The following is a 46,413-nucleotide window of genomic DNA, read 5'->3' on the forward strand; positions in this document are numbered from 1 at the left end:
TTGAGGCCATCTTTCAGGGATGGTCACTAGCCCAGGAGGGATTTATGTGTACTTAGTAGCCCAAAACTGGGAGAGGGGCTGGTCCGGCCCCCCTTCTCCCAGTTTTGGGGTCATCGGACAGGGGACGGTTCCCTATCGGTTGATCCAACAGGGGCAAGCGGAGTCCAAGGGAACCGTCCCCTAACCCATAGGGTGCGTAACCGGTTGTTACAGAAGAGACAATTCGTCATGTCAACCAGCGATCGCACTCGGCAGTTCCACTGACATCTTGACTGCTTACGTGTGCAAGGCATTGGTGCCGTACCAGAGACTACTGAAAACCGCAGATTTTTCCAAAAAAGATTGAGCCGGGTGATATGAAACGAAAATCCCGGGGGTAGTCTAACGACATGGAGCTAGACACAACACATTTCGCCCAACGGCTTCTCAAGGAGAAAAACTAAACCATGAAAATGAACTTTGCCTATAACCTGCTCAAGCAACTGCGTAGCAAGAAAGATGAAGGTGGTTTCACCCTAATTGAACTGCTGGTGGTCATCATCATTATCGGTATCTTGGCTGCGATCGCTTTGCCTTCCTTCCTCAACCAAGCTAACCGCGCCCGTGAAACTGAAGCAACTAACGCGATCGGTTCCTTGAACCGGGGGCAGCAAGCCTTCTATCTAGAGAACGTAGAATATACTGACACAGCTGCTGATTTGGATGTCGGTACCGTGGAAAACACTGAGAACTACGGTTACGGTAGCCAAACAGTAGCGCAAACTGATGCGGGTGTTGGGGATAGTACATTCTTGGTAGGGCAGAACGCTGCTGGCGATGATAATCAAATCGCCGTCATTTATGCGACACCGAGAGCCAACCTGCGCGGCTTTGCCGGCATCTCTTATGTGGAGACTGTGGTGCAAGGTGCAGGTGCAGACGCAACGACTAAAAGCGTCACTTCAGGCCTCATTTGCCGTGAAGTGGGTGCTGACGTAGAGGCTGCCGGCATCGCCAATGCACCTGGGGCGGCATATCCTGGGGGTGCTGATCCGACCGCGGAAGACTTTTGTGGTGGTATGCAGCCTGTAAACTAAGCTTTGCGCCTGGCTTAGGCTCTGCAAAGTCTTTGATGGCTCTGTCAGCAGTGACAGAGCCATTCTTGTCTTTAAAGCTTAAGTCGTTCCCCGTGAGACTTTTTTAGCTAATAAACTGAGCACACATAAAGATCTCTACATACGGTATCTGGCAGATAGCCATGAATTTGTATCAACATCGCTGGTTTGCTTATGCGGGCCCAATCATTGGTTTACTCATTCTCATTGCAGCCATTCTCGGCCTGCAACAGCAGCGATTGCAGGCCATCCACAACCCCGACTCAGAGACGCTGGCCACTGACGCTACCAATGACGAGCAGCAACGGGAACTCCAGGTTGCGCTGCTAGATTCACTGCCAGATTTCGGCTTTCGGAATCTCTGGGCAGACTGGACTTTTCTGAATTTTTTGCAGTATTTTGGCAACTTTGAATATCGCCAGGAGACCAGTTACCGTCTCAGTGGCGATTACTTTGAGATCATTCTCGATCGCGACCCTTATGCTTATTTACCCTACGAATATCTTTCCAGCAGCGTCTCGCTGTTTGCAGGTGAGCCCAAACGAGCGGTTGCCATGCAGGAGAACGGATTGAAATATTTAGCACCCGATTTTCCGCCTGAGAGTTATTTCATCTGGCGGCATAAGGGTATTGATGAAATCTTATTTCTGGACGATTATGATGCATCGGCCAAATCTCATGACATGGCTGCCAGTTGGGCGGCACAATCCTCCTTGCCCGCTGCGAAAGAGGACCAACATTCGTTAAGAGACACAGCTGATTTTTTGGCCCAAGGTGATTTCGATCCGGCTGCGGTGCAAATCACGGCCTGGGCTCAGCTGATTCGCACCGCGCCTGATGCCCAGACTCAAGACAAGGCCATTGAGCGCTTGAGAACTCAATTCGGGGTCGAGGTGGTTTGGCAGGAGGATGGCACCTTCTTTCTCCGGCAGATCTCCCCTAATGAGGAGGGGACTGCTGAGCAGTGAGCCAACGCTCAGATGCCCTAGTGCAAGAAGTGGCGGATGCCGGTCATGGCCATGACCAGGCCGAGTTCGTTGGCGGCTTGGATGGAGTCGGCGTCGCGTTTGCTGCCGCCGGGCTGCACGATCGCTCTTATCCCCGCCGCTGCAGCTGTGCGCACTGAGTCATCAAAGGGAAAGAAACCATCGCTGGCGAGCACTGCGCCTTGGGCTTGATCACCCGCTTGGTCAAGGGCGATTTTGGCTGCGCCGACCCGGTTCATCTGTCCCGCCCCGACGCCGAGGGTGGTACGGTTGTTGGTGACCAGAATGGCGTTGGATTTGATGTGTTTTACCAAGCGCCAGGCAAATAGCAGCTCTTCCAGGGTGTCGGCGTCGGGCTTTTGGTCGGTGACGATTTCCCATGCGGAGGGATCGTCTTCGATGTTGTCGGTCTCTTGCACCAGGAAGCCGCCCGCGATCGCTCTGGGGGCGTGAGTCGGTCCCGTCAAGAGATCTTCGAGTAGCAACACCCGCAGGTTGCCCTTCTTCGCCAAAATTTCTGCGGCGTCATCATCACACCCCGGCGCAACGATACATTCCAAAAAGGTTTTGGTCATGGCGGTGGCGGTGTCGCCATCAATGGGGCGATTGAGCGCGACGATGCCGCCAAAGGCAGACACGGAGTCGGCGTCAAAGGCTTTTTGATAGGCTTCCGCTAGGGATGGGCCTTGGGCTGCACCACAGGGATTTGTGTGCTTGAGCACGGCGGCGGCGGGCACTTGCGCTGGAAACTCGGCAATGATGCGGCGGGCGGCTTCGAGATCCACCAGGTTGTTGTAGCTGAGGGGCTTGCCCTGCACCAAGTTGGCTGCGGCCCAGCCGGAGGGGACATTGCCCGTTTGATACCAGGTGGCGGGCTGGTGGGGGTTTTCGCCATAGCGCAACTGCTGTCGCTGGAGACCACTCAGGGTCCACCGTTGGGGCAGTTCGGTAGCGACGTCGATGTCGATGTTGGCTTCGGAGTCCGCAGCGGAGAGGTAATGGGCGATCGCCTGGTCGTAGGTGGCGGTGTGCCAAAAAGCTTGGCGGGCACAGTCTTGCCGGAAACCGGGGGTGACTTCGCCCTCGTACTCAGTCAGTTGCGCGAGATAGGGCGCATACTGTTCGGGGTTACACAGGATAGTGACGAAAGCATGATTTTTAGCCGCCGCACGCACCATGGTGGGGCCACCAATGTCAATTTGTTCGATCGCTTCCGGCAGGGTGACATCGGGCTTCGCAATGGTTTGCTCAAAGGGATAGAGGTTCACCACCACCAGATCGAAGGCGCGAATGTTGTTGGCGGCCATCTCTTCCGCATCGCTGGGCAGACCCGGACGACCGAGGATGCCGCCATGAATGCGGGGGTGCAGCGTTTTGACGCGACCGCCGAGAATTTCGGGGGAGCCGGTGTAGTCGGACACTTTGGTGACGGGGAGTCCAGCATCGGCGATCGCTTTGGCGGTGCCACCGCTGCTGACAATTTCAAAGTCAAACGACTCGACCAGTGCCTTGGCCAAATCCACCAATCCCGTTTTGTCGGAAACACTCAGCAATGCTAGCCGCGACATGGCGCTCATCCCGTTTCTTTGCATCCTTCAATATACCGGGGGGCGGGGGGGTGAGGGTAGGGGGTGAAGGGTGTGAGGGTGGAGTGTGGCAGGGGGTGAGGGTGTGAGGGTGGCAGGGTGTGAGGGTGGAAGAGGCGGGGGAGAGATTAGGAGCCGGGGAGATGGGGGGTGAGGATAGAATCGTGACCGAGAATAGAACGAGTCGGACTGGGGAGAAATATGGTGTTGAGGGCGATCGCGAAAGAGACGGATGAGGCGGCGGATAAGTTGCTGATTGGGCTGCACGGTTGGGGGGCAAATGCTGAAGACTTAGCCACGTTGGCGGACTATCTGCCGCTGCGGGGCTTCAAAATGTTGTTTCCCGATGCGCCGTTTCCGCATCCCCATGCACCGGGGGGCCGCATGTGGTATGGCTTTCCCATGGGTTACGACTTTCAGAGCGAGCATGATTTTGCCCAGCAGGCCGATTTGCAAGAAAGTCGGGCGTTATTGCAGCAGTGGCTGGGTCAGGTAGCGGAGGAAACGGGAATTCCGACGGAACGGACGGCGATCGCGGGGTTTTCGCAAGGGGGGGCGATGACGCTGGATGTGGGGCTGCAACTGCCGCTGGCGGGGGCGTTGATTCTCAGTGGCTATTTGCACAGCGCGCCAGTTCCCAACGCAGATTTGGGGCCGGTGCTGATGGTGCACGGACGGCAAGATCCGGTGGTGCCGATCGCCCGAGCGCACCAGTCGCGCGATGTCCTCAAGTCGCAGGCGGTTGATTTGACCTATCAGGAATACGATATGGGCCATGAGATTTCGCCATTGGTGCTGCGGGAGATTCGGCTGTTTTGTGAGCAGTTGCCGATTTGAGAAGGTTTTGAGCGAGAACGTGGATGAGCGGGGGCAAGGGGAGATGAGGGGCATTATCCACTCGGTGACCTGTCCACTCTGGGGCAATCATCAATAAATCTGTGAACTAACCTGAAAAGGTGGATGAGTGCCTGTCTAATGTGGGGACTCTGATCTGGACTGATGCCGTTTACCCCCAGCTGCAATCTGCCGTGACTCAAGAATTTCATTTATCTATCACTGCCCTGGGTAGCGATCGCTATCTGATTCGCACTGAGGACACAGCGGCGGGAGTGCCCGTGGCGGAATCGCAGGTGGAATGGCCGGTGGAAGACTGGCTCCAAATGGCGCAGCCCGCGCTGGATGATCCAGTCTTGGGGCTATTGCAAGGCACAGCGGATTTGGGCGATCGCCCCTCAGATCTCCAAGCCCTGGGGCAAGAACTGTATCGGGCCTTGTTTCAAGACGAGGCGATTCGCGAGAGCTGGCTGCGGGCGCAGGGCATTGCCCAAAACCGAAACGAAATTTTGCGGTTGCGGTTGGGGCTCAAAGATAGCCGCCTGCAACGCCTCCCCTGGGAACTGTTACGCCAGGGCCAGCAGCCCATTACCACCCAGGGTAACCAAACCTTTGCCCGCTATGCCGCGCATTTACTGGTGACGCAAACCGCAGAAATGCAGGCGCTTTCGGGGGTGGATGACACGATTCGGGTGTTGATGGTGCTGGCGAGTCCGCACGACCAAGACCATCTCCAGCTCTTGCAGGAAGTGCGACAGATTCAAGACTTATTGGCCTTACCCGCCGCGCGATCGACCCCGATTCAGATTGACATTTTGGAGCAGCCCGATCGCAGTCAACTGGCGCAAAAGCTGGAGCAGGGGCACTATCAAGTGCTGCACTACGCCGGCCACAGCGACTTTGGCCAAGGCGGGGGCGATTTGTCTCTGGTCAATCGACAAACGGGGCTAACGGAGCGGCTGGCGGGGGATGACCTGGCGGGTTTGCTGGTCAATAATCAGGTGGCGTTGACCATTTTCAATTCTTGTCGCAGTGGTCATACGGCGGGCGATGACGCCGAAATGGACTGGCGGCAGCAAAATCTGGTGCAGGCGTTGGTGACGCGCGGGGTGCCTGGCGTGATTGCCATGGCGGAACGGATTCCGGATGGGGTGGCGATCGCCTTCACCCAGCTGTTCTATCAAAATCTGCGGCGGGGCTTGCCCATTGACGTGAGCCTGAGCCGCACCCGCCAAGGGTTGATTGCCAGTTTTGGGTCTGATCAGCATTACTGGGCCTTGCCCATTTTGTACATGCACCCTGAGTTTGATGGCTATTTGACCCGGCGCGATCGCGAGGCCGACGCCCAACTCAATCCCGATGTGCTCTCTGCGCCTGAAACCATCCCCTCGCCCCTCGACTTTGAAGCAATCCCCAACGCGACATCAACCGGAACGACGGGGCAGACCGCGACAGTCGCGAATGCCTCGGTAACCGTGCTGCCGCCGGAGTCGGGGGTCAATGACTCCGCGCCACTGCCCGATTTGCCGACCGACGCCGGAGTCGCCGCGACCCTACTGAGTCAACTAGAGACGCCCAATGCTCCCGATACAGAGGAGGATGAGCTGCTCGCCAGCTATGTGCAACAGCTGTCGCAAAACGCTGCCGCCCGGGCGGAACCCCCGATCGCCGCCGATGCTGAAGAGGTGCTGCTCGATGACCAGACCCAGCGGGCGGGCATGGCGATTTACGACACGCTGCCAGATATGCCGCCGCCAGCTGCCAAGGCGGTACCGCCGACCGCAGAACAGCCGGGATCAACAGCAGCGACCTTCTCGGTGTCGGAGGCTCACCCCTCGGCTCCGTCGTCCGTGACAGCGCGATCGCCCCGTCAGCCCGAAAAGCCCATCCTGGTTTGGTTTGCGCTCGGTCTCGTCGGCATTGTCGGCGTGGTGGGCCTCAGTCTCTTTGCCTTGCGCTGGGGCGGGCGCGACGTGGCGACGCCTGCCGGCAACGATACGCCCAGCTCGGTGGTGACGAGCGAAGATGTCGCCGTGGCCCCCGCTGAGCCCCAACCCGCCAACGAGGATCCGGACACGTTGATCCGTCGAGCCGAGGCAGCTATTCGCGACGGTCGCTATGCCGATGCCCGGGAAGACTTCAACCTGGCGCTGGATCAAGCGCTAATGGGCAACGTGCCCCACAGCGACGTGAGCGATCCGATTTGGACGTGGGTCAAAGATGCCACCCAGTCTGATTTACTCTTCATCAAAGGCCGCCTGGCCTGGCAAGAGGCCAAACTCATCACCTATGAGCAGGGTGAGTTTGATAGCCGCTTTAACCAGCGCACCTATATCGAGCAGGCTCGCGAAGCTTGGGAATTAACCGACAACACCTTGATTGAGGGGCGCATTGCGCGGGGTTTTGCCGCCTATGCCGAGGCCGACTGGAATAGCGCGATCGCCAATTGGGAGGCCGCGTTAACCTTGCACGATGCGCAACGGGAGCGCCAGCCCAATCCGGCAGGCAATGTGCCCGCTGATCCCGCCGTGCTTCACGCCTATGCCGGGCTGATCATGGTTCACACCCGGCTGGGCAACATGAACCTCGCCGGACTGGCAGAAGACCCTGGCCTGAGCACCGCCAGCGACACTGATCAGGCAATTTTGAATGCGGAAGCGGAGTTGAATCGGGCGATCGCCCGCGAATACTTCCTGCGCCTGCAAGAGATGGACGAGCTGAGCTGGATGGATCCGCAAAAACTGAGCATCGTCACCGCCGCCCCCGAAGACCAACTCAACTGGATTTGGAGCCTCGACCTGCTAGAAGACTGGCGCACCGCCTATCGCTATTGGGAGCAAGAAACGAGCAGTTCTGTCCTCCCCAATCCAGAATAAGTTGGAACCTTGCCGCTACATTAGGGGCAGTTGCGCTGTGTATTGGCTATGACTTCTCCCTCAACAACCCTCAAGTCACTAACCGCTGAATCCATCTCTGAGGCCGCTTTTGCCCCCTTTGGCCAGGTCATCTTCCCCTCGGAAGATGGGGCTCCCTACGGGCCGGATGACGCCCAACTCAAGCTCGACGAGGGGATTCCCCGCTTCTACATCATGCGGCTAGAGGGCAAGGGGCGGCAGTTCCACGCGATTACTCGCCATCGCCGCTGTACCCAGTGTTTGGGCGCGCTGGCTGGGGCCGAGTGGCTGATGGCGGTGGCCCCACCCAGCGACGCCGACGTGCCCGACCCGGCAGACATTAAAGCGTTTCGCATTCCCGGCAATTGCTTCATCAAGCTCCACGTCGGCACCTGGCACGCCGGACCGCTATTTGACGCGCCCGTGGTGGATTTTTACAATCTGGAACTGAGCGACACCAATGTGGTGGATCACCAAACCTGCAACCTGCGATCGCGCTTCCACGTAGAATTTGAAATCGTGTAGAGCAAAAAGGACGATTGATGGCGAAATTTGTCATGTGGGGCAGCTACTGCGAAGACGCCCTGGAAAAGCGCACGCCCTATCGGGCCGATCATCTGGCGGGGCTACAATCGCAAAAGGATAGTGGGGTGCTTCTTTCCCTCGGCCCTACGGTGGATAACACCAAAGTGTTTGGCATTTACGAAGCGGATGATCAAGCCACCGTGCATAAGCTGATTGAAAACGACCCCTATTGGCAGAACGGCATCTGGACGGACTATGAACTCTACGCTTGGAATCAGGTGTTTTGATGGCCGCCATCGCCGTCCTCAAGACCCCACTGAGGCCGCAATGTGTCATCCCCACGGCTCAGATTTCCTGATTGGGCTTCCATTTGGCGGCTCGTAGGTAGCCTTCGAGAAAGGGCAAGCCGCCGATCGCGGGCAAAAAGTACCGCGAGGTGCAAAGCAACCCCAACGCCGCTGCCGTAGCGGCATCTAAGTAAGGGGCGTAGAGAAAGACCAGCGCGGCGTCGCGGGTGCCCACTCCGGCGAAGGTGAGGGGCAACAGCCCGGCCAGGATGGCTAACGGCGACAGCGCCAAGCTCGTCAGGAATGGCACCCAAGCATTCAGCGCCAGGATGAACAGCCAGATTTGCAGCAGGTGCAGGAGCCAGATGAAAACGGAGATGCCGGTGACGCGCAAAAGCTGACGGCGATCGCGCCAAAAATAGGCGTGCATTTCGCCCCAAGCGACTTGCAGTTGCTTAAATTTGACCTTGATTTTTTGAGGAGCGAGCTGCTGGCCCAGGGCAAAAAAGAGATTGGCAAATCGCGTTGAGCCCAGTAGCAATAAGCCCCCGGTTAAGCCCGCCAGAATGCACACCGTCATGAGCCAAAAGAAGGCATCTTTTTGGGGATAGAGCCACAGGCCAAATAAACACCACAGCAGCAGCGATAGCAAATCGCAGGCTTTTTCAAACACCACGAGGGACAGGGCGAGGGACGTACTCAAATGGCCGCGATCGCGCATGAAATAGGCCTTGGCAATATCCCCCGCTTTCGACGGCAACACCATGTTCAACACGCAGGCCGCCAAAATGAGCCGATTGGCTTCCCAAAACGGCAGGGGCTGATGGGGCGGCATGAGCCAGCGCAACCGCAGAGCCGTGATCAGGGTGATGGGCACCACCATGCCGAGCCCGACCATTAGCCAACCGAAGTGAGAGTGCCGCAAAACTGCCAAGAGATCTTGGAACGGAATGCGCCAGTAAATCAGCCCCAGGATAACCAGACTGACGGCAATGGAAATCAGCCGTTTTCCCCGATTACTCATCGGCTGATTTCCTGGTGATGTCCGCGATCGCCCTCGGCCTCGATGGCGTTAGCGTCCCACTGCACTTTAATCACCTGCGCTTGCTCCAGGGGCACAGGCTCCGGCGGCAGCAGCGATGGCAGCAGCTCTTCGCGACTGAAGCTATCGGCGCTGGCCACGTGTCGCAAGTTTTGACGCGGACTGGCGATCGCCCTCCCCCCCGGCCATGCCCCCAAGCGATCGTGCAAAGTCACTCCCCCCGGCCCCCATGCAATCGTGCGCTCGAAACCGGGGCCAGTACCGCTGCCGGGACGAAAGATCATGGCTCGTTTGAGTAGCGGAATCAGCCGTTGTCGGAGCACAAACGCCAAGAGCCGCAGGATGCTGTGCTTGATCGGCGTGGGCACATGAAAGCTGGTTCGCGGACAGTGACCGGAAATGCGTAGGGAATTGTCTTCATAGGCGATCGCCCAATCTGCCGACCACCAGTTAGAAGTCCATCCTTTTTGCCCTTGCCGAATGCGCCAGCCGTATTCCACAATCGGCGGCTGTCCTGCTGACTGGTGCCGATGAATGCGGACTAAGCCGCCTTTGCGAGCCGCCACATAAGCCGTCCAGGGTTGCGCGTGGGGACGATAAACCGCGTACCCACAGCCCGGTAACCAGAGGGCTTCTGACCAGGTGGGCAACTGGGCGGGCTGCATGGCGGCGAGGTAGGGCAGGCTGCGCACAATGCTGGCAAAGAGGTAGTGGCAATGGTAGCGATCGTCGGTGCTCCAGGCAAAATGATGGGGCTGGTCGAGGTCGCGAAATAGCGTTTCGACCAGCCAGGTGGCGGTGGGGTTCCAGGATGCGGCCCGCACCAGCCCGTAGGGCACCACGTAGTCGGTATTGCGGCTGTTGAGGGTACTCGGCAACCGCCCGTCGCCCCCCACCAGTGGGGCCAAAAAGGCGATCGCCCGGTCAATGGCGGCGATCGCCCGCTCATCCCCAGTCGCGTCGTGATAGTCGATCAGGGCATCCAGGGTGACGGTTAAATAGCCAAAATCTGGCCCCCCATATTCGTTAAACCAGCCTTCGGGATGCTGGGCCTGAAACAGTTGCGTTGCCAGCACTTGAATTCGACTGGCTAAATTGGGCACCAGTCCCGCTTTAGCGGCAAGAGCTAAGCCCGCTAAACCCGCTGCCTGCTGATTGGTGGCTCCCGCTTCTACGCGATTGGCCAGGTGCTGAGCCAGGCGACGCAGCGGCTCCCGATGGACTTGGGCGGCCAGGTGCGGGGCGTGGGTTTCCCAATCCAGCAGCAGGCGACCAGCGGCATACAGGCCAAACGCCGCTGGCGGATAGCCGGCTTCAAAGGGGTAATATTCATCCACTCGACCCTGGCGATCAACCTGTCGAGCTAGGGCGTTGAGGGCGGCGACAGCCCAGCGATCGCCTTGCGGTGTCGGCTCCAAGGAGGGCACCTGTCCCGTGCGGATGGCCTCTAGGGTAAACGCTCCCTGCTGCAAAATGCTGGAGGGAAAATCGCGGATTTTGTAATGCCAGTAGTTGCGGTCAAAGCAGCCAAAGGTGGGGGAATCGGGATCGCGATCGCACTGCGTCAAGACGCGGGGCACCTGATGTTCGACGTAGCTTTGGAAGATGGGCAACAGGGGCATGGGTAAGCAGCAGGGATGGAGGAGAGGTGAAAAAGCCGTTGAGGAGCAGGGGAGCTAGGGAGTAGGGTAGAAAGGGAGCGGCGCTCGATTTAGTCGTCTGAGTGACCCACTCCGGCTCCGGTGGCGGCAGGGTGGGTGAGTTCGGCCCAGCGATCGCCAGCCCCCTCGACCACAAACTGGGTTTGGCCGAGCCCTTTACGTTTGGTGGGTTTCGACAGGCCTTTCCAGGTTTTGCGCAGGGTGTTGAAGGCTGGCCCAACCAAGCCCAGGGGCAAACGGGCAATCACCCAACGGGCCAAGGGCCAACGACCGATCGCGAAGGAACCGCTGATCACCCGTTCGACTCGATAACGACTGCGATCGATCGCCGCTGGGCGGTAACCAAAGTCAGGAATGGGCTGTCCCCGCCGCTGTTGCCAATCCAGCCGAATGTAGGTGCCGCGTTTTTTGAAATCCAGCATGTGACCATGCATGGCGAGGGCTTGACTGACTTCAATGGGGGTCAGTTCCAGGGCCTGCTGATCTTGCATGGCTTGTAGGGTGGCACTGGCCAGGGGCGTCCGCGCCACGATGACGGAATGGCCTCCCCCCGCCGATTCAAACTGGGGCGACCAGGCATCGCCCACCGACAGATCGGTCAACTCGTTGGTAAAGTCAGGGATGATCTGGCAGTTGCGCGAAATGTAGAACGGAATCAAATAGTTGTAATAGAACTTTTGCGCCCGGAACACGCGCCCGTCCTCGACTTCGACCTGCAAATAACCGGGCCATTCTCCCGCCCGCCACTGGAGCGAGGTAATGGCGAGGCGATCGGCTACGCCCTGCGATCGCAAAAAGGCCCGCACCGCCCCCAAATACATATTCGTGCCCGTGTAGGGGCCAGCAACAAACACCACCTTTTGGGCGGCGGGATGTCCGGCAGCCTGCAACATGCGCAGCGTGGCGACCTGTTCTGGCAGGCCCACAAAGGCCAGCTTGCCGTCAAACGCCGCCATCTCCGGCAGCAGGGTCAGCATGGGAGTCACCGCATAGACACTTTGGGCGGCCGCCAGCACTTCTTCCCGATTGCGGGCAATCAGGGGGGTGGCGCGTTCTGGGGTTTTGTATCCCTGTTGCAGCACGATCGCTCCATCCACCTGCCCCGTTTCCAGCAAATGGATCAGCACGCGGCTGATGACGCCCCCAGAAGCGCCCCGGCGGCGAATCCCCGGTTCGGCGGCGTAACCGGTGAACACCTGACGATAGGGGCCGAGTAGCCAGTCGTCCGGCAACGAGCCATGCAGCCATTGAAATAACTCAGGATAGGGCGTCCCGCGACCAGAACAGACTGACCAGGTCAGGGCCAACGCGTCGGCATCAGCGGCTTGGGGCTGGCGGCGCAGATGAGGCAGGGGGCCGCGATCGGTTTCCTGAACATCCAGCAAATCGGGACAGAGCCCCACACAAGCCCCGCAGTGGGTGCAGTTTCCGGGCTGAATCACCTGTTGTTGCAACCGATCCCAATCGTTCATGATCCATCCAAGCGTCCGCATCCAACTTTATCAAGATTCTGAATCATCCCATCTGCGGGCTAATCGATTGCGCCAGAGACTAGGGAGCGGACTGGGCCGATCTCGCCACGCAATTGGCATCCAGCACCGTCCAGCGATCGCGCTCAAACACCGCACACGATTGCACCGCCTGACTGACTATCGGTACCTGGCCTTGGGCAATCTGCTCCGTGGCCTGATCCGCCACTGGTTGAAATTGCCGCATCCATTTACTGTCACTCACATAGGTCGGCGCAAAAGCGTGGTGATCGAGCAGCCAAAAATCGACGCCATATTGCTGAATAAAGGCCGCGACCACCGCCGGCTCATCCGTGTACTGGGCGATGAGCAGGTCGATGACGCGCTGGCGAAACTGCCGATAATACTCGGTGTGGTAGGCCAAGCCATGCTCTTGGGAGACGAGCACAGAGCGGCCCGCAAAGGACGGAATGTTACTGGCTTCGTTCGACAGGGAGGCGATGAGGCTGTCTTGGGGCTGACTCTGAAAAAACTCGTACAGCTCGCCCGAGTCGGCCAAATCGTAGTACGCCGTTTTGGGGTAGTTATTCAGAAAGAGCGGATAGTAGAAGAACGTCGTGATGAAAAACGTGGCGACGAATAGCAACGGGAAACCTTTGCCCACCCAACGTTTTAGCTGATGGTTCTGGGGCGATCGCCCGCTCGTGGTGGCTGATCGACTCCAGCGATCGCCCCACTGAAACAGCGCCTCAAATAAAAAGACCCACACCATGCCCGCCGCCAGCACCAACACCACCCGAATCGTGTGACTGGTATAGCGGCTCGGCAAATGCAACTCAAAGAGCAATAGATGGGCCAGCAGAAACAGCCCAAACGACACCACCAATAGCTGGCCCAGCAAGTCCACATGGGGGCGCACCAGCTGTCTCAAGGACGTTTGCGTTTTGGCCGATGACCAGAGAAACCAGGGCAGCAAAAGCCCCACCCAGCTAGTCACGGGAATCGAGGTGCGCCGATGAAAAATGCCGCTGCGCCCCGGATAGCCATCTAACCAAAAAGCCATATCTGGCCGAAAAAAGGCGTTGCGCCCGCCGGGCTGAAACTCCGGCATCGTCTGGGCCTCGGCCCGACTCACAATACTGCCAAACTCCGCTAGGTTGCCCGTGTAAAAGGCCAACGCCAGAATGAGGGCCATCCCCGCTGCCACTACGCTGTAATCGTGCCAGTCAGTCGATAGCCGAAACCGCCCCTTTTGCCACTGGGCGAGCCGCAGCACCAGTACCCCCACGGAAATCAAAATAATCGGGGGATAAAAAATCGCCTGTAACACCAACACCAGCGCACCCCGCCATCGCGCTTGGCGCAGCACATACAGCAGAAAGGCAATCAGTAAAGGATAGAGAAAGGCCCGTGGCGTTGCTGAAGAGATTTCATCTGACCCCCACAGGGCTTGATTGAGCAGGGCAGCAGAAATAAACGCGGCGAACGGCAGGGGAAAGATTTCCAGACTTAAAAAGAAGCCATAGCCGACCGTGATCACCCCGAGGAAGAACGGCAAAACCTTGCTCACAAAGTCGGGAGTGAAGCCCAGCATCGCCAGGCTGCGATACAGCCACTCATAGCCAATCGGCGCTGCCGCCTGAAAGTAATCGGCAATCAAATCGTTGGGAAACAGCGCCGGATCCAAAAACCGCTGCATCCAAAAAATATGCTGCCGCGCATCATCCTGCACCACATAGTCACTGGCGAAGGCTTGTTGCAGCGCCAGACTGCCATAGATGACGGCAAACATCATGCTGAGCCCCAGCCAGAAATATCGACTCCGCTGGGAGCGTTGCGTTAGTAAGGCCAATGCAGGGGAAAGAGCCATAAATCTGAGGGGAAAACAGCGTCAAAAGCAGCATCAAACAGAGCACAGGCTCAGCCATCATGGGAGCGAGAACGGGGCTGAGTCCAATGGGAACGACGCAGGTGCAGTTGATTTTCTTCCAGAATTTTGCGATTCACTGCGAGCAGGTCGGCCACGAAGCCCAAAATCCAGAGTTGAAAGCCCATCAGCATGAGAACCGCTGCCAAAATCAAACTCGGGACGTGCGATCGCGGCGTACCGCCAAAGTACAGCACCAGCCACCGCACCCCGATGAGAAAACCGGCGGTAAACGGCACCGTCCCCGCCAGCGCAAAGAACCGCAGGGGCCGATAGGTCATGAAAATGCGCAGGATGGTGAAGAGCGATCGCTGCACATATACCGGAATGCTTTTGACCAGGCGCGAGGGTCGCAGATCCGCGTTGGTGTGAACCGGGACAGACTCCACCTTCATGCCCTTTTGCCCGGTCTGAATGATGGTTTCCAGGGTGTAAGTGTATTCGTTGAAAACGTTGAATTTCAGCGCGGCCTCGCGACTAAAAGCCCGAAAGCCGCTGGGCGCATCGGGGATTTGGGTATTGCTGGCGAGCCGCACCGCCCAACTGCCCAGCTTTTGCAACTGCTTTTTGACCGGGGAAAAGTGGGGAATGTCTTGAATCGGGCGCGCGCCCACCACCATGTCAGCCTCACCTTGCAGAATCGGATCAATCAGGTGGGGAATATCGGCGGCGTTGTATTGGTTATCGGCGTCGGTATTCACAATGATGTCTGCCCCTGCCCGCACCGACGCTTCGATGCCCGTCATAAAGGCTCTGGCCAGTCCCTGATTGTAGGGAAGCCGCACCACATGGTGAACGCCAGCCGATCGCGCCACTGCCACCGTGCGATCCCAACTGCCGTCATCAATGATCAGCCATTCCACCTGGTCAATGCCGGGCAGGCTGGTCGGCAATTCTGACAGAGTGAGGCCGAGGGTCGCTTCTTCGTTGTAACAGGGAATCTGAATGATGAGCTTAACCATGCAGGCAACCGGGGGCTAGCAGAGTCAATGACGATGAGGTTAGCGGCGATCGCCACCCGACGCGCCCCATTAACATCCAGCATCCATCATCCCCCAATGCGGTCGATTGGCACGGGCGATCGCCGAAAAAATTGCGTCAGTTTCACTCGCTGGTTGCAGGCTACTCTCGGACAGATGGTTTGCTTGAGGAATGGTGCGAGGGTCGTCTCTTCGCGATCGCGGTATTAAAATTAAGGCAATCTCTCAGCGCAATAATTGCCGCGATCGAGGTCACACCATGGTTCAAACCTCAACTCGATACATTACTCAGGCCGCCTTTGAGCAGCTTTGCCACGAGCATCCTGAGCGCCTGATGGAACGTACCGCCCAAGGAGAACTCGTTAACGTGTCACCCGTAGGCGGAGAAGGCAGCAACCAAGAGGCCACTCTCATCATCAAAGTGGGTATCTGGAATGAGCGCACCCAACTTGGTCAAGTCTTTAGCTCTCAAGGCGCTTTCCGATTACCCTTTGGCTCGACTCGCGCACCTGATGTTGCTTGGCTTAGCCAAGACCGCTGGGATGCCTTGACACCGGAACAACGCATTGGCTTTCCGCCCATTTGTCCCGATTTTGTGATTGAGTTGCGGTCTTACTCCCTCTCTGGTGGCCAGCTCAAACCCCAATCGCTCGCAGAGTTGCGGACAAAGATGACCGAGTATGTGGCGAGTGGATTGCGGCTGGGGTGGCTCATCAATCCGCCAGATCAGCAAGTGGAAATTTATCGGCAAGGCCAAGCCGTACAAGTGGTTGCCATGCCCACGGTGTTGTCAGGCGAAGCTGTGCTGCCAGAGTTTGAGCTGTCAGTCTAAGGGCGACTGAACGCTGACATAGGCGATCAGTCTACCGCTCAGAATCAGGGCTGAGCGATGTGCCAAAGGTTGAACGAAAAGGCCGCTTTCCCGCAACCCTCATCAACATCCAGCCTGCCCTCATACAGTTGATCGGCAGGGCCGCCGCCATTTGGTAGGCTCATGCCAAACCCCAGTTTTCAACATAGACGTGGTTTAACTCGAATCACTGTAGTTGCTGGCATTACGGCCTCAGATGAATGAGCGTCGGTCAGGGGGAGTGGCTCCTGACCCCTGACCGGACGCACTATGCCATCGGGGAAGCTGTTGCAGTTGCATCCAGCGTGAGCACAAAATCATTGAAATCGAAGTCGGTGAGATCTTCAAAGCGCCAAACATTGCCATCGCGCTCAATGCGGCCCATGCCACCAATCCCATCGTCAATGGTGACCAGGTTATGAACATTGCCATCGACCAGTAGCGCCGGGGCATAGTAAGCGCCGCCCGCTAGCATGATAGTTTCCTCAACAGTGGATAGATTACTCACCGTCAGTTCTACGCCTTCGAGCAAACTGGTGCGGACAGCATCTTCGTACCCACTATCGCCGGGCTTCAGGCCCGCCACCTGGCCTTGAGCATCGGTCTCATAAAATTGGAGAATGTTGTCGAAAGCGGCTTCGCGAGACAGGGTCAGCTCAGCGGTCACGTCACCATCAAAGCCAGTAAGGTCCAGTAGTTCAGCGATCGCGGCTGGAGCAGGCGCATCAGAAACCGCTGCCAACCCCTGGAAGTTGATATCACCATCCGTCCCAATCATGCCCAGATTCGTGGCTAACCCAGTGGCCAAATCAACGGTGTACAGGGAAGCGTTCGACACCACAAAGGCCGTGTTGTCATCGGGTGACGACGACACAATATCGAAACCACCCAGGGTATCGATATCGAACCCTAAATCGCCAATAGTTTGCAAGACGCCATCATTGGGCGGATTTTGCAGCAGCAGACTGTCGAGGACGGCGTCAATGTCAAAGAGCTGAGTCGCTTCTGTCCCCGCAAAGGAATTGGTATAGGCGGCGGCGGTCACGGTGGGATTTACCCCAGCGTTGACATCCCCCGCAGCAAAGGCCAAATCACCATCAACAATCACGTCGCCTGTATCAACATTGATGCGGAAGTCCTGCTCATTGTCCCCGACTAGGCGGAGGCGATCGGCCACAGGATTGAAGTCAAAGCCCGAAATACTGTCACCCTCAAACGGTAGAGACAATGTACTCACGAGTTCCGCAACGTTATCGCTGGTGGCCAGGTTGCGAATGATGGGGCCATTTTCCCCCGCCACTCCCTGGTGTAGGTGAACCGCGCTTTGAGGATTCCCTTCGGCATCGGGAGCGCCGACCGGCAGTAGCGGACTGGTGAGCTTACTGAAAGTACCCTCAGTGGTCAGTTGGTTGGTTGAGTCATCGTAGATAATCCCAAAGCTGCCGCTCGCCGGGCCATCGGGTGGAGTGACGGCTCCCACTTGCTGACTTTCCGCGATCGCAATGCCGCTGGCGACGATATCGTTTTCCAGCTCAATATCGACTTGACCGCGCAGTTCGCCGCTGCCAAAGTCTGCCGTGTGCAGGTTGACGTAGAAAGCATCATTCAGCAACAGCGCCTCTTCCTCGTCGGTGAGGGTGAAATCCCCAAAGAAACTGCCATTGGGATCGACGGTAAAGTTCCGCACGATCGGCCCATTGGCACCCGCCATGGCATTATGCAGATGAATCGCACTCTGGGGATTGCCTTCGGCATCCGTTGCGCCCACCGGCAATAGGTCGCTGGTCAGCTCGTCGAAGGAGCCGCTAATCGTTAGGGCATTGGTGGCATCGTCATAGATCACGTCAAACATGCCGGTCGCGGGACCATCGGGCACCACGGCACCGACCTGCTGCGCCTCTGACATCACCAGTCCGGTGGCAACAACGTCGTTTTCCAATTCAACGGCCACCTGGCCCCGCAGTTCACCCCCATTGAACCCTTGGGTGTGCAGATTGATGTACAGTCCGCCGTCCTCTAGCAAGACCTGCTCTTCCTCCGTCAGCGTGAAAGAGCCGCCAAAGTCACCGCTAGCAAACCCTGTAGGATCCAGGGTGTAAAGCTCGTTGGCCGTCGTTAGGCCATAGATCAAACCATTCGCAGGCCGAGTATCAATGCCGAGCAGCGTGCCGTTAATGCCAGTCACAGGAATCGACATCGTGTCTTCTGGGCTGGTCGGATCGAAGGCCACTAACGTGTTGTCATCCGTGAGGGCAAAGAGTTGCGTGTTAGCGGCTGCGCCTGTGAACCAGGGCTGAATCGTCCCCGCCGCCACGGGAGCAGTAATGCGGAAGGCTTCGCCATTGCCCAAGTCCAATCCGGGAGGGGCATTGCCCATGGCAGCGGTATCGATCGCCTCTGAAACTTCTGTGGGAATCGTCAACCCATGCAGCACAATCTCGCGGTTGGGCAGCGGTGTCAGGTTGTTGTACTGACGCAACTGATCCGGATCGCTCAAGTCAAAGGTATAGGTCGTGTCGAGGTTGAACTCTGAGCCTGAGGGAAACAGCTCAGCCGGATTGATGTCGCCCGCACCGGCCAGGTTTAAGAAATGGGTGAGCGGCGGCGTCCTGTTGGGAGCCGACTCGATCTGTTCAGAGGTCAAATTCAGCACCACGGGGCCGTAGTTGGGCCGACCTTCCAGAAAATTGAGAAAGCCGTCACTGTCCAAATCGCTATCTGCCAGAGTGGGCAGGATCGAGTTTGCTGGACTGCCACCGGTACCATCAAAGAAGCTGCCATCGCCTTGCTCCAGCAGGGGGCGATCGGCATTACCCGCAAACTGTCCGTGGATATGGGCCACGTGGATACCGCCAATATCCATCAGATCTTCAAGTCCTGTTGCGGCGAGCTGGACGCGCAGGGTACGAGTGGTGGTAGTGGGCGCATCCAAGGTCAGGAGGGCTTCACCCATTGCCATGGAGTTAAAGGGCTCTGCTCCATTAAGCGTGAATAGATTGGTCGTAAACTGTTGCATGAGTAATTTGCTCTAGCTTTTCTTGACATCGTTTGAGCGATCGCGCATGGCTGGTGAGTCCTTCACCAGCCGCCACGACGAGTTGTGGGAGATCGGCCACCCTGGGGGTCGGGTGGCGATGTGATCTACCAGCGTCAGATATTCGAAAATATGGGGTTAGCGGCTTTAGACCTTCAGCACCCATTGGTCGCGGGTGTCGGCACTGACGAAAGCCGCCGGGACATAATCAATTTCCACCCCCAAGCTGATGAAGGCGGCGCGAATCGTGGTGGCATGGGCCGCCTCGGCTGAAGCAATGGTGGCTCCGGCGGTGACCAGAGCGGGCGTCATTAAGCGGGCTACTTCGCTGGCATAGGCGATCGCGGCATCGGTTTCTAGAGCCAGGGCCAACTTGGCGATATTCACATCCGAGTCCAGGCCGCCATCGCCCCGCTCTAAATAGCTAGAGAGGTCATAGCTAGACTCGGCCATGACGGGCATACCCCCGAGGTCGCTAATCACCTGAGCCAAGGTGTCGCGGTGAATCATGTGATCGGCTTGATTAGCCAGGGCAATGTTCAACACCGCTTGCCCCACAGCCGAATCACTCAGCTCGCCCGCCGCCGCACTGTAGGCCCAAATCGCCTGGTGCTCGTAATACAGTGCTCCGTTCAAAATCTCGACATCATTCATGGCCGCATCGCTAGACATCATGCCAGCTTGGGCAGGCCGTTTGGTCAAAGCGGCGAAGCCCAAGGCACCCGCCAGACCTGTGACCGCTCCCCCGGCGACTAACCGACGCCGAGACATCCCTTTTGCAGATCGAGAAATACCGTCAATTGGAAACATGCTCATGGCCTTATCCTTTAAGCGCTAACATCATGGACGGGTTTGCTCTTGCAGAACCCAACCTTGATACGAGCAATCGCCCGAATCGGATTGCCGTTTCCCAAAACAATCCAAATTTCTGCCTTAGTCGTATTATTGGCAGCCCTCATATGCCTCCGTTCATGCCCCGTTCCGATGCTGCTGACCCAGATAGCGATCGCGAGTTGGTTCGCAAGCTTCAAGCGGGTAATACTGACGCTCTGGCGATGCTCTATGACCGCTATGCCCCGATGGTTTACACCCTGGCGCTCAAGATGTTGCAAAATGCGGCGGAAGCCGAAGACCTGACCCAAGAAGCCTTTGTCAATTTCTGGCAGCAGCAAAAATATGATCCAGACCGAGGCAGCGTGGGCAGTTACCTCGCCACCTACACGCGATCGCGCGCCCTAGACCGCCTGCGAGTGGGGGGCGGACGTCGCCATATTATGAAAAAGGTGCAGCGCATGACTGGGGCCACCCTGCATCCCCCCACGCCGTTAGAACAAGCAGCGCAAAGCGAACGCCAGCAACGGCTGCGAGAGGCCCTCAACCGCCTGTCGCCCGCCGAACGGGAAGTGCTCGAAATCGCCTACTTTGAAGGTTTGAGCCAGTCACAAATTGCCCAACGGCTGGGCATTCCCCTCGGCACCGTCAAAACTCGCTCTCGACAAGGGTTGCTCCGCCTCCGTGATGACCTCGGCAATAACATTCTTTAAACTGCACTCTCTGCTCTATGAACTCAAATTCGCTGCCTGACAATTGGCGATCGCACCTAGCCGGTTATGTGCTCAATGACCTGACCGAAGCAGAAACGGCCCAAGTGCGGGAATGGTTGGCCCTTTATCCTGAGGTGGCTATCGAATTGCAGGCTTTGGAGGCGTCCTGGCAGAGTCTGCCAGAGAGCCTGCCACCACAGTCACCACCGCCGCCACTGCGAGATCGGGTTTTAACCGCCGTCCAATCTCCACCCAGCAACCTGGCCTCCCCCCCCGCGTCGCCTACGCCAATCCCTCGGCGGCGGCGTCCTTGGGGCTGGGCTGGGTTGGGGCTCGGTTGGGCCGCCACGGCGGTAGCGCTGATCAGCGTTGTGGCGGAAAACCAGCGCCTCAAACAAGAACTGATTCAGAGTGAGGCCGTAGTTGCCAGCTTTCGTCAGCCGAATAATCGCTTCTACACCTTGGCGGGTACCGCCGCCCAACCCCAGGCCAGCGGTCGCTTAGTCGTTGACCCGGAGAGTGAAACCGCCTTGATTTTCACCGAAAGTTTGCCGCCGCTGATGGCGGATCAAGCCTATCGACTATGGGCGATCGCCGATCAAGCACCGCTCTTTTGTGGGCAGTTCAACCCCAGTGCCGAGCAGTCGAGCAGCCAGTGGCCCCTGCCCGATGCCGCATGCGGAGCGCCGGGCGTCCAGATGCTGATCACCGCCGAATCGGTGGACGCGCCACCACTCCCCGAAGGGCCATTGGTATTACAGAGTCAGTCGTGAGCCCTTGGGACTGTCAATGACTGGTTAGCAGCGACTTGAGTCCGATTAGGTGAGACGGCAGATGCTTTCGCCACCGCGCTCGATATAGCCGCAGATCATGCCCGAGGTAGAATGCCCAAAGGCGCAGCGCCCGTGACGGTCAATGACAATGACGCCCCCTAATCCGTTCACTCGCTCCACGAGGTAATCGATCCCGGCTGTTGCGGCCTCAGCAGCATCCATCCCTTTGAAATGCACATAGTCCGAAATCATTTTGCTGAGCACCGTGCGCTGAAACTGCTCACCGTAGCCGGTGGCAGAAACCGCACAGGTCATATTGTCAGCAAAAACCCCGGCCCCGACGATCGGACTGTCGCCCACGCGACCCCAACGCTTATTCACAATGCCGCCCGTGGAGGTCGCGGCGGCAAGATTCCCGTCGTTGTCTCTGGCGACTGCGCCGATAGTGCCAAACTTGCGCTGCGGTTCGGCATCTTCGTGGTCAAGCATCATGCCGCCCGCTTTTTGGGCCTCGCGCCACTGCCGAATGCGCGCGTCAACCACGAAATAATCATCCGTCATGATTTCGACATTGCAGGTGTTGGCAAATTCCCGCGCCCCTTTGCCAATCAACATGACGTGTTCGCTCTTTTCCAACACCCGCCGCGCCAGGGTGATCGGATTCTTGACGTTGGTGATCCCCGCCACGGCCCCAGCGTCTAAATCGCGCCCATCCATAATGGCGGCGTCCATTTCCACTTCGCCATATTCGTTCAAAACAGAGCCATGACCCGCATTGTAGAGGGGATCATTTTCGAGCGCGATCGCACAATGCTCCACGGCATCCAAGGCCGAACCGCCGGCCTGCAAGAGCTTGCGCCCGCCTTCTAGGATGCTGCCTAAGCTCTGGACAAAGTCATCTTCACTGCCTTCCCGACGAATATGCTCTAGCGCACCCGAGCCACCGTGAATCATGAGAGAAAAGTTATCAGACATATCATTAAGGAAGAATGCAGCCAGGAAGTATTTGACGTTACCACACTTAAAATAGTTGTGCGCTACGGAGCGCGTCACCCTTTACATGAAACTGTCATGCTTACTCTTGACCCCACCGTTTGTCGAGAATCAGTCTTGTCTGAGTGCGCGATCGCGGAAGCAGAAACGCTACAGATTCGCACTGCTTTAATGTTGTCACTTCAGGAAGCGATCGCACAGCAGGGATGGACTTCAGAAGAAGCGGCCAAAGCATTAAGACAAACGCTGCCGCGCATGCAAAACCTCATCAACGGCGAAATTAGTCGCTTCAGCATTGAGCAACTCATTCAACTGTTGGCCCTGACTGGACGGGGGGTCCAAATTTCTGTGGTCAACTGAGTGGTGCTCCACCCATGACATGATTCTACGGGTCTTTGCTAAAAGACACCGAAAAACGCCTCAACCGGGGCGTTTTTTATTAGGGGATCATAACTTTCTGAAGCAAACACTTAAAAATACGTGTGCTTTCGCTGCGGTCAGTAGCCTCTTTCGATACGCTTATGAGGCTAGTTTTTAGCGATGGTCAAGTCTCCGCCATCCAGCCAACTAGCGTTGATTTTAAGGTCTGAGAGCGGTTCGGTTGAGCCATCAACCGATACTCTTGGACTATCGCTGCGGCGTTAGTCCGGTGCGCTACTCTGCATCCCCGCCACGGTCAATCTTTCAGCTCCCCAAGGCTCCGGCCAAACGGGCGCGATCGCGTGGCGGACTGGCTGATTTGTTTTGCCCTATTTCAGTAAGTTATGTGGCCCTATGAAAATCTATAACCACGACATCACCCTCTACACCCGTGATCGTGACCCGAGCGTGGAACTCTATGCGGGCAGAGCCCTGGGGCTGACCGACACCGAAGATAAAATTCAACTGGCCCAGTCATTACAAAGTGAGTGGGAGGCCATTGTTGACCATTACGCCCAAGTCGGGTTATCTCATACCCATGACGTCATTTGGGATGCGTCATTTGAGGTGACCAACCAGTTTCCCGATCGCGAAATCAGCGTCTACTTTTTTGGGGATGTGATTAATTCCCATGACACCTATCGTCAACTGTTTCAACAGTGGGATGGTCAATTTCGCGAAATTGTGGAATTTGTGAATTCCAAAAACAATTTCATTCAGCTATCAGAAGAAATTGGGGTTGCCGTGCCCAAGACGCTGCGGTTTGAGAACTTGGCGGCGGCCAAGGCGTCGAATGACCTAATGTTTCCTTGCTTTATTAAACCGGCAGTTTCTGACCACGGGGTCGGCATTCAGCGCTGTGCCGATGCCGCAGAATTGGCGCAAGCCTTTGCCACTCTAGTCCCCGAAGAATCGCTGCAAATTCAAGAAGAGGTCAAGGCGTCCGCTTTTTTGAACTTGCAATATCAGGTCAGAGAGGGACAGATCGAGCCCCTATTGGTGACGGAGCAAGTGCTGGATGGGTGTGTCCACAAGGGCAATCGCTATCCTGCTAGCCACGAACCCTGGGATCACGTTGCGCCCTTTGCCGACTGGATGGGCGATCGCGGGATGAAGGGCATCTTTGCGGTGGATGTGGCGGTGGTGCCAGAAACCACCGCCACGCGCTATGTGGCGATTGAATGCAATCCGCGCTTCAATGGCTCGTCGTACCCCACCCTCATGGCCGCTCGTCTCAACATTCCCCAGTGGAGCAGCGGCACCTACAAGACCCAATTGCGATCGCTCAAAGACCTGGATTTGCAAGACCTGGCCTATGACCCAACGACCCACAAAGGCGTGATCTTGATTAACTGGGGCATTATCCAAGCGGGCAAACTGAGCGTACTCTTTGCCGGTACCGAAGCCGAGCAAGCGGAACTCGAAACTGCTTTGCAACAACGGCTCTAATATCGGCCCAGGTGCAGCAAACTGGCAGACACCTACCGCATGAATGGAATGTGAATTCCATGCAGCAATCTATGCTCGTTTTTAGAGTCATCACGGCTGAATGGATGACTCATCCTTTTATCTGATCGATTCACTCAAGGGTTCACGTTGCCGACGCAGCTGACATCGGCAGCCAGGGGCGATCGCGCTCACACCGATAAAGATGGCGCACAGTGAGGGCATAAGCCCCGAACCGTAAATTGACAATCCAGTAGAGAAAAGCCACGATTCAAGGCTTCGTTGCTGCCTAACGAAAAGATCGTGCTGTCTTCAAACTCCGTGACCGTGCCACATTCCGCACAAACTAAGTGGTGATGTGCCCCCATTAGCGGATTGCAGAATTCATAAAATTTGCGCTCTTCGGATAAGTTCAATTCTCGCAAAATCCCCAAGTCAACTAATAAGTGCAAAGCACGATAAATGGTTGAAAAGCCAATTTTCTCGCCGCTGGCTGTTAGTTTGTCTTGGACATCTTCAGCGCTAAGGTGTTCGCCTTCGGGCACTTCCCGCAGTACTTGCAAAATCTTTTGTCGCTGCTCGGTAATGCGAAACCCTTCTTGGTTCAAGAGCATTCGTAGCACCTCAGCCGGACTGTCTTCCAGATATAGTCTTTCTGAGATCTTGGAGGAATCGGATTGAGTCATGATTGCTAAGCTATTGAAAGCGGTTTTCGATAGGCCTTGAAACGTCTTATTGATAATGGTTTTCGCTATAGAAAGATATTTTTAAGAAATGAAGATTTTTGCAGCTTGATTAACTTTCGATTAAACAAAAATTGGCAGCTTGTAGCGTTAAGATTAAAAGACGTGTTGAGAGCCTGATAGTAGATTTATCGTTAAAGACTGTTGTTTGCCAATTAAGAAGGAATGACTATGCCTGTCACCGAAACCCATTTGCAAGCCTATAGCGAGGTTGCTGACAATCCGATTTTGCTGGAGAAATCGGTTACTGAGCCCATTGTGGAAGGGCTGGGAATTGCCTACGCCAGCTTCATGGGCCTGTATCTGCAATACCAAAAGCATCACTTTGTCGTGGAAGGTTCGGAGTATTACATGCTCCACGACTATTTTTCTGAAAGCTATGAAGAAGTGCAAGAACATGCCCATGAAGTAGGTGAACGTCTGCATGGGCTGGGCGGCGTGCCTCCGACCTCTTTTGGCAAGCTGGCTGACCTGTGCTGCTTTGCCCCTGAAGATGATGATGTCTATCGCTGTCGTCTGATGATTGATCATGATTTGAAGGCGGAGCAAAGCGTGATTCAAATGCTGCGTCGTTTGGCTGGACAAGCCGAGAGCTTGGGCGATCGCGCGACTCGTTACTTGTTAGAGCAACTGCTGCTCAAAACGGAAGAGCGGGCTTACCATCTAGAGCACTTCTTGATACCAGATAGCCTGAAGCTGAGCTGGTAGTGTCCTGAATCCATTGGGCCACAACCCCGCATTCTCCTGAGCAAGGGGGGCGGGGTTTTTAATGTCAAAAATGCAGGCTAGTTAGGGGGCATGATGTTAGCTGAAATAGACGGCTTTGAGAATCCAAGCGCTCATCAGTAGGTAGGCCACTAAAAGTAGCCAGTGGCTCCAATTTTCTGGGTCAAAGCTGTAGGACATTAGGCGTGTTTGGCGACTAAGGCGATCGCATTCTCGGGGGTGACCCCGCTGATGACTTTTTTGGCATTGGAGAGTTTGAGATTGGGGCCTTTTTTGCAGGCTTTGAGGCACCCGACCCCTTCGACGGAGACGTGCTGCAAGCTGGGGTCAGCGGCGGTCACCGTTTCTAGCGATTCCATAATTTGCCGGCCCCCCCGCTTAAAGCATGTGCCCTTGCGGCAAACCTGCACACAAAGGGGTTTGGGATGGAGGGCCGGAGATTCTGGCGCAGTTGCTGTCTCCACTTGGTTAGGGGCGGGACGGGACACAGTGTCACGGGTCTGCCAGCGTGCTTGCAGAGCGCTCTGCTCGGGCTCTGCCAGGGGCAAAATGTTGATGCCGCGCCACCGCTCCGCTTCACAGTAGGCCCAGACCTGCACAAAGTCGCCGGGGGTCAACTCGCGCACCAGCACCGGACGCAGGTATTTCGGCAACTTAATGGCGTAAGTGGCGGTCTCAGTTTGCAGACAGACGCCTTTAATTTTGCCTTTGGGCGATCGCAGCACGTCAGTAAATTGGCCCTTGAGTACGACGCCTTGGGGGCGTTGCAGCTGGGCACTGGCGATCCGGTCAAGGTCAGGGGTGCGTTTCATACAGTTACCGTCATCTTCCAACAGGTTTCTAGGGCGGCGATCGCCGCATCGCGGGGCAGGGTCACACTGCGCACAACGCTCCAGATCTGCAACACAGCGGTGGGGCTCGTGGCGGCGACTCGTAGCGGCTGACCGCAGTCACAGGCACAGGGCACGGCTAAATCTTGCAGTCGGTTGTAAATCGTCCAGCGATCAACAGGGTCAAGGGTGAGTGCTACGGTCGGGTCGGGCAATGTCATTTCCATAAAGTTAAGTGGCCTAGAGGCGAAGGCAGGTCGATGGCGGGTCAGGAGATGTTAGTGCAAACTGTTCTGAACAAACGAGTGCCAGGGCTGAGTCAGAACTTGAGCTAAACAGCTGGAAAAATCGACGATCTCCTTGCACTGCAAGGCTTATAAGTCGATTTAAGTTCTCTATAGCGGTAACCGTGACTGCTCCCTTAATGACTCTGATTAACAATAAGGTAACCAATCTCTCGCTTTAATGCAACCAATTTTCAATAACCAAGGGTTGATGAGAGGCCCCCGGTCGAATTGGGGCATCACAAAATCTGAAAGGGCGTTGATTTCAGCGATCTTGAGTCGGGTCGTCGTGATGTCACGAAGTATGAATCAGCGTTTCAGAGGGGGCCGCCCTTAATCTGGGCCGCCCCAATTGATTGCTCGCGCCAGGGCGCTGTCCTCCGATCCGGCCAGCCATTAGTCCAAAAAAATCCCGCCCTGGTTGCCCTGGGACGGGATGCGACACACACCTATTCGGAGGCAAACTTGTGGTGGGTAACGCTGAAAGTCGGATCAGCGATCGCCCTTAATGAATCTCTTGCACGGGCACCGCGTCACCGCTGGCGAGCAGCAAAGGGAAGTGGTGAGCATGGGGGCGAGGGCATTGCCTGAATGCCGAGATCAGCCCGGTTGATCATGTCGGCATTGGTCGCGATGCCCCGACCTTGAGTATTCAAAATAGACGCAACGACTATTAACACGAGAAAAGTGGATTTACGGGTAGTGCCGCAAGGAGCGATCGCAGCTAGTTATGAGACAAAACTTTGGCGATGGTCGAAAAATAATGAAGGTGAATTTACGATGCCGATAGGCTCTGTCTTCAGCCGATTTACTGACTTAATTCCTATTTTGCAAAAAGTAAAAGAAGCTGTGGCCGCGATGTTGACAAACTTGAATATCCGTAGCTTTAGTTCATGAATTGATCTCACTCAACTCATTCATGGGCCTGATTGGATGGAGTCAGTGCTAGCGCCGGATCGATTGACGAATTCGCCGCGATCGCTCCCGGCTTGATCCCCACATACAACTTCAAACTCTGATAGCTTACTTAGCAAAAATGTGACGACCCATTACAGCTTAAGGAGCTGCTCCCTGGCATGACTAGGCTGATCCCCGACAATGTAAATACCGTCTGAATCGACATTTGCGGGTGTGAGAGCGATCGCTGAATTTATTGCTTACGGAGATAATTCTCATGGCAATTTCGCAGGGAATACAATGTGCTGGATGTTTGCCCGGCCCTGGCAAGCCGAGCCCCATGATGTGGGCACTGGTGCCGATACAAATTAAAGCTGTTTTGCAGCAAGAAGGATGTAATTTGTATCGGCATTGGGCCCGGCGACAGCATCATTCTTATGTGCGCTTTCAGTATGCGCCGTTGGTCTATAAAGGCGACTTGTTTTATCTACAACGGTGGTCGGCGACGGAGTGGCATGTGTCACCCAGCCAACTCATTTTTCCGAATGAAGGTTGGCCTTGTTCTGAACTCACTCGGCAACATGGCGGCCATTTATCCTTTCTCGTGCGCCGCACCATTGCCCAGCTATTTCCTGATCCAGTGCTGCATTTTAGCGATCGCGTTCCCAATCGCTTAGTCACTATCTCGTAGCCGTTTTGCCACGCAGCTCAGGTTGGGAGGCTCAGACAAAGATACGAGCGATCGCGCCACCGATAAGTCGAAATAAGGCTGCGTTAGGGGGTGCCCCCAGAGGCTCTGACAAGGTTGATCCGGCTTGCCTAAATGATTGAGAACGAGGGCGGCGGCAGCAAAATTTTGGCGTTTAGTGTAATCGTTCACCGTAATCACCGTGGTGAGGTCAGCTCCCTGAGCAGCAGTCAGACCGTGTTCGGTGTCTTCAATGACTAAACAGTTCTGGGGGGCCAGTGCCATCTTATCTAGGACGTAATGGTAGATATCAGCGGCTGGTTTTTTGCGGGGCACGATATCACCCGCCGCAATGACTTCAAACCAGCTGGGGGCATCGGGCGCTAAAGCGGTTTCTAAAAGCGCCAAAGCATTTTCAAGGCGGCTGGTGGTGGCGATCGCTAAGCGGATATTTTGTTGCCGAGCCTCATTAATTAAGCGCTTAATCCCTGGCCGCAGGGAGATCTGCCCCGACTGTAGTAGCGCCGCATAGTAACCGGTTTTCGCGTGATGAATTTCAGCGATGAGTTCATCTAAATCGCAACCAACTGGTAACGGTGGCGCATATTTTTCGATAAAGAAGTGGATGCGCTCTTTACCACCTGCCACTTGCAGCAGCACGCCGTAAATTCCCTGTGACCAGTGCCAAGGCAAGCCAGCTGCGGCAAAGGCTTGATTAAACGCGACGCGATGACCGTCGCGTTCAGTTTCAGCCAGGGTGCCATCGACGTCAAAAATTAACGCTTGTAGGGTGGTCATCATGATTTCTCGGGTGCAGACTCGTGATTAAGCAGGGTTATCAATAACGCACGGCGTATGTGTTTAGCGTCAAACTACCGAAGATCCCCCTTCATTCCCCTTCACAAGGGGGACTGCCAACCCGTATGTTACGAGCCCCTTTGTGAAGGGGGCGGCGACAGCGGGGAATCTTACGGAACGCTAAAAGGTACATCGCGGCCACACTGCGGACTCTCGCCATCCATCCCTGGCGCAGTTGGGCGGCCCCGCCGCGACACGTCATCCATAAATCCGCGCATCCGCCCGTGCCAGTAGCAGACATGACCGCCCTTGGGCGCACCGCCCGTGCCCTGACGGTAGTCAAATTATTGAGCATTTTCTCACACACATGCCTGAATTTATCCTCGCCCCCAGGCTGAGGCCATCGCCCCCAGCCTGGGGTTTAGTTATATTTACAAACCGTAGCGGGGCTTTGCGCCAGCGGCTTAGGCTGATAAGGTGTCGGGCGATGTTGCTGCTGGGAGGCATGTCACCGTTGTGGGCTGGGTGTGGCATGACCTCCAGTGCGAGAATATACGCGGCCCCCGTACTATCCCCTAAGTGGGTAGAAAATCATTTGCCAGTGATTTATCCTCGCCAGGGGCCGGAGATGCTGTATGGCAAGGAGGCTAAAGATGCCTGGACATTTCAAGAAAATCTGTTGACGTTTGCGTCCTTGCGGGCGTTCGGCGATGGGACAGGTTTATCAAGGATTATTACCGTCTCTCCCCTAATTGACTACCCAGGTGAATCATAGAGATACGCTGACAGTCAGGTGCTTGGGCATGATGGTCGCCTCTTTTGATAGAATCTCTCATCAGCATTTTCTGTTATGTGTGCAGTCCCCAATCAACGACAACCGACCATTGCACATCACGTCATTTACCATGTCACCATGGCGGCAATCCGAGTATCCGTTCTTACCTGAATGACGCTGCTGGTGCGATCGCTATCGTGGATCCGCTCGCCGCGCCACGCCACACCGCTCTAACCATCCACAACTCTCCTTTGTGTTCCATCAATGTGATGCCTCTGCAACCCCCGACGCCGCCCCAAACCAACCTCGTTGATGAAATCGTTGTGCTGATTAACGAGGCCAAGGATCTCCCCACACTGCTGCAGCAAATTGCGGTCAAAGTCCGGGCCTTTTTAGCCGTCGATCGCATCAAGATTTACCAGTTCGCGGCGGATGAAAGTGGGGCCGTGGTGGCCGAAGCGATCGCCCAACAACGATTACCCTCCCTATTGGGATTACACTTTCCCGCGACCGATATTCCCCTCGATGCCAAGCAGAGTCTCCGCGATTCACCCCACGGCACGCTGATTGATGTGGTCGGCAAATACAAGATTCGCTGCCAGGGGTTGCTGGCCCACACCGGCCATGTGCCCCAACCCCAATCTGGGGGCGAGACCTATGAGCCCGTGGATCCCTGCCATCTGCAATACCTGCTCAACATGGGGGTGCTCACCTCCTTGACCATGCCAATTATGCAAAAGCAGGCCATGTGGGGACTATTGGTGGCTCACCACAGCACATCGAAGCGATTTTCGGACACGCAGCTCGCCACCCTAGAACTGATCACCAAAGAAATCACCCTCTGCATTGCGCAAAAAACGCTCCAGCAGACAGCCCAGCGCCAACAAATCGAAGAAGCCTTTTTGCAACGGGTGGAAACAGTATTTCATGCCCACTCAACCCGCCAGCTCCTCGACGCACTGCTGACGACTGACCGTCTTGCGCCCTTGCTGAGCGAAATGCTGACCCTGTTTCAGGCGGATGGCAGTGCCCTCTATTTCGCCCCGAGTCTGGTCTTAGAGCAACCGCGCGTTTATAGCCAGGGCTGCGCGACTGAGCCGCTCGACCGTTTAGTCGATTACATGCCCTGGCAGACCTTGTTGCAAGGCCAAGTGGCATCCCCTGCTCCGCCGACTCCGCCCACCCCCGTCGCGACCATGCCACAGATTATGACGCAGATTTATGAGCGGGACGATCTGGTCGCAGATGACACCATTTATGACGCCTTGACGAGTGCCCAAGTCGGCACGTTATTAATCATCCCCATCCGATCGCACCAACAATGGTTGGGCAGCATTATCCTCCTGCGGCAGCCCCGGCAGCTCGAAAAACTCTGGGCGGGGCGTCAGGTTGCCGATGAACGCAATACCTTGCCTCGCCAATCGTTTGCGGTCTGGTGCGAACATCAGCAAACCACCCCGCCCTGGCAATCGGCTGACTGTCAATTGGGGCAAAAGGTGGGGCATCATCTGTACGTGGCGTTGGTGCGGCAACAACTCGCCCATTTGATCGACTATCAAGCCGCCCACGATAGTTTGACGCAGTTACCCAATGCGGACTTTTTTCGGGGGCAGCTGGGGTTGGCCCTAAATCAGGCCATCACCACCGGCGAACTAATCGCCATCATCATGATTGACCTCAATCACTTTAAGCGGGTGAATAACGCGCTGGGGGTGATGGCCGGTGATCATTTGCTTCGAGAAGTGGCTCTACGGTTGCAAGTTGGGCTGCAACAGCGATCGCTGACCAATGCCGTCTTATCACGCTGGCATGGCGACTGTTTTATCCTGCTACTGCCGAATATCATCGATAGTCAAACCGTCAAGCAGCACTGTCAGTGGCTCTTAGAACGCCTCCAAGATCGGTTCATCGTGGGCGGCGAAACGGTGCAGCTCACCGGGAATGCCGGGATCACTTTTGCCCCTTACGATGGCGACACCTACGAGCTGATCATTCAACATACAGAACTGGCCTTAAATGAGGCCAAAAAGCTGGGCAGTGCCGCCTGCCTCACCTACGATGCCGACATGAGTCGCCACACCCTGAATCCGCGACTGGCCCTGGAGTCTGCATTAGGCCGCGCTCTGGAACGGCAAGAACTACAGCTGTATTATCAACCCCAGGTGAATGTCGCCACGGGTGAAATTTGGGGATTTGAGGCTTTACTGCGTTGGTCTTCGGCAGACTATGGCTCGGTGTCTCCTAGTGTCTTTATCCCCATGGCGGAAAATCTGGGGCTCATTCGCACCTTGGGCTTTTGGGTGTTTCGTACAGCCTGTAACCAGGTGGTGACGTGGCAACGGGAGACTAATTTTACCTATCGCGTCAGCGTGAATCTCTCGCCCCATCAGCTGCGAGATCCCGATTTGTGTCAACACTTTGAGCGCATTTTGGCCGAGACCGGCGCACGGCCCCAAGATTTAGGGTTAGAAATCACCGAAAGCACCGTGATGGATAACTACGAAGACGCAATATTCACGCTGGGCCAGTTACGCGCCATGGGGTTTGAAATTGCTATCGACGATTTTGGCACGGGCTATTCTTCCCTCAGCGTCCTGCGGACTTTGCCCATCGATACGTTCAAAATCGCCCAGCAGTTTTTACTGGGGGTGCTGTCTTCGGCCAAAGATGCGGCGCTTTATCGCGTCATTGTGAATCTGGGCAGTTCTTTGGATTTAGCGATCATCGCCGAGGGGGTCGAAACCCAAGCCGAATGGGATTTTGTGCAGTCGGCTGGGGTGCCGGTTGTGCAGGGCTATTTTGCGGGCAAGCCGATGATGGCGAGCCTGGTGCCGGGCTGGCTGCGACAGCAACAGCGACGGGGTCAGCTCAGTATCGGCTTAGATGTCGTTGACGCGACGGAGCCGACGACTGCGGGGGGGGCGGCAGTCCTCTCATTCGTCACTAACCTCACTGCGGAGCCGACGTTTCCCGATCTGGAGCAGGCGATTCGGCAAGGTCTGATGGAATATCAACAGATCCAAGACCTGCTGCAACAACAAGCTGAACGCGAGCATTTGGTGCTGGAAATTGCCAACAAGATTCGCCAGTCGCTGGATCTTGATTACATTCTCGATACCTTAGTGACGGAAGTGCGCCAGGTCTTGGGGTGCGATCGCCTGTTTCTCTTTCAGTTTGATGATCATTGGGCTGGAACGGTGGTGGTCGAGTCCGTCAGCGACCCAGATTATTCCATTTTGGGTGAATGGATCGATGAGCCTTGTTTTCGCAATGAGTATGTCAAGCTTTATCGCCAGGGGCGGATTCGGGCGATTGATGACATTACCCAAGTGGGTCTGCATCCCTGCCATTTAGAGATGTTGCAGCAATATCAGGTGAAGTCTAATTTAGTCTTGCCGATCCTGTATCAAGATGACCTCTGGGGCTTGATGATTGCCCACGAGTGCGATGCGGTGCGCCACTGGCAATCGAGCGAAATTACCTTGCTAAAAGCAATTGCCGTGCAGGCGGCGATCGCCATTCATCAGGGCGAACTGTATCAGGATTTGCAGACCGCCAACGCCAGTCTGGAGCAGTTGGCCCATCTGGATGGGCTAACGCAGATTCCGAATCGCCGCAAATTTGACGAGCATTTGACCCATGAATGGCAGCGGGCCATCCGATCGCATCAACCGCTATCCCTGATCTTGTGCGACATCGACCATTTCAAAAAATATAACGACACCTATGGTCACCAAGCGGGCGACACTTGCCTCCAGCGCGTGGCCCAAACGCTCTCGCAACTGGTGCAACGTCCCTGTGACTTGGTGAGCCGTTACGGTGGGGAAGAATTTGCAGTGGTGCTACCCGATACCACCGCTGAGGGAGCCCTACACCTCGCGCAAAAACTGCGAGCCCATGTGCGCGGGTTGTCGCTGCCCCATCGGCATTCGGAGTCGGGCGTCGTTACCCTTAGTCTGGGGGTGGCGACGATGCTGCCGCAGGCGAGGCAACGCCCCCACCAATTGATTGAGGCGGCTGACCAAGCCCTATACCAAGCGAAGGATGCGGGGCGCGATCGCTGCTGTGCCCAACCGCTGGCGGGGGCGTAAAGTCAACGCTGGGGGTTCCACCGCTAGCCGCCAACAGTGCATCAATCAGTACTGCTGCATCCCTGTTAGCCACCGCGATTGATGGCTGATCAACAGCCGGCATCGCCGACGACGGTCATGTTCACTGGGCCGCCGGACACGCCTTCCAAAATTAGTTGCCCCTGCTGAATATTGACCGATTCATACCCTTTCTCCGACCCGACACTGGCGGTCACATTCACCTCCAAGCGACCATCGTTGCTGACAAAGCTCTGGGTGGCCGATTGACCGTAGAATTCTGGCCCGGAGGCAGCGGTGCGGCGAAACTCCGTCATGGTGCCGTCCAGCTTCATCCACATCGACTCGCCCGGTAAGCCGTTGAAGAAGACAAAGCTGCCAGGGTTGTCGGCTGGCCACAGGGTCATGCCACAACCACCGCCGCCCACGGCAAACAACTCATCCGTGGTGAAGGCATTCACCGGACGGCCCAAACTGTTGTTGGCACTGCTATTTGTACTGATAAAGTCGCCGCGAATCCAGCCTTCGGCCCCGGATTCCTCAAATTTGACGTAATACCAGGTCAACTCGCCCTCGCCCTCAGCCGCGCGGAGTAACTGCACCGGATCCCCCACTAGGCCATATCCAGGGGAGTCGGATGCCGTCGTGGGTTGCGATCGCAGGTTGATTTGCGCCTCAGCTTGGGCCGCCTTAATGTCGCCACCTGGGGCGGACTGATGGCGGTTCCCGCCGCACTGGGGGGGGCAGTCGGGGTGGTCGGGGCGGTTGGCGTCTCTGGCTCAGACGGGGTAACGGTTTCTGCCGTTGGTTCTTCTGGCTCGGTCAGCGGCTCTGAAGTCGTCGAGTCGCCCCCACCACAGGCCGCTAGTAAGCTGCTACTCAAAAGCAGACTAATCCCAATGTTGATAATGCGATCGCGGGTCATGACCTCGTTCCAGGATGATGAATTAATGATAGAAACTGCATGACCGCAATGACGGCACCGCGCAACAATGCTTTGTGATGCGGGTGTCAGCGGCGGCCCTTTAGGGCGATCGCCAGGTTTGGCGAAGGTGCATGGCAGCGGCCAGACTCAGCACATCGCACTGCCACTCTGGCAGAATCAGCGTCATCAAGATCTCTTCAACGCTATTGAGCCAGCACAGGGCGATCGCGAACCACAACAGTTGGTCATTGCCAAAGCCAAACAGGCCGACGGTGGCCACCAGCAAAGTCAAGCCCCAAATTTTGGCCGTGTAGGTATGAAAGCTGGGCAATTTTTGAAACTTGAGCAAACTGATCGCAAATAGGGTGAGCTGAGCCGCCATGGCGACTAATAGCGGACTTTGAAAACTGCGTAGCGTTTGCGGAAACACCAGCCAAACACTGAATGCAACGCACACATACAAACTAATATCCGCCCAACTATCCGCAACGCGCAGCCGCTCGGTACTCACGCCCAATTTTCGCGCAATGATGCCATCAAAAATATCGGACAACACCGCCACCACATACCCCACCACAAATACGATGCCGGTTTGATGATCGAAGGCATCAAGGAGTAGGAGTGGCGCGATCGCAAACCGCAACCCCACTAAAATTATGGGAATATTTTCAAATTTTAGCATTGCAACTTAGTTGGGAGCTTCAAATACCCGATTCGCCTAAACTTCCGCAGAGGCACTGTGGAACGGTTGAGATCGTGGGTAGCCAGCCATGCTCACTCTTGAATATGAATGAGCAAAGATCAAGGAAGATTGTCCGCTACCCTTTACTGTCACACCACCGAGGCCGGTGTCAGTAAAGTTTCAGTGGTGACAACCGTCGCAAATTCCCCGTGTAAGCTGGCCAGAGAAATGTCATGAACCTGTGCCGCTTTGTACACAGTCCCATCGGGGCCTTCCCGGTCAAAAGTAGCAGTGGCATCGGACACCACAAAAGTCGTAAATCCCAGATTGCCCGCCATGCGAACTGTTGTCGAAACGCAGTGATTCGTAGTCAAACCGACGGCCACGAGGGCATTGATTCCTTGTTCCCGTAAATGTGCCTCTAAAGCTGTACCGATAAAGGCGCTATTCACCGATTTCTGAAAAACTGGCTCGCCGGCTTGCGGCTCAACGACATCCTGAAAAGCGCAGCCGGGGCGATCGGGTCTGAGGGGTGATTCTGGTTCGGTGGAGCAATGTTGAATGTGAATAATTGGGCGACTACTAGCCCGCCAATACGCCAGGAGTCGGCCAATGTTCTGCTCCGCTGCTGGATTATTTCTCGGCCCCCATTTCGGATCTTCAAGCCCTTTTTGGACATCAATAATCAGTAATGCAGCGCTCTCAATAGTCATGGCGATTTACCCTGTAACGTTCCGGTTGAGCGGCTGCCGATAACTCTTGCTGCAACACTGATCGATTCTACCAGTCCGCTTCAATCGGGTTGTTATGCGGCATTTTTCCAAGCATTGAGCTGCTTATCACGGAACTTGAATGACATCGAAAGTTCCCCAATTTTCAATGCGATAGAACAAAAAATCTGAATCGAGTGTGAGAATTCGCCGAAAACCCGTCCTCTCAGCGCCCAGCACCAGTGACGCATCAGCCAAGTCCATGGGTCGATCTTGATACTGCTCCATAAGCTCTAGCAAACGAGGATAGTCTTGCTCTTGAATTTCGTAAACCACCAAAAGCTTATCTAGAAGCAGTTGCCCTAGCTGTTTTTGCATCATCCATCCGCCTCGATGAAGAGCCAAATACATAGCTTCTGTCAAACAAGACCAAGTTGTGAGGAGAGGAGAGGCAATCTGCATGACAGCCTTTCGGTAAGGCTCATGCTGAGGCTGAGTGCGATCAACTAAACAAAGCAAAACTCCTGCATCGCAAAGGATCACAATTCTAGACCCTGCTGCCGATATTTAGATAACAGATGTTGTTGATAGTCCCTAACTGAGCTCGGTGGTGGGATTTCTAGTTGATCAACAGACTCGAACCAACTTGCCCATGTTTCGGCAAGTTCATCCGGGTGATCATTAGTGATGGTACTAGGCTGCCGCCGATACATCAAAAAGTCAATAAAATCGCTAACTTGAGGCAAGAGCGAATTAGGTAATTTCTGTAATTTAGCAATAGCAGTTTCACGAATCGTCATGATAGCAACCACCTCCAAAATCCTTTGCGTTAATTTTTAATTGATTCAGTTTTTTCAAGAAGTTCAAAGTACCTTTCTGAATTTCCCTGCTGCTCGTAAGGTCATAAAGCTTCTTTCGCAAAGCTTCTTGATAATCAGAAATTGCACTCTGATAGTTCCCTTGTTGAAGCTTGATCGATCCACGTCCGTAATAAACGTCGGGATCATTTGATTGGAGACAAATAGCTTCATTGAAATCTGCGATCGCCCCTTGATAATCTGACAACCGATATTTTGACTATCCCCATCCCTTGTAAGAATCAGATTTCTTCTTTAAGGCATTAGATTAAGAGGGCTGAATGAGATTGCAGACGAATAGCTTCGCTAAAGTCTGCAAATGCACCCTGATAGTCTTCCGAGCTGTATCTCATCCATCCACGACCATTGTAAGCATGCGCATAGCCTACAGAATGTTTGACCCTTGTTGGCAGTGGGGCTTTATGGAGTGGAAATGTAGGCTCTGCAGCTGAGGATGGGGGTGTCGGCCCGATCGCTCATGGGGCATTGAGCGCGATCGCAGCGCTGGCAAAGGGATGGTTCTGTTGCTGACGATTGATGGAGGGGGTACAGGCTGACCCCTTGGCGAATGTAGCCTTCCGTTTCAAGGTCCGTTAGTTCGTCGGTGAGCAAGAGGCAGCGATCAGTTTTGAGGGCATGTTTGGCCTTGCGGAGTCCGGTCAAGATTTCGCCAAACTGCCCGTTGTGGTGGCTAATCATCAGGGGGACTTGCTGCCACACCCCCCGAAAACAGCGGGGGGCATCTTGGGGGTAATGGTCGGTATATTGCAGGGTGTAGGTGCCGTCGCTATAACAACGGGTGCGGAACCAGCGCTGGAAAGGTAGGCCAAGATGTCCAGAGGGTTCCAGCGTATCCCACCAAGAGCGATGCCACCCCTCATAGGGCAACTGCAAAATGCGCTGAATCTGGTCTTCCTCAAAGCCACCGTGTTGTAACAGCGCGATCGCTTCCGACAAATTCACTCGCCACGCCAACGTTTTTAAGTCGGACTGGCAGCGGGTCAGCGCCTGCAAATCTCGCACTGAAAAATCTTCCCCCGAGGGGGCACCCGTGGAAGGCAGGCACCAGACCTGTTCGTACTCGATGACAGCGTCAATATGTTCTAGACCGGTGGTGCTGGCTGGGGGGCCGATAGCGATGCGAATTTGGTCGATTTGATGGGGGCGGGCGATCGCCGGTGAACAATCCACCAGCAAAGATTTCAACATGTCCTCATGGGCGAGGGCGAGGTCTAACTGCACCTGATTGCGATCGAGCCGCGAAATACTTGCTTCGAGATGCATAAGGTCGGAAGAAATCATCTCGCTACCTGTTGATGACTACTAAAAAGCCGCCGGGTCAGTGATGTTCGAGCCCTCGGCGGCTGTGGAGCTAAAGTGACGGTGCCATGACTCCTAGAAGAGTCTCATTCCATGTCTCTATACTTCTCTAGTTAAAGTCAGAATTTAGTCAGTGTGGCAGCGGTCTCAACAAACTTTGTGCTTGTTCTAAAATCGCAACAACGGGATCCCAAACGTTGCATAGGAGCCAGGTGACTCGGTATAAGGAAACACTGCCCGTAAGCGAAGCTGCCCTGAAGGGGCAGGGCATTTTGGGCACCCACCTGGAGTAAAACCTTGAGGCGCATGTTAGGGAAAAGTACCGTTCTTGACCCAGGATTGACCCAGCCACCCAGCCCGCCAGTTACCCGTGCCCTCGCCAATTGCGAACAAATCGGGCTCTCCGTGGCCCCAAATAGTCCGACCTTGGCGTCGGCAATTTGAAATTATTGCCGCTGCCGCCAAAGCAACCCTTTACAATTGTCTAGTTAAGCGAATCGCAAAGAAGGAGTTTCGGACGTGGCGGATAAATACACCCCCGCAGCGATCGAGGAAAAGTGGCAGCAGGTTTGGGCAGAACAAGGGCTAGATAAGACGGACGAAGACCCTAGCAAGCCTAAGTTTTACGCGCTGTCGATGTTTCCCTATCCTTCTGGCAACCTGCACATGGGCCACGTGCGCAACTACACGATTACCGATGTGATTGCGCGGGTGCGGCGGATGCAGGGCTATCGCGTGTTGCACCCCATGGGCTGGGATGCGTTTGGTTTGCCCGCCGAAAACGCGGCGATCGATCGCGGCATCCACCCCGCTAAGTGGACTGATCAGAATATTGCCCAGATGCGCGCCCAGCTCCAGCAGTTGGGACTCTCTTACGATTGGGATCGCGAAGTCGCCACCTGCTCCCCCGACTATTACAAATGGACGCAGTGGAGCTTCATTCAGTTCTTGAAAGCGGGGTTGGCCTATCAGAAAGAAGCGGCGGTGAACTGGGATCCCATCGACCAAACGGTGCTCGCTAACGAACAGGTAGACAGCGAAGGTAAATCCTGGCGATCGGGTGCAAAAGTGGAGCGCAAGCTGCTGAAGCAGTGGTTCTTGAAAATCACCGCCTACGCCGACGAACTCTTGCAAGATTTGGACAAACTCCCCGGCTGGCCCGAGCGCGTACGCCTGATGCAGGAAAACTGGATCAGCAAATCCACCGGGGCCAAGGTCGTCTTCACCACCGAACAGGGCGATGATTTAGAGGTGTTTACCACCCGGCCCGATACCCTGTGGGGCGCGACGTTTATGGTGCTGTCACCGGAGCATCCCCTGGTGGATAAGTTGACCACGGCGGAGCAAAAGAGCGCGATCGCCACTTACCAAGCCGAAGCCGCCGCCAAAAGCGACATCGATCGCACCGACGAAGGCAAAGAAAAATCCGGTGTCTGGACGGGCAGCTACGCCATCAATCCCGTCAATGACGCCAAAATCCCCATCTGGATTGCCGACTACGTGCTGATGGGTTACGGCACCGGGGCGATTATGGCGGTGCCCGCCCACGATCAGCGCGACTTTGAGTTTGCCCGTAAGTTTGGCCTGGAGGTCAAGGTCGTGGTGCAACCCGAAGGCGACACCTTAGACGGCGCGACCATGGCGGAAGCGTGGCCCGGTGAGGGCGTCATGGTGCATTCCGGCCCGTTAGACGGTACTCCAGCGGGGAAAGGGGCAGGGCGGAGCGTCGAGAAAGCGATCTCCTGGCTGGAAACAGCCGATAAAGGCGAAGGCCAAGACAACTTCCGTCTGCGGGACTGGTTGATTTCGCGCCAGCGCTATTGGGGCGTACCGATTCCCGTGATTCACTGCCCCAGTTGCGGCACCGTCCCGGTGCCCGACGAGCAACTACCCGTAGAGTTGCCGGAAAATGTGGAGTTCAGCGGTCGCGGCGCGTCGCCCCTGTCGCAACTGGGCGACTGGGTGAATGTGCCTTGTCCCACCTGTGGCGAGGCCGCCCAGCGCGAAACTGACACGATGGACACCTTTATCGACTCGTCGTGGTATTTCTTGCGGTTCACCGATGCTAATAACGAAGGGGCGATCTTCGATTCCGCTAAGGCGAACGACTGGATGCCCGTCGATCAGTATGTCGGGGGCATTGAGCACGCCATTTTGCACTTACTCTACTCACGGTTCTTCACCAAGGTGTTGCGCGATCGCGGCCTCATCAACATCGACGAACCGTTCAGCCGTTTGCTGACCCAGGGCATGGTGCAAAACATTACTTACAAAAATCCGAAGACGGGCAAATATATCCCCACTGATGAAATCACGGAGATCGAACATCCCGTCGATCCGTCCACCGGTGATCCGCTAGAAGGCTTCTACGAAAAGATGTCGAAGTCCAAGTACAACGGCGTCGCCCCGCAGGATGTGCTGGGCAAATACGGAGCCGACACCGCCCGCATGTTCATCCTCTTCAAAGCCCCGCCTGAAAAAGACTTGGAATGGGACGATGCCGATGTCGAAGGGCAATATCGCTTCCTCAATCGCGTCTGGCGACTGGTCACCGAGTTTGCCGAAAATCCCGCTGCGGCGAAATCGGTAGGGGCGCACGGCCGTGCGCCCCTACCGGAAACCTTGTCCAAACCGGAAAAAGACCTGCGCCGCGCCGTTCACATCGCCATTAAGGAAATCAGCGAAGACATTGAGGGCGACTATCAGTTCAACACCGCTGTGTCGGAATTGATGAAGCTCAGCAACGCTTTGACTGATGCCAAATGCGCCGATTCTCCGGTCTACGCGGAGGGTATTTATACCCTGGTGAAGCTGATCGCGCCCTTTGCGCCCCACATTGCGGATGAACTGTGGGCGCAACTGGGCAGAACAGGATCGATTCATCAGCAGGGTTGGCCCGTGTTGGATGAATCAGCGCTAGTTGCTGACGAGATCACCCTCGTTATCCAAATCATGGGCAAAACCCGTGGCACCATCGAAGTCCCTGCCGACTCCGACAAAGCCGCGTTAGAAAAATATGCCCGCGAGTCCGACATCGCGCAAAAATATCTCGACGGTAAGGAAATCATCAAGGTGATCGTGGTGCCGGGCAAGTTGGTTAACTTTGTGGCGAAGTAAGCTGGAGGCGATCGCCCTCATATGGTGTGTGTGTCATGCCGCACCTGAGTAAACCCACCGCAGAGATCAGCAACGGCTGCACGAAAATATAACGTCATCTCCTTGACTCTACGGCGGCTCTGAACACTCTGGTAAGCGTGATGTTGCTTGGCAGCACTGACTGTTCTAGACGGCCATCTCGCGGTGTCGGTATCAGCCTTACTTGAGCGCCCACGTATTGACAAGAGCCAATAAGCCTCTTTAGAGAAATTTCCCAAGGGCTGAAGCTCAGTGCTAATCCACGACTGGTTGTGGACTCTGCTAACGGGGCAACACATTGAGTTGGCAGAGTTGGCATTGTAATAAAAAACTCCCCCAATCACTCAAACGTGACTGAGGGAGCCGACGGATAATGCCGGGTGCAATTTAAGCAGTGACCATCTGGCAACTAAGCTTGCTGAAGCTTTTTGCGACGAGTGGCGGCAATGACTCCCCCAACTGACAACAAACCTAACATTGCTGCGGGTTCAGGGATGGTGGGAACTTCCGGCTCAACTACGCGCTGGCCGAACCCATAGAACGAGAAGTGGGACAAATCAGGGCTACCACCACCGTTAGGAATTACGCCCTTGGTGTCCCATGCACCGCTGGTCGAGAGGCCATCCCAGAAATAAGAAGCGAAAGAGTTACCCGCCTTCACCACAAACATGCCGTACTGGTACTTGTTAGTAATGCTTTTATCCAGTTCCCAGGTACCAGATTGCTTGTTGCCACTGAAGCTAAATCCGCCTGTGGAGCCACCGCTACCATTATCAACCTTGATTTCGCCCGATACGAAAGAACCACTTTCCCAGTCGATATCGAACAGGCCGTCAAGGTTCTGATTGCTGTTGTTACCTGAGATCGGGCCTTCGCAGCCACTTACACCACTGAAGGCATTCAAGTTACAGCTAGCTTGAACCGCAGTTGGCTGATCATTGCTGTCGCTATTCTTATTCTTGCCGTTGCCCTTAGCGGATGCGCCATCGGCAAACATGGCTACGGTACTGACGGCTAGCAAGGAAGAGCCGATTAGTAATACAAGGTGTTTTTTCATGGTTCTCGGGATTGGAGGGTCGACTGCTTTACTCTCGCTAGATGGCCACAATGGCGCGAGGAGTCTGAGAGAGGCGTGGCACCCAGGAAGATACTGACTCGGAACTTAACTTGTCCTGAGTTCCCTACATACTGGCCTGGCTTGAGTATCAGAAGTTACCGGAAATACACTGAACTCGCAGACCTTCACAAACTCTTTAATCTCCTGAAGCACTCTAACAAGACGACTTTGGCAGCGGGGAGCGGCTACAACAATCGGTGAGTGCCTTGCTGTTTTTCCTATGCGGAATACGGTCGAGATCGCCACAGATGCGCTTGGGGGACTCGTTAGAGGAGCCACCGTTTGCCCAGCTCTGCCGCACAAAACACTAGGATAAAGACTTGTGCCGATGGGCTTGTGGGAAGGGGATAAAGCGCTGATGACTCCATTTTTGCCGCGCTTTGGGCGACTGGCGATCGCCAATATCGTATCGAATTTGATGGTGCCGCTGGCGGGCATTATCGACACGGCATTTTTAGGACACCTGGCCGACGTGCGTCACTTAGGCGGCGTTGCGATCGCCTCGGTGATTTTCAATTTGGTGTACTGGAGCTTTGGCTTTTTGCGCATGGGCACCACGGGGCTGACGGCCCAGGCCTTTGGTCGCCGTGACACCGCTGCGATGAACTTGCTGTTGCTGCGCAACGGATTGCTGGCGGTGGTGCTGGGCCTACTGATTGTGATGCTGCAAGGGCCGATTCGAGAAATCGGGTTTTGGTTGCTCAATGCGGAACCCGATGTCCGTTTGTCCGGGGAAGCCTTTTTCAACGCGCGGATTTGGGGTGCTCCGGCGGTGTTAGCCAATTACGTGCTGTTGGGGCGGTTTTTGGGCTGCGGCCAGGGCCGACGGGTGGTGCTGCTCTCGGTCGTGGGAAATGGGGGCAATATCTTGCTGGATTATTGGTTTATTCGCGAGCTGGGCTGGGAGAGTGCCGGGGCCGGGGCCGCCACGGCGATTAGTCAGGGCTTGATGTTCGCCGTGGGCTTGGGTTTGTTGCTAAGGGAGGTGGCGATCGCTGACCTCTGGCAACTGCGTCCCCAGCTTTGGGACAAAACCGCCCTCACCGCCATGGTGCAACTCAACCGTGACATTATGGTCCGCACCTTTGCGCTGCTGCTGAGCTTTGCGCTGTTCACGAATTGGAGCTCCGCTTTGGGCAGCGAGATTTTAGCGGCTAACACGTTGCTGCTACAGGTCGTGACGCTGACCTCGTACTTTATTGACGGACTGGCGTTTGCTACGGAGACTTTTGCGGGGCAGTTTTATGGCGCGGGGGCAGCGGCTCAGCTCCGCACCTTGCTCGTTTGGGGTCTGAGTAGCAGCGTGGTGTTCGGGATGGCGATCGCCCTCACTTTTAGCCTGTTTACGCAACCGCTGTTTCGCCTGATGACCCAGCATCAGGCTGTGATTGACCAAGTGCAATCGTTAGTTTGGTGGCTAGTGCCGACCTTGACGCTGGGGGCGATCGCCTTCTTGCTAGACGGCTATTTTATAGGGCTGACCCAGGGGCACCTGTTGCGCAACTCAACGCTACTCGCCAGCGGCCTGGGCTTTTTGCCGTTGGGGCTCCTCGCCCGCCATTGGCAGAGTCCCGCTGTGTTATGGATGGCGTTAGCTAGCTTTATGACCGTGCGAGCGCTCACGCTGGGCAGCCAAGTGGCGCGCAGTTTGTCATTGGCGCAAGCCCAAGTGACCGATCCTGACGCAGCAGCGCTGTGAATCGGACTCCGGCTCCGCTACATTTCCTCGCGCGATGATGGGATTACGCTTCGGGAGACAGGTCGGCGGCCTTGGCCTGCATCATTTTGAAAATGTTGTAAAAGCCGTTAGCCCGTGAAGGCGTCAAGCTGACATCGAGCTGCGTTTCCTTGATAAAGTCGGGCGACAGATCAACGACTTCCTGAGGGGTCAGGCCATTCATGCCGCGAATCAAAAAGGCCACCAGGCCCTTGGTAATCTGCGCATCGGACTCACCCAAGTAATGCAGCTTGCCGTCTTCTAAATCAGCAATGACATACACCTGAGAGACGCAGCCCTTGACCTTGTTGTCGTCAGTTTTCTCAGCTTCAGGAAACTCCTCTAGCTTTTTAGCGAGCCAGAGGAGTTGTTCGTAACGCCGCTTGGGATCAGTAGCTTTTTGGAACCGCTGAACCAGTTTTTCGATGGAGGCGGGGCGGGCAGAAGAGGACGCAGACATGGGGCAGGCGATCGCAACAAACGACAAATGGCTTAAAAAGTAACCTTCCCCATTGTAAAGAGGTATCGGCTTAAAGTTCGCCCCTCAGCACTGACCGCATCCGTAAAAAAGGACAGCGCGAGCTGCTGTGGGTCGTGGCGGCTGGGCCAAGTTGGTTGATTTGATACCCCTCGGGATAGGTGCGATTAGCTTGATCGACGCTGAAATGAGGGCGCTGCCGCTTTGGTAACCAGGGCATCAGGCGCTGGCGTAACTGCAAGCCTTGCACAATGACCTGGTTTAACCAGGGTGGCGGAGCGGGCCAACCAAACGCAGTTTGCATCGGTTCATCGGCAATGGCGCGCACTAAGTTGGGCACCAGCGGGGCGGCGATCGCAGGCAGCCAGCCCTGCATCAATTTGACCACCGCGTCCCCCACCGCTCGATTATCGGGATGGTATTGAAAATGCTCAGCTTCGTAAGCCCGGTTAAAGTCGTAAAACGCTTCATAGGTGTTGGGAATATGGTGCAGGCCCATCCGCTGCCCCACCACTCGCCAAAACTCAAACAGGGCTTGCTTTTCTAAACTGGTGAAGGGTCGCCAACCAAAGAATTGATTCCAGCGCACGGGTTCGTAGATCAAGGTTGATAAGACGTAGAGAAAGTCTTCGTTGTAAATGTGGAAGCGTTGATGAATGCGATTCATTTGGGCGATCGCGGCTTGTCCTCTAGAGCTGTCGTAGCCCCATTTCAGGATGTTGCCCAAGATCAGGGTGGTATCGTCGTAGCGTTTTTGCGGACGAAACTCAAACTCGCCCGTTTTTCGCAGCAGGGAGGAAATCCGGGGCACGCAAAAGGTCTTCAAAACCGCAATCTCTAAAGAACGGTTGAGTTCCCAAGGAAAGTCATATCCGGCTAACCGATAACAGATAGCGACAGGATCTATCTCAGCAGAAGATACTGCTAGCGGTAATGTTGGATTCAAATCAGACATGGTGAAGCGATCGCAGTAACGTAGACTCTCCCTCTTCATGCGCCGTGGCGATCGCACCTTCCGGAGAGCTCTTAAAGCTTCATCAATTCCTTAGATAAGCTCCCGGCCCAAGAACGCCGGGGGAACTGAACAATGAACGCCCCCATATCTCGTCTCCTTTGCTTCAAGGCGATGAGGACAACAGACTCGTTTCCTAGCTCGTTCGAGGAGGGCTGGGAAGAACGATATCAGAGCGTTGCTCTGCTCATTCAGCAATGCCGAATGCGGTTAGGGAACTGCAACTAAATAAAGTACCCGTTCAATCCGGTTTCGACTTCGCTCAACCTGCCAGTATCGAGAGTTG

Annotated in this window: 43 protein-coding genes; 18 read left to right on the forward strand and 25 right to left on the reverse strand. The window is 55.6% G+C overall.

What is annotated here, in order from left to right; translation table 11 throughout:
• The first annotated feature begins 446 nt into the window (after positions 1-446).
• Positions 447-1,076, forward strand: coding sequence for a type IV pilin-like G/H family protein (locus JUK32_RS06780; protein WP_305037830.1), 630 nt, complete (start codon positions 447-449; stop codon positions 1,074-1,076).
• A 161-nt stretch (positions 1,077-1,237) separates the two neighbouring features.
• Positions 1,238-2,062, forward strand: a complete 825-nt coding sequence (locus JUK32_RS06785) for a hypothetical protein (protein ID WP_204138092.1) — start codon at positions 1,238-1,240, stop codon at positions 2,060-2,062.
• A gap of 17 nt (positions 2,063-2,079) precedes the next feature.
• Here the strand turns inward: JUK32_RS06785 and purH are convergent, their stop codons facing one another.
• Entirely contained in the window at positions 2,080-3,648 is a 1,569-nt protein-coding gene (purH, locus tag JUK32_RS06790; RefSeq protein WP_204138093.1) for a bifunctional phosphoribosylaminoimidazolecarboxamide formyltransferase/IMP cyclohydrolase, read from the reverse strand.
• 219 nt (positions 3,649-3,867) lie between these two features.
• On the opposite strand from purH, the gene JUK32_RS06795 reads away from it, so the two are divergent.
• The 4 genes from JUK32_RS06795 (at position 3,868) to JUK32_RS06810 (ending at position 8,206) form a co-directional block, all read left to right on the forward strand.
• On the forward strand, positions 3,868-4,503 hold the full coding sequence (locus JUK32_RS06795; protein WP_204138094.1) for an alpha/beta hydrolase: 636 nt from the start codon (positions 3,868-3,870) through the stop codon (positions 4,501-4,503).
• A 191-nt stretch (positions 4,504-4,694) separates the two neighbouring features.
• A complete protein-coding gene (locus JUK32_RS06800; RefSeq protein WP_204138095.1) occupies positions 4,695-7,376 on the forward strand; it encodes a CHAT domain-containing protein in 2,682 nt (893 codons plus the stop codon).
• Between the two features lie 48 nt (positions 7,377-7,424).
• Positions 7,425-7,919 (forward strand): ureidoglycolate lyase, encoded by a 495-nt coding sequence (locus JUK32_RS06805; RefSeq protein WP_204138096.1) that lies wholly within the window; start codon positions 7,425-7,427, stop codon positions 7,917-7,919.
• Positions 7,920-7,936: 17 nt separating this feature from the next.
• Positions 7,937-8,206, forward strand: coding sequence for a YciI family protein (locus JUK32_RS06810; protein WP_204138097.1), 270 nt, complete (start codon positions 7,937-7,939; stop codon positions 8,204-8,206).
• A 58-nt stretch (positions 8,207-8,264) separates the two neighbouring features.
• Here JUK32_RS06810 and JUK32_RS06815 read toward each other — a convergent pair whose 3' ends face one another.
• From JUK32_RS06815 to JUK32_RS06835, 5 genes are all read right to left on the reverse strand, one after another.
• Entirely contained in the window at positions 8,265-9,230 is a 966-nt protein-coding gene (locus JUK32_RS06815; protein WP_204138098.1) for a lysylphosphatidylglycerol synthase transmembrane domain-containing protein, read from the reverse strand.
• Positions 9,227-10,870, reverse strand: a complete 1,644-nt coding sequence (locus tag JUK32_RS06820) for a hypothetical protein (RefSeq protein WP_204138099.1) — start codon at positions 10,868-10,870, stop codon at positions 9,227-9,229. Before JUK32_RS06820 ends, JUK32_RS06815 begins: the two co-directional genes overlap by 4 nt.
• Before the next feature lie 89 nt (positions 10,871-10,959).
• Positions 10,960-12,381 (reverse strand): Coenzyme F420 hydrogenase/dehydrogenase, beta subunit C-terminal domain, encoded by a 1,422-nt coding sequence (locus JUK32_RS06825; protein ID WP_204138100.1) that lies wholly within the window; start codon positions 12,379-12,381, stop codon positions 10,960-10,962.
• A gap of 79 nt (positions 12,382-12,460) precedes the next feature.
• Entirely contained in the window at positions 12,461-14,248 is a 1,788-nt protein-coding gene (locus JUK32_RS06830) for a hypothetical protein (protein ID WP_204138101.1), read from the reverse strand.
• Between the two features lie 50 nt (positions 14,249-14,298).
• Complete coding sequence (locus JUK32_RS06835) at positions 14,299-15,267, reverse strand: glycosyltransferase family 2 protein (protein WP_204138102.1); 969 nt, start codon at positions 15,265-15,267, stop codon at positions 14,299-14,301.
• 277 nt (positions 15,268-15,544) lie between these two features.
• On the opposite strand from JUK32_RS06835, the gene JUK32_RS06840 reads away from it, so the two are divergent.
• Positions 15,545-16,117, forward strand: coding sequence for a Uma2 family endonuclease (locus JUK32_RS06840; RefSeq protein WP_204138103.1), 573 nt, complete (start codon positions 15,545-15,547; stop codon positions 16,115-16,117).
• A 286-nt stretch (positions 16,118-16,403) separates the two neighbouring features.
• Here the strand turns inward: JUK32_RS06840 and JUK32_RS06845 are convergent, their stop codons facing one another.
• From JUK32_RS06845 to JUK32_RS06850, 3 genes are all read right to left on the reverse strand, one after another.
• Positions 16,404-19,151 (reverse strand): DUF4394 domain-containing protein, encoded by a 2,748-nt coding sequence (locus JUK32_RS06845; protein ID WP_204138104.1) that lies wholly within the window; start codon positions 19,149-19,151, stop codon positions 16,404-16,406.
• Complete coding sequence (locus JUK32_RS27985) at positions 19,117-19,251, reverse strand: hypothetical protein (protein ID WP_255538171.1); 135 nt, start codon at positions 19,249-19,251, stop codon at positions 19,117-19,119. The genes JUK32_RS06845 and JUK32_RS27985 overlap by 35 nt, the downstream gene beginning before the upstream one ends.
• A gap of 65 nt (positions 19,252-19,316) precedes the next feature.
• Complete coding sequence (locus tag JUK32_RS06850) at positions 19,317-19,940, reverse strand: DUF4439 domain-containing protein (protein ID WP_239112393.1); 624 nt, start codon at positions 19,938-19,940, stop codon at positions 19,317-19,319.
• Positions 19,941-20,140: 200 nt separating this feature from the next.
• Here JUK32_RS06850 and JUK32_RS06855 point away from each other — a divergent pair, with 200 nt between their 5' ends.
• Both JUK32_RS06855 and JUK32_RS06860 read left to right on the forward strand, forming a co-directional pair.
• A complete protein-coding gene (locus JUK32_RS06855) occupies positions 20,141-20,713 on the forward strand; it encodes a sigma-70 family RNA polymerase sigma factor (RefSeq protein ID WP_204138105.1) in 573 nt (190 codons plus the stop codon).
• Positions 20,714-20,730: 17 nt separating this feature from the next.
• Positions 20,731-21,486, forward strand: coding sequence for an anti-sigma factor (locus tag JUK32_RS06860; protein ID WP_204138106.1), 756 nt, complete (start codon positions 20,731-20,733; stop codon positions 21,484-21,486).
• Between the two features lie 45 nt (positions 21,487-21,531).
• Here JUK32_RS06860 and JUK32_RS06865 read toward each other — a convergent pair whose 3' ends face one another.
• Positions 21,532-22,461: an isoaspartyl peptidase/L-asparaginase family protein gene (locus JUK32_RS06865; RefSeq protein WP_204138107.1), complete on the reverse strand. Its 930-nt coding sequence runs from the start codon at positions 22,459-22,461 to the stop codon at positions 21,532-21,534.
• Between the two features lie 96 nt (positions 22,462-22,557).
• Here JUK32_RS06865 and JUK32_RS06870 point away from each other — a divergent pair, with 96 nt between their 5' ends.
• Positions 22,558-22,839, forward strand: a complete 282-nt coding sequence (locus tag JUK32_RS06870; protein ID WP_204138108.1) for a helix-turn-helix domain-containing protein — start codon at positions 22,558-22,560, stop codon at positions 22,837-22,839.
• A 414-nt stretch (positions 22,840-23,253) separates the two neighbouring features.
• Positions 23,254-24,348 carry an ATP-grasp domain-containing protein gene (locus tag JUK32_RS06875; protein ID WP_204138109.1) on the forward strand — a complete coding sequence of 365 codons (1,095 nt, stop codon included), beginning with the start codon at positions 23,254-23,256 and terminating at the stop codon, positions 24,346-24,348.
• A 188-nt stretch (positions 24,349-24,536) separates the two neighbouring features.
• Here the strand turns inward: JUK32_RS06875 and JUK32_RS06880 are convergent, their stop codons facing one another.
• Complete coding sequence (locus tag JUK32_RS06880; protein ID WP_204138110.1) at positions 24,537-25,031, reverse strand: Fur family transcriptional regulator; 495 nt, start codon at positions 25,029-25,031, stop codon at positions 24,537-24,539.
• Between the two features lie 228 nt (positions 25,032-25,259).
• On the opposite strand from JUK32_RS06880, the gene JUK32_RS06885 reads away from it, so the two are divergent.
• Positions 25,260-25,796 carry a Dps family protein gene (locus JUK32_RS06885; protein ID WP_204138111.1) on the forward strand — a complete coding sequence of 179 codons (537 nt, stop codon included), beginning with the start codon at positions 25,260-25,262 and terminating at the stop codon, positions 25,794-25,796.
• Between the two features lie 197 nt (positions 25,797-25,993).
• Here JUK32_RS06885 and JUK32_RS06890 read toward each other — a convergent pair whose 3' ends face one another.
• Positions 25,994-26,626 carry a (2Fe-2S) ferredoxin domain-containing protein gene (locus JUK32_RS06890; RefSeq protein ID WP_204138112.1) on the reverse strand — a complete coding sequence of 211 codons (633 nt, stop codon included), beginning with the start codon at positions 26,624-26,626 and terminating at the stop codon, positions 25,994-25,996.
• A complete protein-coding gene (locus tag JUK32_RS06895; protein WP_204138113.1) occupies positions 26,623-26,871 on the reverse strand; it encodes an Asr1405/Asl0597 family protein in 249 nt (82 codons plus the stop codon). The genes JUK32_RS06890 and JUK32_RS06895 overlap by 4 nt, the downstream gene beginning before the upstream one ends.
• A 744-nt stretch (positions 26,872-27,615) precedes the next feature.
• On the opposite strand from JUK32_RS06895, the gene JUK32_RS06900 reads away from it, so the two are divergent.
• Positions 27,616-27,825, forward strand: coding sequence for a hypothetical protein (locus tag JUK32_RS06900; protein ID WP_204138114.1), 210 nt, complete (start codon positions 27,616-27,618; stop codon positions 27,823-27,825).
• Positions 27,826-28,165: 340 nt separating this feature from the next.
• Positions 28,166-28,516, forward strand: a complete 351-nt coding sequence (locus tag JUK32_RS06905; RefSeq protein ID WP_204138115.1) for a hypothetical protein — start codon at positions 28,166-28,168, stop codon at positions 28,514-28,516.
• Here the strand turns inward: JUK32_RS06905 and JUK32_RS06910 are convergent.
• Entirely contained in the window at positions 28,499-29,311 is an 813-nt protein-coding gene (locus JUK32_RS06910) for an HAD-IA family hydrolase (RefSeq protein WP_204138132.1), read from the reverse strand. The genes JUK32_RS06905 and JUK32_RS06910 overlap by 18 nt on opposite strands.
• Positions 29,312-29,798: 487 nt before the next feature.
• On the opposite strand from JUK32_RS06910, the gene JUK32_RS06915 reads away from it, so the two are divergent.
• Both JUK32_RS06915 and JUK32_RS06920 read left to right on the forward strand, forming a co-directional pair.
• Positions 29,799-30,086, forward strand: coding sequence for a hypothetical protein (locus tag JUK32_RS06915; protein WP_204138116.1), 288 nt, complete (start codon positions 29,799-29,801; stop codon positions 30,084-30,086).
• 269 nt (positions 30,087-30,355) lie between these two features.
• Complete coding sequence (locus JUK32_RS06920) at positions 30,356-34,177, forward strand: diguanylate cyclase domain-containing protein (RefSeq protein ID WP_204138117.1); 3,822 nt, start codon at positions 30,356-30,358, stop codon at positions 34,175-34,177.
• A gap of 89 nt (positions 34,178-34,266) precedes the next feature.
• On the opposite strand, the gene JUK32_RS06925 is transcribed toward JUK32_RS06920, so the two are convergent.
• The 8 genes from JUK32_RS06925 to JUK32_RS06960 form a co-directional block, all read right to left on the reverse strand.
• Positions 34,267-34,788, reverse strand: coding sequence for a hypothetical protein (locus JUK32_RS06925; RefSeq protein WP_309224503.1), 522 nt, complete (start codon positions 34,786-34,788; stop codon positions 34,267-34,269).
• Positions 34,788-35,099 (reverse strand): hypothetical protein, encoded by a 312-nt coding sequence (locus JUK32_RS06930; protein WP_204138119.1) that lies wholly within the window; start codon positions 35,097-35,099, stop codon positions 34,788-34,790. The genes JUK32_RS06925 and JUK32_RS06930 overlap by 1 nt, the downstream gene beginning before the upstream one ends.
• Before the next feature lie 100 nt (positions 35,100-35,199).
• On the reverse strand, positions 35,200-35,781 hold the full coding sequence (locus JUK32_RS06935) for a CDP-alcohol phosphatidyltransferase family protein (RefSeq protein ID WP_204138120.1): 582 nt from the start codon (positions 35,779-35,781) through the stop codon (positions 35,200-35,202).
• Positions 35,782-35,930: 149 nt separating this feature from the next.
• A complete protein-coding gene (locus JUK32_RS06940) occupies positions 35,931-36,494 on the reverse strand; it encodes a cysteine hydrolase family protein (RefSeq protein ID WP_204138121.1) in 564 nt (187 codons plus the stop codon).
• Positions 36,495-36,620: 126 nt separating this feature from the next.
• Complete coding sequence (locus tag JUK32_RS06945) at positions 36,621-37,034, reverse strand: PIN domain-containing protein (protein WP_204138122.1); 414 nt, start codon at positions 37,032-37,034, stop codon at positions 36,621-36,623.
• The gene (locus JUK32_RS06950; protein WP_204138123.1) at positions 37,031-37,291 is read right to left on the reverse strand and encodes a hypothetical protein; all 261 of its coding nucleotides are present in this window, start codon (positions 37,289-37,291) and stop codon (positions 37,031-37,033) included. The genes JUK32_RS06945 and JUK32_RS06950 overlap by 4 nt, the downstream gene beginning before the upstream one ends.
• Positions 37,278-37,556, reverse strand: coding sequence for a tetratricopeptide repeat protein (locus tag JUK32_RS28670; RefSeq protein ID WP_204138124.1), 279 nt, complete (start codon positions 37,554-37,556; stop codon positions 37,278-37,280). Before JUK32_RS28670 ends, JUK32_RS06950 begins: the two co-directional genes overlap by 14 nt.
• 212 nt (positions 37,557-37,768) lie before the next feature.
• Positions 37,769-38,650, reverse strand: coding sequence for a hypothetical protein (locus tag JUK32_RS06960; RefSeq protein WP_204138125.1), 882 nt, complete (start codon positions 38,648-38,650; stop codon positions 37,769-37,771).
• Between the two features lie 537 nt (positions 38,651-39,187).
• On the opposite strand from JUK32_RS06960, the gene leuS reads away from it, so the two are divergent.
• Complete coding sequence (gene leuS / locus JUK32_RS06965) at positions 39,188-41,785, forward strand: leucine--tRNA ligase (protein ID WP_204138126.1); 2,598 nt, start codon at positions 39,188-39,190, stop codon at positions 41,783-41,785.
• A gap of 427 nt (positions 41,786-42,212) precedes the next feature.
• Here the strand turns inward: leuS and JUK32_RS06970 are convergent, their stop codons facing one another.
• Positions 42,213-42,860, reverse strand: coding sequence for a PEP-CTERM sorting domain-containing protein (locus JUK32_RS06970; RefSeq protein WP_204138127.1), 648 nt, complete (start codon positions 42,858-42,860; stop codon positions 42,213-42,215).
• Positions 42,861-43,248: 388 nt separating this feature from the next.
• On the opposite strand from JUK32_RS06970, the gene JUK32_RS06975 reads away from it, so the two are divergent.
• The gene (locus JUK32_RS06975; protein ID WP_239112400.1) at positions 43,249-44,619 is read left to right on the forward strand and encodes an MATE family efflux transporter; all 1,371 of its coding nucleotides are present in this window, start codon (positions 43,249-43,251) and stop codon (positions 44,617-44,619) included.
• A 43-nt stretch (positions 44,620-44,662) separates the two neighbouring features.
• Here JUK32_RS06975 and JUK32_RS06980 read toward each other — a convergent pair whose 3' ends face one another.
• Entirely contained in the window at positions 44,663-45,097 is a 435-nt protein-coding gene (locus JUK32_RS06980; RefSeq protein ID WP_239112395.1) for a SufE family protein, read from the reverse strand.
• A 70-nt stretch (positions 45,098-45,167) separates the two neighbouring features.
• Positions 45,168-46,070, reverse strand: a complete 903-nt coding sequence (locus JUK32_RS06985) for an oxygenase MpaB family protein (protein ID WP_204138129.1) — start codon at positions 46,068-46,070, stop codon at positions 45,168-45,170.
• Positions 46,071-46,413: the final 343 nt, after the last annotated feature.

It is taken from the genome of Halomicronema sp. CCY15110 (assembly GCF_016888165.1).
Classification (GTDB): Bacteria; Cyanobacteriota; Cyanobacteriia; order Phormidesmidales; family Phormidesmidaceae; genus Halomicronema.

What these genes read in the sequence shown, in the direction of transcription:
- JUK32_RS06970 (WP_204138127.1), bottom strand. Translation starts at nt 42,860, where the DNA reads ATGAAAAAACACCTTGTATTACTAATCGGCTCTTCCTTGCTAGCCGTC.
- JUK32_RS06870 (WP_204138108.1), top strand. Translation starts at nt 22,558, where the DNA reads ATGCTTACTCTTGACCCCACCGTTTGTCGAGAATCAGTCTTGTCTGAG.
- JUK32_RS06930 (WP_204138119.1), bottom strand. Translation starts at nt 35,099, where the DNA reads ATGACCCGCGATCGCATTATCAACATTGGGATTAGTCTGCTTTTGAGT.
- JUK32_RS06950 (WP_204138123.1), bottom strand. Translation starts at nt 37,291, where the DNA reads ATGACGATTCGTGAAACTGCTATTGCTAAATTACAGAAATTACCTAAT.
- JUK32_RS06940 (WP_204138121.1), bottom strand. Translation starts at nt 36,494, where the DNA reads ATGACTATTGAGAGCGCTGCATTACTGATTATTGATGTCCAAAAAGGG.
- JUK32_RS06840 (WP_204138103.1), top strand. Translation starts at nt 15,545, where the DNA reads ATGGTTCAAACCTCAACTCGATACATTACTCAGGCCGCCTTTGAGCAG.
- purH (WP_204138093.1), bottom strand. Translation starts at nt 3,648, where the DNA reads ATGTCGCGGCTAGCATTGCTGAGTGTTTCCGACAAAACGGGATTGGTG.
- JUK32_RS06810 (WP_204138097.1), top strand. Translation starts at nt 7,937, where the DNA reads ATGGCGAAATTTGTCATGTGGGGCAGCTACTGCGAAGACGCCCTGGAA.
- JUK32_RS06795 (WP_204138094.1), top strand. Translation starts at nt 3,868, where the DNA reads ATGGTGTTGAGGGCGATCGCGAAAGAGACGGATGAGGCGGCGGATAAG.
- JUK32_RS06820 (WP_204138099.1), bottom strand. Translation starts at nt 10,870, where the DNA reads ATGCCCCTGTTGCCCATCTTCCAAAGCTACGTCGAACATCAGGTGCCC.
- JUK32_RS06905 (WP_204138115.1), top strand. Translation starts at nt 28,166, where the DNA reads ATGATGTGGGCACTGGTGCCGATACAAATTAAAGCTGTTTTGCAGCAA.
- JUK32_RS06960 (WP_204138125.1), bottom strand. Translation starts at nt 38,650, where the DNA reads ATGATTTCTTCCGACCTTATGCATCTCGAAGCAAGTATTTCGCGGCTC.
- JUK32_RS06805 (WP_204138096.1), top strand. Translation starts at nt 7,425, where the DNA reads ATGACTTCTCCCTCAACAACCCTCAAGTCACTAACCGCTGAATCCATC.
- JUK32_RS06980 (WP_239112395.1), bottom strand. Translation starts at nt 45,097, where the DNA reads ATGTCTGCGTCCTCTTCTGCCCGCCCCGCCTCCATCGAAAAACTGGTT.
- JUK32_RS06830 (WP_204138101.1), bottom strand. Translation starts at nt 14,248, where the DNA reads ATGGCTCTTTCCCCTGCATTGGCCTTACTAACGCAACGCTCCCAGCGG.
- JUK32_RS06845 (WP_204138104.1), bottom strand. Translation starts at nt 19,151, where the DNA reads ATGCAACAGTTTACGACCAATCTATTCACGCTTAATGGAGCAGAGCCC.
- JUK32_RS06915 (WP_204138116.1), top strand. Translation starts at nt 29,799, where the DNA reads ATGTTGCTGCTGGGAGGCATGTCACCGTTGTGGGCTGGGTGTGGCATG.
- JUK32_RS06890 (WP_204138112.1), bottom strand. Translation starts at nt 26,626, where the DNA reads ATGAAACGCACCCCTGACCTTGACCGGATCGCCAGTGCCCAGCTGCAA.
- JUK32_RS06815 (WP_204138098.1), bottom strand. Translation starts at nt 9,230, where the DNA reads ATGAGTAATCGGGGAAAACGGCTGATTTCCATTGCCGTCAGTCTGGTT.
- JUK32_RS06825 (WP_204138100.1), bottom strand. Translation starts at nt 12,381, where the DNA reads ATGAACGATTGGGATCGGTTGCAACAACAGGTGATTCAGCCCGGAAAC.
- JUK32_RS06920 (WP_204138117.1), top strand. Translation starts at nt 30,356, where the DNA reads ATGCCTCTGCAACCCCCGACGCCGCCCCAAACCAACCTCGTTGATGAA.
- JUK32_RS06895 (WP_204138113.1), bottom strand. Translation starts at nt 26,871, where the DNA reads ATGGAAATGACATTGCCCGACCCGACCGTAGCACTCACCCTTGACCCT.
- JUK32_RS06850 (WP_239112393.1), bottom strand. Translation starts at nt 19,940, where the DNA reads ATGTCTCGGCGTCGGTTAGTCGCCGGGGGAGCGGTCACAGGTCTGGCG.
- JUK32_RS06880 (WP_204138110.1), bottom strand. Translation starts at nt 25,031, where the DNA reads ATGACTCAATCCGATTCCTCCAAGATCTCAGAAAGACTATATCTGGAA.
- JUK32_RS06785 (WP_204138092.1), top strand. Translation starts at nt 1,238, where the DNA reads ATGAATTTGTATCAACATCGCTGGTTTGCTTATGCGGGCCCAATCATT.
- JUK32_RS06910 (WP_204138132.1), bottom strand. Translation starts at nt 29,311, where the DNA reads ATGACCACCCTACAAGCGTTAATTTTTGACGTCGATGGCACCCTGGCT.
- JUK32_RS06875 (WP_204138109.1), top strand. Translation starts at nt 23,254, where the DNA reads ATGAAAATCTATAACCACGACATCACCCTCTACACCCGTGATCGTGAC.
- JUK32_RS06935 (WP_204138120.1), bottom strand. Translation starts at nt 35,781, where the DNA reads ATGCTAAAATTTGAAAATATTCCCATAATTTTAGTGGGGTTGCGGTTT.
- JUK32_RS06835 (WP_204138102.1), bottom strand. Translation starts at nt 15,267, where the DNA reads ATGGTTAAGCTCATCATTCAGATTCCCTGTTACAACGAAGAAGCGACC.
- JUK32_RS06780 (WP_305037830.1), top strand. Translation starts at nt 447, where the DNA reads ATGAAAATGAACTTTGCCTATAACCTGCTCAAGCAACTGCGTAGCAAG.
- JUK32_RS06885 (WP_204138111.1), top strand. Translation starts at nt 25,260, where the DNA reads ATGCCTGTCACCGAAACCCATTTGCAAGCCTATAGCGAGGTTGCTGAC.
- JUK32_RS06985 (WP_204138129.1), bottom strand. Translation starts at nt 46,070, where the DNA reads ATGTCTGATTTGAATCCAACATTACCGCTAGCAGTATCTTCTGCTGAG.
- JUK32_RS06855 (WP_204138105.1), top strand. Translation starts at nt 20,141, where the DNA reads ATGCCCCGTTCCGATGCTGCTGACCCAGATAGCGATCGCGAGTTGGTT.
- JUK32_RS06860 (WP_204138106.1), top strand. Translation starts at nt 20,731, where the DNA reads ATGAACTCAAATTCGCTGCCTGACAATTGGCGATCGCACCTAGCCGGT.
- JUK32_RS06975 (WP_239112400.1), top strand. Translation starts at nt 43,249, where the DNA reads ATGGGCTTGTGGGAAGGGGATAAAGCGCTGATGACTCCATTTTTGCCG.
- JUK32_RS06865 (WP_204138107.1), bottom strand. Translation starts at nt 22,461, where the DNA reads ATGTCTGATAACTTTTCTCTCATGATTCACGGTGGCTCGGGTGCGCTA.